This is a genomic window from Ruegeria sp. C11 (assembly GCF_056537725.1).
This window is the reverse complement of record NZ_JBQFSB010000015.1, coordinates 1-55,335: the sequence shown is the minus strand read 5'-3', so window position 1 is coordinate 55,335 and position 55,335 is coordinate 1. Positions and strand designations below refer to the sequence as shown.

Sequence of the window (55,335 nt, the reverse complement as noted above, 5' to 3'; positions counted from 1 at the left end):
ATATCATGGTGCATACTCCGGACGGTCTGAAAACCGTTGAGGTCAAAACCAGACAGTACATCGACAGGCTATCAGAGATCGGCCGCTGGCCTGTTAACATGAACACAAAGGCAGACGCAGATTTCATTTTATTCGTCGCATTGAATCTGCGGACTTTTGAGCCGACGTTCTATTTGCTCGACAAACTTCAGGCCAAAAACGCGTACAGTGAAAACAAACACGGCGGGAACTGCCTGCCCAGCAAGGTACGCGCAAGCGTGATCGCAAACGACTTCAGCGCAATTACGGGCGAGCCCGCGGAACTGCCCCCAACAAACGCCGTTGAACAGCCGAAAACCAAAGCCCAGAAACCCGCTTTGCGGCACACGATTGCACAAGAGGTTGAGTTCGCCGGTCGTCGAATCGTGCAATACACCTGTCAAAGCATTGATGTTTTCGAAAATGGCAAACTGCAGAAAAACGCCATCGAGAACCTGCGCGATCTGGCGAAGAAACTAGACGTTTCAGAGTTCAACGGCTCGGGCGGCGTTCACAATACCCGGCAACTTGGCAAAGCAGTAATTGACGCGATCAAATTGGCAGACAGCGTTGACCGCGTAGGAGCGGGTTAACCTTTCCGGCAGCGGAAAGAGATTTATCAGGGCTGGCGGTTCCTGAATTCCTCAACCACCCGCGCGTATACCTCGCGCTTGAAGGGCACGATCTCTTCGATCAGGCGGTCTGGCTCCTGCCATTTCCAGCGGGTGAATTCGGGATGCTCGGTCTGGATGTTGATCTGATCGTCGCGGCCCAGAAAGCGCAGCAGGTACCATTTCTGTTCCTGACCGCGATAACGGCCTTTCCAGATTTTCGGCACGATGTCATGCGGCAGGTCATAGGGCAGCCAGCCGTCTGTTTCGGCGATGATCTCGACCAGATCGGAGGTGACGCCGGTTTCCTCCCACAGCTCACGCAAGGCCGCGTCGCGCGGGTCTTCGCCCTTGTCCACACCGCCCTGCGGCATCTGCCAGGCGTCGGCATGGCGGTCGTTGCGCTGGCCGACGAATATTTTGCCCTGCCCGTTCATCAGCATCAGCCCGACGCAGGGGCGATAGGGCAGTTTGGCGATTTCTTCGGGTGTCATGCGCGGCCTCATGGGTTGTTCGGCCAACCTCTAGCAAGCGCCGCCGCGTCAGCAAAGGGGATGACGTCGGGTTTTGCGTGACACCGGGCGGTCCTGCGGTGATCTTCGGGCGTAAATCTCAGGGAGAGTTTCATGACTGCGTACCCGAACATGCTGGCCCCGCTGGATCTGGGCTTTACCACACTGAAGAACCGCGTGCTGATGGGCTCGATGCACACGGGTCTGGAGGAAACCGGCGACTGGAACCGGGTGGCCGAGTTTTATGCCGACCGGGCGCGCGGCGGTGTGGGGCTGATGGTGACCGGGGGTATCGGGCCGAACCTTGAGGGATCGGTGCTGCCGGGGGCATCGATGATGACGAATGACACCGAAGTCGCGAACCATTCGATTGTTACCAGCCGCGTACACGAGGCAGGCGGCAAGATCGCGATGCAGATCCTGCATGCGGGTCGTTATGCCTATGGGCCAAAATGTGTGGCGCCCAGCCCGGTGAAATCGCCGATCTCTCCGTTTCCGCCGACTGAGCTGGACGAGGAGGGGATCGAGAAACAGATCGCAGATATCGTCAACGCCGCCGTGCTGGCGCAAAAAGCGGGCTATGACGGGGTCGAGATCATGGGCTCTGAGGGGTATTTCCTGAACCAGTTCCTTGTCACCCATACCAACAAGCGCACCGACCGCTGGGGCGGGTCGTATGAAAACCGGATGCGCCTGCCGATCGAGGTGGTGCGGCGCACGCGCGAGGCTGTGGGAACCGATTTCATCATCATCTACCGGCTGTCGATGATCGACCTGATCCCCGATGGTTCGACCCATGACGAGGTGGTGCAACTGGCCCAAGAGATCGAGAAGGCCGGGGCGACGATCATCAATACCGGCATCGGCTGGCACGAGGCGCGCATTCCGACCATCGCCACCAGTGTGCCGCGTGCTGCATTTGCGTGGGTGACGAAAAAGCTGATGGGCAAGGTGTCGATCCCGGTGATCACCTCCAATCGGATCAACACACCCGAGGTCGCCGAGCAGGTGCTGGCGGATGGTTGCGCCGATATGGTGTCTCTGGCCCGGCCCATGCTGGCAGATGCGGATTTCGTGAACAAGGCGATGGCGGGCGAGGGTGAAAAGATCGCGCCCTGCATCGCCTGCAACCAGGCCTGTCTGGATCACACGTTCAGCGGCAAGCTGACCTCGTGCCTCGTCAATCCGCGCGCCTGTCACGAAACTGAGCTGGTGATCGAAAAGGCCGAGAGCGCCAAGACAGTTGCAATTGTCGGCGCCGGGCCTGCCGGATTGTCCACCGCAATGACCGCCGCCCAACGTGGCCACAACGTGACCCTGTTCGACAAGGCGGATGAGGTCGGCGGGCAGCTGAACATGGCCAAGCAGGTGCCCGGCAAGGAAGAGTTCTGGGGATTGGTCGACTGGTACCGCGCGATGATCGCCGATCTGGGGGTCAGGCTGGAACTGGGGCGTGAGGTCACCGCCGACGATCTGTCAGGATATGACGAGGTGATCATAGCCACCGGCGTCACCCCGCGTGATCCGCAGATTCCGGGACAGGACCGGGACAATGTCCTGAGCTATGTCGACGTGCTGCGCGGCAAGGCCAAGGTTGGCAAGACGGCAGCTGTGATCGGGGCTGGCGGCATCGGGTTCGATGTGTCCGAGTTTCTGCTGGAAGAGGGGCACAGCCCCACAACCGACCTGCCCCTGTGGATGAAGGAATGGGGCGTGACCGACCCGGCCGAGCATCGTTCGGGCCTGGCCCCCGAAGGCCCACAGCCCGAAGCGGCAGCGCGCGAGGTCACTCTGTTGCAACGTAAGAAACAGGCGCATGGCAAGGGGCTGGGCAAGACCACCGGTTGGATTCATCGCACGACACTGAAGAAAAAGGGCGTCAACTTTGTGGGCGGCGTGAATTACGAGCGTATCGACGATGACGGGCTGCATGTCAGCTTTGGCGAGGAACGCGCCGATCCCACGGTAATCGCGGCCGAGACTATTGTGCTGTGCTCGGGTCAGGTTTCGGACCGGACGCTTGCGGATGCCCTGATCGAGAAGGGGATCACCCCCCATGTCATCGGCGGGGCGGACGTGGCTGCGGAACTGGATGCGAAACGGGCGATCAATCAGGGCACGCGGCTGGCGGCAGAACTTTGATACGCTTCACGATTTCGACGCTACGTGTCGTTAATGGCCAAGCTCTTCCGCTCAGGTGCAATAGACAAACACAGGTTGACTGAAGGGACGACCTGCCATGGTCTTTGCCACCATCCTATCAGGGCTTGCGCCGAGTTTTCTTATGGTCGCGCTTGGAGGGCTTATCCGGGCGCGCCTGTCTGAAAATGCATGGCAGGGCCTCGACAAGCTGAACTTTGAGATCCTGTTTCCGGCCTTGCTGTTTGTAGCCGCAAGCAGACGCCCGATCGAGATTTCCGAGGTTTTGCAGATTGGCCCCGCTGTGTGGGGCATTCTGGTCTTTGCAATGCTGCTTGGATGGCTGGCGCGTCCCATTGGACCGGACAGGTTTCTGGATTTTGCGGGCGGCTGGCAAACCGTCTGGCGCTTTAACTCGGCAATTGCGCTGGTCGCGTCACAGATTATCGGACCCGACGCGATTGGCCACATGGCCGTCGCCATCGGCATGGCAGTACCTGTCGCCAACATGCTTGCCGTTATTGTGTTGTCCCGTGGCGGGAGCCTGAGCGTTGTTCAGACAATTTCCAAAGTCGTGCTGAACCCGTTTCTGCTGGCTAGTGTGCTGGGGGTTGCCGTGGGATTGTCGGGTATCTCGATTCCCTCTCCAATAATGGCACCGCTGGACATGGTCGCCGCTGCGGCCATACCAATTGCGTTGATTTCCATCGGGGCAACGATGAATTGGAGCGCCTTGGCAAAAATGGATCGTTTCAGCGGATATGTAAGCTTGTCGCGGCTGGTTCTGGTGCCGGGCGGTACGTTTCTTGTCTGCCTTGTCGTAGGCAACGCCAGTGGTCTGGCACCTGTACTGGTTCTGTTTGCTGCACTTCCAACCGCGTCGGCAGCGCATGTTCTGGCATCCGGTTTCGGGGCCGACCGAAAGCTGGTTGCCACACTCATCGCGCAGTCGACCTTGCTCAGCGCCGTAACGCTGCCCTTGTGGATACTTGCGACAAGGGCAGCCTTTTAGCGCGACGGTTTTACTGCCCGATGGTTATTCCACCTTGATCGTTATCACATCGGAAACGATGGGGGTGGAATGGGGGACGTGACCGTAATCACCCAGCACCAGTTGCAGCGTATGCTCGCCCGGCGCGAGGTCGATCGTGACCTCTGTCTGACCGCCGCCGAAATGCAGGTGGTTGTCGTCTGCCGGCAGGCCATAGGACAGCTCGTCGGCGCCGTCCTCACCCTCGCCAAGAGGCGGGCGGTCGATCAGAAGATGATGATGGCCGGTATTTTCCGCCTCGGTCCCGGACGGTGCGACGCCCATGCCGCTGAGCCCGAACACTATGGTAACCGGTGCGGTCACGGTATCACCGTCAGCCAGATTGACGAAATAGACCTTGGCATCGGGGTTGGACGGCGTTTCCCCCCCGGCATGCGCAAAGCTTGCTAACAAACAGACGGAAACAGTCGCGATAAAGGCCTTCATGATATCCTCCCTGGTCACAAAAATGCCATTCTCAGGATAGCACGTAAGGGAAAATGTCCAGTTCACGCAGACTTAAAAGGCCCGTGAGGGGCCGCTTAATCATTGTTTCCGCGTTTCCGACACGCAAACGATCCCAACTAAATCCCTGATATTATCCCATGTCTGCCCCGTTCTCGCCCAGATTTGCAGCGAATGTACGGTACGACAAACAACACCTTGGGGACGCGAGTATGGACCGACTCACCGAAATGGAAGCCTTTGCCAACGTGGTGGATCAGGGTGGCTTCACCGATGCGGCCAAAAAGATGGGTATTTCCAAATCGGCCGTTTCCAAACACGTCTCAAGCCTTGAGGCGCGATTGGGTGCCCGCCTGTTGAACCGCACGACGCGACGCGTGTCGCCGACCGAGATCGGGCTGGCCTATTATGACCGCGCACGGCGGGTTCTGAACGACGCGGGCGAAGCGGATGCGCTGGTCACGTCGATGCAATCGGCACCTTCGGGGCTGTTGCGGATCAGTGTGGCCACCGATTTCGGCGTCAATCACCTGTCGCCGGTTCTGTCACAGTTCCTGTCCGACTTTCCCGACATCACGGTCAACATGGTCCTGAACAACCGTTTTGTCGAACTGATCTCGGAAGGGTTTGACGTCGCCATCCGCATTGGCGAGCTGGAAGACAGCACCCTGCGCGCGCGCAAACTCACGGAAACCGTCAAGCGGATGGTCGCGGCGCCCAGCTATATCGAACGGTATGGCCGCCCCCAGCGCATCGACGAACTGAACGAACACAAGCTTTTGCATTATTCCAGCCAGTCTTCGGGCAATGTCTGGAAGCTGACCGCACCTTCAGGGGAAAAAAGGCAAGTTCGCACTGCCGGGTGGCTGAGTGTGAATGACGGTCAGTCGCTTCTCAACGCCGCAATATCGGGGTTGGGAATCGCCTATCTGCCCAGTTATCTCTATGCCGACGCGCTGAAAAGCGGCGAAGTCGTCGACGCAATGCCGTCGCTGCCGGACGAGATACAGGGCATCTATGCGGTCTATCCGCCGGGGCGCTTCACGCAGCCCAAGGTACGGGCCTTTATTGATTTTCTCGTCGATTCCTATGCGGAAAAGGGACCGATGGACTGGTAATTTCTCCCAGACCACCTTAGACACCCACGCCTCTGGCGTGGGTTTTTTTTGTCGCGATCAGAAGTTTTCGACCCATGGCCTGAGCGTCAGTTCATTCGACCATGTCGTGCGATCCTGATTGATCAGGTGCATGTATTCCCGCGCTATTGCATCCGGGTCTAGCATGCTGTCGGGGTTGTCGGCGCTGTCGATGCGGCCAGCGCGGTTGGGGTTGCGAATGCCACCGTCGATGTTGATCCAGGCGACGTGTATCCCCTTGGGATGCAGTTCGCGGGCCATGGATTGCGCCAGTCCCCGTTGGGCGAACTTACCCATCGCAAAGGGGGCCGACAGCGGAAACCCCTTAACGCCTGCCGAAGCGCCAGTGAACAGGATCGTGCCCCGCCGGTCAGGGGATAGATCCTGCGCCAGCATGCGCCGGGCGGCTGCCTGCCCTGTCACAAATGCGCCGTAAGCCGTGACTTCGACCGATTTGCGCACGGTTTCGGGATCAAGCTCGATGACCGGGCCGCGTTGGCGCGCCGACGGATTGTAGCAGGCGACGCGAAGTTCGCCGGGCAATCCTGCAATCAGGGCAGCCATGCCTGCGGCATCTGTGGCATCCAGTTGGTGCAACTGCGCACCGGCTTCATCCGCAAGGGCCTGCAGGTCCGACGTATCACGAGCGGTCAGATGCAGGGCGTAACCCGCCTGCGCAAGCTCGCGCGCAAGCGAAGCTGACAGACCCGCCCCCGCACCAACGATCAGGGCAGCTGATTTTTTCGAAGAGTCCGGCATGGCATTTCCTCCTGCCGCAACATGACAGGATTCCAAAGCCCGCGCAAAACACGGCCGGTTGAGCGCGGTTCAGTTTGCCAGCAACACGGCCTCAACCCGGCGGTTGCGGTCGCGGCCTTCGGGCGTCAGGTTCGACGTCAATGGCGCAAGATACCCGACGCCCTGCGCCTCGATCCGGTCGCCCGCCACGCTGTAGGCCGAGATCAGACGATCACGCACCGCCTCAGCCCGTTTCTTGCTGAGGGCAATGTTGCTTTGAAGCGCGCCGGTGTCGTCCGTATGCCCGACCAGCGCCAGACGCATCTCAGGATTGTCGGTCAGGAAATCTGCAAGGGATTTCAGCGAGGCAAACGGCCCTGCGCCCAGCGCGGACGAGCCGGTCTGAAATTCCAGATCGTTCAAGATGACATGGCCGTCGCGTTCCAGATCGTCCAGCACGGGTTCCGGACCCGAGGCCGCTTCGACAACCACCAGCGGCGGTTCGGTTTTGACATCTGCTGGTGTGACACGGATCAGCTGAATGAACCCGTCGGGTGGGTTGCGGCTGATCAACAGGCTGAAGACGGTGCCGTCGCGTTCGGCTGTCAGAAAGCGATAGTCGTGAATGGCCACGTACATGTCCGGGGTCGGCACCACCTCGGTTCCGAAGCGGAAATCGAAACCGCCACATTTCTGCGCCTCGCACTCCATCGTGATCTTGTATCCCTGCGCCTCAATCTGGTCACGCAGCGGGGCCAGTATCTGCAATGTCGTAGCTGAGCCGGACTGGATGCCCCAGGTTCGACGCTCGACCCGGCCTTCGACCGTTTTCGACGGCACGGCACCATTGGCGAACACGCCCGTCGGCAGGTCATAGCTGTCCAGTTCACTGACACGATCCGACAGTTGTCTGGCGCTGGCGGGCAAGGTCAGTTCCTGGGACAGGGCCGGTCCCGCCGCAAAAGCGGCGCAGAGGATGAGGCGAAGGATCATCTGAACAGGGCGTGATATTCTTCGTTCGGTTCCATCGCGATGGCGCTGGCCACGCGGTTGGACATGTTGAAGAACCCGGCAACATTGGCGATGTCCCAGATGTCTCGGTCAGAGAAACCCGCGTCGCGCAGGCGCTGGCGGTCGGGTTCCTCGATCTCGGCGCTTGCGGTGGTCATCTTGGCCGCAAAATCCAGCATCGCGCGCTGGCGCTGATCCAGAGGTGCCACACGGTAGTTCATCACCAGCATCTCGCCCAGTTGCGGATTGCCGGACAATTGCCGGACAGCGGCCCCATGCGCCACAAGGCAGTAAAAGCATTTGTTGATTGAGGACACGACGACGGCGATCATCTCGCGTTCCAGCTTGGACAGCCCGCTATCGGCGAGCATCAGGTCATTATACATTCCGGTGAATGCGTTCAACTTGTTGATATCGAACGCGTTTGCCTTAAGCACGTTCGGCACCATGCCCAGTTTTTCGACACAGATATCAAAGTATTTCTGCGTCTCGGGCGGCAGCGGGTCCGCCATAGGCAGGTTCAGCGCCATGGGCTGTTTCTGATCGGTCACGTCTGTCTCTCTCCCCTCAGACAAGCTGGCGGTAATGATATTCTCCCACGACCGGCATTCCGAGAGAGAGGTAGAGGCGGTTCGCCCCTTCATTCGCCTTTGTACAGATCACGCTAAGGGTATGAGCGCCGTTGTCCAGCGCCCAAAAGGCCGCGGCACGCATGGCCCACTGGCCAAGGCCCTGACGGCGCTGATGCGGAAGGACTTCCAGTGCGTGCACCATGGCGATGCCGTCATGGATGGCGACAAACCCGGCGCCGCCGGGCTGATCGCGGTGACGCATCAGCAGTCCGGTTTTCGGGCCGGGTGCGCGGTCCATCACCGCCAGCCGCGCAGGTCCTATGCCACCCTGCTGCCAGATCTCGCGCATGATCGCCAGCGGTTCCCATAACGGGAACACGGTAACGCGGGGAATGGCTATATCGGTCAGATGTTCGACCGGGCAGGCGTATATGTTGACCGGATCGAGGATGTCATAACCGCGGTCCGCCAGTTGCGCGTCCAGTTCCTCATCCCCCGGGCGCAGGCAGAAAATCCGCTTCTGGTCCATTGCCTGCATCCTCGCTTCGGCGGCGGCGATATCGGAGGCTGTAAAGGTGCCTGTCGGGCTGGCCGCCGACACGCGCGACCCGCCGCCCTGCCCCTGGCGTAGCAAAAACGGACCAAGCGTTTCATAATCCGCTGCAGGCCATGTTCCGTCGACCACGTCGGCCCAGTTGACGCTCAAAGCTCAAGCTCCTTCGCCAGCCGGGTCACAGCAGCGTCTATGCGCCCGCCATCAGTGCCGCGGATGACCACATTCGCCCCGAATACGCCGTTAACCTGAAAGGGATAGCAGCCGATGGACAGATCATCGAAATCCTCGGCCAGAGCTGACAGTGTCGGCGCAATATCCCCTTCGCCACGATCCACCCTGAGGGATTGCGACAATAGCGGCACGCCACCGGTCAGGGTTGACAGCACGCTGGCCACCATCGCTTGAAAAACCGTTGGAACCCCGGCCATCACATGGACGTTTTCGATGGTAAAGCCCGGCGCGGTCGAGACCGGGTTTTCGATCAGCACCGCCCCGTCCGGGATACGCGCCATGCGCAGGCGCGCCTCGTTCAGTTCCAGCCCGGTCTTTTCATAATGCGCCTCAAGCAACGCGCGGGCATCGTCGCGGACATCCAGCCGGGCGCCGAATGCGCGGGCGATACAGTCGGCGGTGATGTCGTCATGGGTGGGGCCGATACCGCCGCTGGTAAAGACGTGATCGAACCCTTCGGACAGGTCCCGGACCGATCTTTCGATGGCGTCCGCTTCGTCGCTGACGATACGCACTTCCTTGAGGTCGACGCCGTGTTTGGTCAGTTCGCCTGCCAGAAAGTGCATATTGGCATCACGGGTGCGGCCCGACAGAATCTCATCTCCGATCACCAGCATTGCGGCGGTTGGATTGGCCATGGCACCCTCTCCTCTTGAACGAACTTGTGTGCAGGTATAGGCGCTTGGACATGCGCTTTGAAACCCCTCTTGTTCCCGCCCGCCTGATCCGCCGCTATAAACGCTTTCTGGCCGACTGCCGCCTTGAAGACGGGCGCGAGGTGACGGCCCATTGCGCCAATCCCGGTTCCATGATGGGGCTGGCTGAGCCGGGGATGAAAATCTGGCTGGAGCCTAATGACGACCCGAAGAAAAAGCTGAAATACGGGTGGCGGCTGGTCGATCATGAAAACGGACATTTCACCGGGGTCGATACTTCGGTACCGAACAGGGCGCTGCGGGCGGCGCTGGAGGCCAGAGAGATTGCCGAACTGGCCGCGTATGAAACCGTGCGACCCGAGGTGAAATACGGCGAGAAAAGCCGCATCGACTTTCTGCTGAGCGGGCCGGGATTGCCCGACGCCTATGTCGAGGTCAAAAGCGTGACTCTGTCGCGCCAGACGGGTCTTGCCGAATTTCCCGACAGCGTCACCGCACGCGGCACCAAACATCTGGGAGAGCTGGCAGCCATGGTGGCGCAGGGGCACCGGGCCATCATGCTGTATCTGTTGCAGCGCACCGATTGCGACAGGTTCACGCTGGCTGCGGATATCGACCCGGCATATGCGGCAGCGTTCGACGCCGCGCAGGCGCAGGGGGTCGAGCGGCTGGTATACGGGACGCGGATCTCGCCCGAAGGGGTCTGGCTTGCCGACGCGCTGCGGCCCGTATGACCCTGATCGATCTGTGATTGCCCGTGGCGTGCGTTTCGCTAAGGTCGCATCATTGGCTGTTTAGCTATCGAGGAGAAACTCTTGGCACCTGATCAATCCGAACTCATCGCACTCAGGCATGAATTTCACCGCTTTCCCGAACTCGGGTTTCAGGAAAACCGCACAAGGGCCAGAGTGGCGGAAATTCTGCGCGATCTGGGGCTGGAGGTTCACGAAGGCGTCGGTGTCGTGGGTGTATTGCGGGCGGGAACAGGCAACCGGGCAATCGGATTGCGCGCGGATATGGACGCCCTGCCGATCCATGAGACCAGCCAGCACGATTACCCGTCAGAGACACCCGGCGTCATGCATGCCTGCGGGCATGACGGCCACATGACCATGCTTTTGGGCGCCGCCAAAGCACTGGCCGCCGATCCGGATTTTGACGGCACGGTGATTTTCCTGTTCCAGCCGAATGAGGAACACGGTCTGGGCGCACGCGCGATGATCGACGAGGGGGTGCTGGAGCGCTTTCCGGTGGATGAGGTCTATGCCATCCACAACCTTCCCGGTGCACCTGTCGGGCAGGTCTCGACGCGGACCGGGCTGATCTGTTCGTCGGAAAGTCTGTTCGAGATCACGGTCAGGGGTCAGGGCGGCCATGCTTCGATGCCGCAGGCCGGGCGCGACGCCATCACCATCGGGGCGGAACTGGTTCAGGCGCTGCAGACAATCGTGTCACGCAAGCTGCCCCCTGGGGCGGGGGCGGTGGTTTCGGTCACCGAGTTTCTGACCGACGGACAGCGCAACGTGCTGCCGGGAACCGCAACGCTCAAAGGTGACGTCCGCGCCCGCAGTCCGGAAGACCGGGAAAACATCGAAGGCTTCATGCGCCAGATCGCGTCAGGTGTGGCGGCAGCGCATGGCGTGACCGTCGACGTTTCCTACAACACAGAGTTCATCGAAACGATCAACGCCGAAGGCCCGGTGCAGGCCGTGACCCGCGCCGCCCGTGCCGAAGGGCTGGAGACGATCCCGGACCGGCAACCGATGAGCTTTTCCGAAGATTTCGCCCATTTCAGCGCCGCAGTTCCGGGGTGTTTTCTGTTGCTGGGCAACGGGGAAACCGGAGCGCACGGCCAGCCGCTGCATGCCAGTGATTACGATTTCAATGATGAGATCCTGCCCATCGGCGCCGGATTTTGGCAGGCACTGGTGCGTGACCGGCTGCCCGTGCGGGGGTAGGTGAGCGGGGTGAAGAGAAGACGTACATGATCGACGCGACCTATCTCGAGGCACACCGCTCCGCGTCCAGCTTGAGCGTCAAAAAGAACGTCACGAATTTCAAGAACAAAACCCGTTGGGCGGAAATCCGGGCAGCCTTGGTTCAGCTGCCCGGAATATTGCTTACTCAGCCGGGGCCGTCTGTTTCTGGCGTAAGCCGTCGCGGTAAAGGGCCTTGGCGAGTGCTACGCACATCAGACCCATGACCATCGTGAAGGGCAGTGCGCCGATGATCATCGCGTTCCGCAGGGCATCCATTGGATTGTTCTCGCCTGCCGCCAAAATCAGAGCACCGATCACCGCTGTCAGGATCAGACCCCAGATGATCTTGTGCTTGTTGCCGATGTTCTGATCGCCACCCGACATGATGGTGTTCATCACCAGAATGCCCGAGTCAGCCGATGTGACCAGGAAGGTCATGATCAGGACAACACACATCACTGTTATACCCGACAGCAACCCGCCCGAGATCATTTCTTGCAGGGTGACGAACAGCTTGGCGGTGTTCGACGCACCGATGATGGCGCCCTCGGCCGTGCCGTTCAGTTCAAGATCGATCGCGGTGCCACCCAGAATGGTCATCCATGCAAAGCAGACCAGCGCTGGTGCGAATACACAGCCAACGATGAACTCACGAACCGAACGCCCTTTGGAAATCCGCGCCAGGAACAGGCCCACGAAGGGCGAGAACGCGATCCACCATGCCCAGTAGAACGTGGTCCAACCTGCCTGCCAACCAAACTGACGACCCGGGTCACCAGCGGCATAGACCGAAGCGAGAACGGATTCAGGCAGGGCTGCGGCGTCGCCTTCAAGTCCTGATTTGAACCCGTCAAACGAACCCCAGGGGTTGGTTGCACCGCTGTACAGGGCATCGGCAAATGGGGCGGCTTCGCTTGGCAACGCTGCATCAAATGCTGCCGCTGACTGCGGGTTGAACGCGCCAAAACTGAGCGAGATGAAATGCAGGATGTAGTCGATGAACGCTGTTGCATAGGTGGTCATCGCAAACAGGAACGAACCGAATACGACAAAGACCAGCAGCAGGATCAGGGATAGCACCAGATTCAGGTTCGACAGGTACTTAACACCACGACCAACGCCCGAAACAGCCGATATGATCGACAGGCCCATGATGACGATCAGACCCGCCAACAGACCAACTGTGCTTGGGGTCGGAACTTCACCGTTCAGATCCATGATCCATCCCATGCCGGTAATTGCATAAAGCCCGTCGATGAACTGCGAAACGCCAAAACCGATCGTTACCGAGACACCCAGGATTGTTGCAACAACACCCAGAACGTCTACGACGTGGCCAAGAAAACCGTTCATCAACTTGCCAAACAAAGGTGTCAGCGCAGTGCGGATCGTCAGGGGCATGTTACGCGTGTATGCATAGTAGGCCAGCGACAAGCCAGTCACGACATAGATCGCCCAGGCATGAAACCCGTAGTGCAGGAAGGTGTACCGATACCCGGACTGCAGTGCCTCTTCGGTATTACCAACAACCTGCTCGGCGATCACAACCGGATTTGAACCCCAAAGGCCCAGAGGCTCGGCGGTGGCAAATACCATCAGACCGACACCCAGACCGGCGCCGAACATCATAGAAAACCACGAGAAATCCGAAAATTCCGGTTTTTCACCTTCCGGCCCCATGAGTCGTTTACCAGTTTGCGGCAGCGCAGCCACGACAAACAGGAAAAAGGCAAAGAAGCCGACGATGATGATATAGAAGGCGTTGAAGTCTTCCAGCAGGCGCGAGTTCAGGCTTCCCAGAACTCCATTTGCGTTTGCAGGCCAGACCAGTGCCCAGATGACCAGCGCAACCATGATCGACTTGCTGAGCAAGGCAATTTCGACGCTGTGACCTTCATAGAAACCGCCCGAAGATCGCTTGATCTCCAGATCGGTAAACGGATCCTTCATTGACATGTGTTTCCTCCCTGTTCGCACGTGTCCTGGTGTCCAGAAAAATTTTTGCAGGTGTCCCGGAACTTCACCATTCGGGCCCTAGGAGAGCAGGGCCTCAATTTTTTCCAGCGTTGCCACATTGACGGCTACACCTTCAGAATTTGCCGCCAAACGCTTTGCCCGGCGACCGTCACCGGGCAAATGTGCGCCGTCCTGAAATCGGATCGCTTCAACAAGATCGGCAATTCTGGTCGAAAAAACGTCACCTGCAGTCGCTGATGCGTCAATCGCGATAAAGAACTGACCCGTCTTAGGAGGGCCTCCAGCCGTTCCCGAAAAGGGTGAGGCGTGAATTCCAAGCGTGGCGCCGGTTAGCGCCGCGGCCAAAACCTCGGTCAGCAAAGCCACGCCGACACCTTTGTAGCCCCCCGAAGGGGCCATCGATCCCTTGAGCCCGATATTCGGGTCGGTGGTGGGGTGGCCATCGGGATCCAGCGCCCAGCCAACCGGGATCGACTTGCCTTCCCGGGCATGTTTCATGACTTCGCTTTTTGCGATGGTGCTAGCGCTCTGGTCGATCAGCAGTGCGGGTTGCCCATCAGTGCCTGGAGCGGCGATCGAGAACGGATTGGTCCCAACCACCGGCTTAGAGCCTCCCGAAGGTGCAATTGAAGCCGGAGCGTTGGTGAAGCCCAGACCGACCAACCCTGCCTGCGCCAGCCGGTGAGTGTGATACCCCAAAACTCCGCAATTATAACTGTTGCGGATCGCCAGCGTCGCAATCCCCTGCGTGCGGGCAGCTGGGATCAGCGCTTTGAACCCGGCCTCAATGGCTGCATGCGCAAACCCGGTGGCAGCATCGACAGTGATAACACCGGGGCGTGGCTTTGCCAGAACCGGCTGGGCCTGCCCATCGACCTTGCCGCATTGAACATGCTCACAGTAGATCGGGATATAGGCCAGGCCATGGCTGGCAACCCCGTCTGCCTCGGTCGCGGCGGTTGCGACCGCCAGAGGTCGCGCGTTTTCCTCGCTTGTGCCCGCAGCGACCAGTGCCCGGAAAGACAGCTCTTCGATTTCAGCAAGTGACAGGGTGCGGGTTTGGATCATGGCAGTCTCTTTTCAGTCGTTGTCGGAAAGCCCGGCACCAGCACCGAGCAAACGGGATTCTTCCGTTGCCGGGGCGTAGGTGCGGTGTGCAAAGCGGTTAAGCATGTTCCATGCCGCCGGATCGGGCATCGCGCGGGTTTTTTGCGCGCGCGGATTGGTCAGGGTATCACCCATTGCAATCTCGATTACGCTTGCGTGGGCGGGGCACTCGTTTTTCAGTACCAGTTGCGTCCCGTCAGTCGCTGCGAAGAAATCGCCCGCTATGACGGTAACAATTGCGGATTGGCGACGTGCGGCTTGAGCCGCAAATGGCAGCAATACAGCAGGCGTGGCCAAATTTCTGATCCGGTTCGGGCCGGAATGCAGAAAATGCGAGCAATCCGACAGCAGCGCCCCGGTCATCAGCGGACACAAGTCCATACCCCCGGCCCAGTCGGGTTCCATATGTTTAGGGACGTGTTCACCCAAATTGCTGGCAAACTCGCGCTCCAACACGCGTGCTAATTCGGCCGCCCCGTCAAGACCCTGTGCACAGAGCCAGCGCGTCGCCTTCCCGGCCTCTTCCGCCACACCCCAGTCATAGCCTGCACCGCGCGTTGCGCGTTTGGCGGTGGCTTCGACTTCGTTAAGGGAAAAGTTCATTGCGCAAGCTCCGGATAGACCCACAGATCGGCATTGTCCGGGCTCAGCTCTTCGGGATATGGCGCGCCTGCATACATACAGATGCGAACCCAGCGGTCTGAGCGCGGATCGAAATGGGTGGCGCCGAAAAACGAGAGTTTGGCGCGTAGCATGTCGATGGGCATCACCTCTGCGCCAATCGTATTGTCCCGGATTTCACCATACGGAGCGACGCGGCTCATCTGCGCGCGGCGCACCGTGTGGCGATGTTCCGGGTGGCGCAGCAGGAATTCTGCGACCGGGGCTTCGCCCGACCATTTGTCCAGCACGTCAAACGCACGCGCCGCATCGCGTGCCGGAGCAAGAGGTTGTTCATAGTCCGCGATTGGTTCGTCGAACCGTTCCCCCAGGCGAGGTTCAAGCTTTTCTTCGGAAACATACCAGGCACGCGCGCAATGTTCGGCTGCGTTCCAATCCAGGTCCAGCGCCCAGCCAAAGCTCGTGCGGATCAGCTCGCGCACCTGGTTGACCGGCATTGCACCGTCGATTGCAAAGGCCGCGCTGTTGCCATCCGCCATGCAACTGCTCAACCCGTCCACCAACTCGCCATATGGTTCAAGGATCAGAGAGGCCAGCAACTCTTGCCCTTCTTCGCCAAGGGCGGTCTGAGACCATTGGATCAGGTGTTCCCAGGGCTGGATTCTCGTCAGATCTGTCTGATCGAGATGCGCGGTTATCGCGTCCAGATCAGCACTCAGGGCGGTAAGCTTTTCGATCTGGATCGGGTGCTCAGACAGCCACCACGAGATCGACAATTTGCTACGCTCGAATACCTCGCGGAACATGGTCACTTCGGCGTCCGTTGCGGTCTCAACAGACCGAACGCGGGCGATGGCCTCTTCGCGTGCCATGATCCAATTGTTGAACAGGATCGGGTGATTGACGATGAAGGGTGCCATGCCCAGCCCGGTCGAGTTGCCGATCCCCAGCCAGCGGGCGATATTCGGGTCAAGCTGCGCAGTCTGTGCACCGCCCTTGGCCTTTGCCATGTGCTGCACCAGATCACGTACGAATATCCGGGTCAGATAGACCGAGAGCATCTCGGCCTGAAACGGGCCGCTGACCTCGGGACGGTCGGCGATTTTTTCCCGGTCTGCCGCGCCGAACTTGCCTGATCCGTAAACCGCGGTGGTGCGCATCAGATACCCAACCTTGTAGATCTGTGCGAGGTCCGGTTGCTGACCCGCAGCCAGCCGGTCCACCACATGGGCCCACAACCGAACCGAGCGGTTGGCACGCGACAGCGACAACTCGCTTTCGCTGACCCGACCGGCCTCTTGCAGCGGTACATTCTGCGACAGACGTTGAATATCGTCCTTAGTGGGAACACCGTCGAACAAGGCGAAGGTGGCATCCCAGGCCTCGGCTATCACACGATCCGAACGTTGCTCGGGCGGCAGGTCATGGGCGAAGGCGACCAGTGAATAGGTGCGATCGGGTCCTTGCGCGGAATATACCGCGTGGCCCACACCGTTAGCGTCAATATCAAAAACGGGGCGGGAAAAGACCCATTTCTCAGCCGCCATGCGGCGGGTGAGCTGGCGCATGAAGCTGAGCCGACATTGATGCAAAGACCCAAGACGCGAAAGGCGCATCACCCGGGCAGGCTCACGACGTTCAACATTTTGGGGCGTGGTGGTCATGGCTGTTGCGATCCAAAGTTTTCGGCGAAGAAACGATACCAGTTGCCACCCATGATGCCCGCCACCTCTTCGGCGTTCATGCCAACGGCGCAAAGCCCGTCTTTGATGTTGCCAAAGTCGCGATTGTCGCGGAACCAGTGGGGCATCGGAGGGAAGCCAGGCGCCGAGGCCGAGCCTTCGCCATAGTCAATCTCTTTCGTCCAGCGCCCAACCCGCATCCATTCGACCACGCTGTCTGATTGATCCTGACACAGGTCCGTACCAATCCCCAGGTGCTTTACCCCATATTTGTCGGCCGTACGGGCGATCATCTCGCAGAAGCTTTCCAGCGCGCAGTCAGATTTGCCCTTCAGGTGATGCGGGTAGACCGAAAAGCCAAACATACCGCCGTTTTGTGTCACCGCGCGGATCACATCCTCGCGCTTGTTGCGCAGCGCGGGAGACCATTCGTGCGGGTTGGCGTGCGTGATGGCGATGGGACGTTCGGAAATTTCAGCCGCCTCGATGGTCGAGCGGTCTGCCGAATGGCTCATGTCGACCACAAGCCCGACGCGGTTCATTTCCTTGATGACCTGCTTGCCCATGCGGGTGATGCCGGTGTCTTCGGCCTCGTAACAGCCGGTCGCCAGTAGGGACTGGTTGTTGTACGTCAGCTGCATGAACCGCGCACCCAGATCGTGCAGGATTTCGACCAGACCGATATCGTCCTCTATCGGAGACGGGTTCTGGAACCCGAAGAATACAGCCGTCCGGCCCGTTTCCTTTGCTAAATCAATGTCGCTGGCCCAGCGGCCTTTCATGATCAGGTCCGGATATTGCTCGAACCAGCGATTCCATTTCTCAAAGTTCAGAACGGTTTCGCGGAAATTTTCATGATAGGCGATGGTGACGTGGATCGCATCCACGCCCCCTTCGCGCAGTTGGCGGAAGATCTTTTCCGACCAGTTGGCATATTGCAGGCCATCGATCAGCATCAGACAGGGCCTGCGCTGATATAGGCGGTTTTGACGGTGGTGTAGAACTCGGCCGCTGCCTTGCCCTGCTCGCGCGGGCCATAGGAACTGTCACCACGGCCGCCGAAGGGCACGTGATAGTCGGTGCCAGCGGTGGGCAGGTTCACAGTGACAACACCCGTGCGCGCGTTTCGGCGGAAATGGGTGGCGCGGGCCAGCGACTTGGTCACAATGCCCGAGGTCAGACCAAAGTTGGTGTCATTGACCACGCTCAGCGCCTCGTCATAGCTGCCGACCTTGATGACGCTGGTCAGGGGCGCAAACATTTCCTCGCGGTTGATGCGCATATCGTTGGTGGTGTTCAGGAACACGCCGGGAGACATGTAGAACCCGTCATGCGGCATCTCCAGCCGCTGGCCGCCGCAAGCAAGCTCTGCACCTTCGGATTTGCCCAGATCGACATAGGCGAGGTTCTCAGACAGTTGCTGCAGGCTGACGACAGGTCCCATCTGGGTACCGTCTTCCAACGCATGTCCCACTTTCATCGCCTGCGCACCCGCGACCAGCTTCTCGACAAAGGCATCGTGGATACTCTCATGAACAACAATGCGCGACGAGGCCGTGCATTTCTGGCCTGTACCGCCAAAAGCTCCACCCAGTGCCAAGGTGACCGCCAGATCCAGATCGGCGTCATCCATAACGGCCAGAGCGTTCTTGGAGCCCATCTCCATCTGGACCTTGGTCAGGTTCTGAATGGCGGCAGCGGCGATACCCTTGCCCACTGGTACGGAGCCGGTGAAGGAAATTGCATTGACCTTGGGGCTTTCGACCAGTCGCTGCCCGATTGAACGCCCCGAGCCCATCACGAGGCTGAATAGGCCCTTGGGAATATCCTGACGTTCGATGATTTCGGTCAGCGCCACAGCCGAGGCAGGCGTGATGTTAGCAGGCTTCCACACAACCGCGTTGCCATAACATAGCGCGGGCGCAATCTTCCACGAGGCGGTCGCAGTAGGGAAGTTCCATGGACTGATGATCGCGACAACGCCAACCGCCTCACGTCGCACGTCGACCTCGATGTCAGGGCGCACGGAATCAGCGTTCTCACCGATTTGGCGCAAGCATTCAGCGGCATAGTAGGTAAAGAACTGACCGGCGCGGAAAACCTCGCCCTTGCCTTCCGCAAGCGGTTTGCCCTCTTCGCGGCTGAGCAATGTGCCCAGTTCCTCGGCGCGCGCCATCAACTCATTGCCGATGTTCATGAGCACGGCTTGTTTACGCTCCAGCCCATAGGATGCCCATTCGGCCTGTGCGATGCGGGCCTGATCCAGCGTTGCGTCCAGCTGATCGGCACTGGCCTGGGCAAACATGCCCACCAGATCGCTCAAATCCGACGGGTTGCGGTTTTCAATCTCGCTTTCGCCAGCCAGCCACTCGCCTGCAATCAAGTTCAATTTGGTCACTTTGGATCCCACCAACAGAAATTCGGATTACAGAAAGATGGATTTTTTTGACCGCATCAGTCAAATTCAAATAAATTGACCGAACTTCAGGAGAATTGAAGTATGGCGATCAAGATCGAAATGCTGCGCTGCTTCTGCATCGTGGCGCAAACCGGAAACCTTGCCGAAGCAGCAGAACGGCTTGGCCGCACACAATCCGCTGTTTCAATGTCACTGAAGCAGTTGGAACAGCACATCGGAAAGCCGTTGTTCGAAGGCGAGCGTAAGAACCGGCTAACGGTGCTGGGAGAGGAAGTGTTTAAATTGGCACTGAAACAGGTGCGCCAATTCGAACACACCATAAACAGCATCGGAGAAGCCGCAAGGACCGAGCACGGCCTGGTTCGGATCGTATCGGTCCCGTCAGTCGGGGCGCTGATCTTTCCGGCCGTTCTTGACATCTTGGCAGCCCGGTATCCCAATCTGAAAGTCGAGATACGCGATACCGACACGCAGCGCGTTCTGGATGCGCTTGCGGAAGGAGAGGCCGATATCGGGATCGCGTCCGGTCACCACCCGATCAACGGCGTTGAAGCGATCCCTCTGTTTGAGGATCGGTTCGGACTAGTATGTGCGGCGGATCATCCTCTGATCACGCAGGCTGCCCCTCCGACAATTGAGGATGTGGTTGCCGCGCCGTTCGTGCGGAACGCTCTGAGCGATAATATCCAAACCCCAGCCTTCGTGAGCGCAATGGAGGGCGCGGCGATAACTCTCCACAACACACACTCGTTGATTGCTTTGGTCAAAACCGGAAAATGGGTCACGATACTGCCCCAAACCGTTTCACGGTTTATGCCGGAAACCATAGCGTTTCGTTCTGTTTCCGACCTGCCGGATAAAAGGCAGGTCTATCTGTATGTCCACAACAGAACACGATTTCGGGAACAGACGGATGCGTGCAAGTCGTTCATTTTGGAATGTATTGATGATTGGCGAACCGAGTAGCTATTGTCTTTTTGGGTTCTGTCGCAATCCCCAAAGTCTGATTGTTTGAAATGAAGCCCTCGTGTCAGGGTCAGGTTTCATAACCAGTAGTTGATAATGGTCTTCCCCGGATTTTCGGCAGTATTTGCGGATTTTCTCAAGCGTAGCGAGGTACTCTGGCAACGTGAATATCAGCTTACCTATCTGGGCGTGGAACGCGTTTTGACGTCTCTTCACATCAAAAACCACAGATCGTACAGTTGATATTTCTGCCCTTTGATCTCTCTTATTCAAAAAACCATTCATGTCTAACAGATAGGACCCACAAACCCACACCCTCTGGTACTTTCTGCGCAAGCAGCGTAAAAAGGATGCTGCGCAACATTTTGGAGCCCCGCGTTGATGAAAGAACATCGTGGACGTCTGACCAAGGACGGTATTCGCATCTATGAACAAGGTGATTTTGCCGGGATGCACGCGGCAGGCGCCTTGGCGGCGCGGATACTCGACGAAATTGCCGAGCATGTCTTTCCCGGCCAGAGCACGGCCGAGATCGACCGCATCATCACGCAGATGGTCGAAGATGCAGGCGCGAAATCGGCAACGATAGGCTACAAGGGCTATCAGCACGCCAGCTGCATCTCGGTCAACCATGTGGTTTGTCACGGAATTCCGGGCGACAAAAAGCTCAAGGACGGCGATATCCTGAACGTCGACGTGACCGTGATCGTCGATGGCTGGTTTGGTGACACGTCCCGGATGTATGTGGCGGGCAAGCTGCCGCGCAAGGCCGAGCGGTTGATTCAGGTGACCCATGACGCGCTATTCAAGGGCATCGAGATGGTCAAGCCGGGCAACACCTTCGGTGATATCGGCCACGCCATTCAGTCTTACGTCGAATCACACCGGATGAGCGTTGTGCGTGATTTCTGCGGGCATGGTCTGGGACGTGTATTCCACGCGCCGCCGAATGTGCTGCACTATGGCCGCCCGGGTACGGGTGCAAAGCTGGAAGAGGGCATGTTCTTTACCATCGAACCGATGGTAAACCTTGGCCGCCCCGAAACCAAAACACTGGCCGATGACTGGACCGCCGTGACCCGTGACAAGTCGCTGTCGGCGCAGTTCGAACATTCGGTAGGCGTTACCGCGGATGGGGTCGAGATCTTTACCCTGTCGCCCGGCGGCAAGTTCCACCCGACCTATTCATCCTGATCACTGCTCTGTTCCCGCAGGAGCTTCAGAAGCATCGTGTCTCTGCCCCATGGCGTCACCGCGTCATGAATGAAAACGGGCGCGCGGAGCGGCGTTGGCTCGGGGCCCGTTTTGATGTCGGCATCCTGATTGAGTGCCCACATCCGGGGCGTCCATGTCTGATCCATGGGCGCTAATCTAGCACGTTCGGATCAAAGTCCCAAAAGCGCAGGAACCTCGGCCATGTCGTGAAAGACTTCGGCCCCTAATTCGCCGAGCTTTGCGCCATCGTCATGCTCGGCGTAACCGAGGCAACGCATCCCCGCCGCCATCGCGGCCCGAACGCCGCTGGCGCTGTCTTCGATGACAACTGATGACGCGGCCCCGAATTGCTGCGCAGCTGTCAGAAACAGGGTTGGATCGGGTTTTCCAACGCCCAGAACATGGGCCGAGAACATCCGGTTCTGGAACCGGTCCCAAAGATTGTTTTGCCCCAGTGTGATCTGCATCTTGTCCGGACTGCCGTTCGAGGCGACGCAATACGGAACGCCGTGATCGTCCAGATGTGCCAGCACCTCGGGGATGCCTTTGATCAGGGGCACGCCATCGCGCAGGCGGGCGTAGGTTTCATCATAAACCTCTTCGATCCAATTTCCCGGAAGATCAGCCCCCATGGCCCGCGCCGTGTCCTGCACCCTGGTCATCGTCGAGCCCACGAACAATGACATGCACTCTGCCAGAGACAGGTTCAGACCATAGCGGGCAAGGCTTTCGGTCATGACCTGATTTGAAAGAACCTCGCTATCAACCAGAACGCCGTCGCAGTCGAAGATTACCAGATCGTGCATTTACACCTCCTGTCCGCCATACGCGGTTTGGCAGAAGGTCACACGGCTTGCAATCTTCCGGTCGGCGCAATGGCGCTTGGATCGTTTCAGTCTGAAACATCCCGCCACATCAATGAGATATGCGTGTCGCCGTATTTCCGGCTGTCGTGCAGATCGAAACCTTCGGGCGCTGACATGGGGGCGTTTTCTTCCCATACCACAAGGGCGTTCGCCGCCACCCATCCCCCGGTGACCGCAGCGGCCAGCGCCTTTTGGCCCAGCCCCTTGCCATAGGGCGGATCCAGAAAGATGAGATCGCAGGGCGCGCCCGGATTGGCGCCAAGGCGGGTTGCATCACGCCGGATCAGGTCAGTTTGGGCGGCGCTGCGGGTCAGGTCGATATTCTTGCGGATCAGGCCCTGCGCGGCGCGTCCGTCATCAACGAAGGTCACATGAGTTGCACCGCGCGACAGAGCCTCAAGCCCCAGTGCGCCGGTCCCTGCGAACAGGTCCAGCACGTGCAGCCCTTCAAAGTCGATCTGATGGGTCAGAACATTGAACAGGCTTTCGCGCACCCTGTCCGTGGTGGGACGCAGGTGTGCACCTGCATCCCCCTTGCCGACCGAGGCCAGAGCGCGGCCCCGGAATGCTCCGGCGATGATCCTCACGCCTTGAGCAGCGGCTTCAGATCGGCAGCGGGATCGGCCACCACCGCAGGATCGGCGGTTTTGCCCAGTTCGATCAGGCGCTTGCCCACCATATAGGCACGCGGATCGTTCATCGCATCAACCGCAATCAGCTGGTCGCCCTTGTAGTACCAGAAGGAAACCGTCTGCCCTTCGCCCTCGCGGGTCACGACGCGGTCATAGCCGGTGTTCAGGCCTGCGATCTGCAGTTTGACGTCGTACTGATCCGACCAGAACCATGGCTTCGCGGTGTAATCCTTGTCCGCGCCCAGAATGTTCTGGGCCACGATCTCGGCCTGATCGATGGCGTTGGGCACGCTTTCCAGACGAATACGCTCGCCCCGGTGCGGGAATGAGGCGCAATCGCCCGCAGCCCAGATCGACGGGTCCGAGGTGCGGCCTTGCGCGTCGGTCCTGATGCCGTTGTCCAATTCAAGCCCCGCCATCTCGGCCAGTTGCGTCGATGGAGCAATGCCCACACCGACAACGACAAAATCCACGTCCAGTTCAGTTCCGTCGCTGAGGATCGCGCCCGTCACCTTGCCGTTCTCACCGACAAGCCGGTCCAGGCCCACGCCCTCGCGGATATCAGCGCCATAGCCGGTGTGCAGTGCGCGGAAGTAATCGCTTGTTTCAGGTGCCGCGACACGTTGCAGAATACGGTCTGCCATTTCCACCAGCGTCACCTTGACCCCGCGCTTGGCGCAGACCGCCGCAGCCTCGAGCCCGATATAGCCGCCGCCGACGATCAGCGCCTTCGCGCCCTCGGTCACCCAAGGGCCCATGCTGTCCACATGGGCCAGATCGCGCACCACATGCACGCCTTCTAGGTCACCGCCGATCGCGGCAGGCAGGCGACGCGGGTCGGAGCCGGTGGTCAGGGCCAGATGGTCATAGGACAGAACATCATCCCCGATTGAGACGGTTTTGGCCTGCGGATCGATGGCGCTTACACGTTCGCCAAGACGCAGGGTTATGTTCTGCTCGTCATAAAAGCTTTCGGGACGCAGAAAGAGGCGTTCAAGCTCCATCTCGCCCAGCAGATAAGCCTTGGACAGCGGCGGGCGCTGATAGGGCGGATGCGGCTCGGCCCCGATCAGAGTGATATCCCCGTCAAATCCGTCTTTGCGCAGCCTTGCAACCAGAGACGCCCCCGCCTGCCCTGCACCGATCACGACAATATGGCTCATAATCCTCCTGCCCAGTCGAAAAACCGTGGTCACATCCACCCCGACACCTATATGCCGGAGAGGACTGACTCGCAAATCCAACATTGAGGGAGAGGGAAATGATTTCAGCCGGAGATACATTGCCTGATGCAACGCTGACACAGATTGGCGCGGAAGGACCGGAACAGGTGCAGATGTCGGCCAAGACCGCCGGTCGCAAGGTGGTGATTTTTGCCGTACCCGGTGCATTCACACCAACCTGCCATTCGGCGCATGTGCCCAGCTTTATCCGCACAAAGGCGCAATTCGACGCAAAAGGCGTGGACGAGATCATCTGCGTTTCGGTCAACGACCCCTTCGTGATGAACGCCTGGGGCGAGGCCACGGGTGCGGCCGCGGCGGGCCTGACCATGCTGGCCGACGCCGGGTCCGAGTTTACCAAGGCGATCGGCATGGATTTCGATGCCCCGCCCGCCGGTCTGATCGCAAGGTCGAAACGCTATGCCATGCTGGTTGAGGACGGGAAAATCGTGGCGCTGAACCTGGAAGAAAACCCCGGCGCCTGTGAAATTTCGGCGGGTGAAGGTTTGCTGGACAAAATGTGACAGCGCTGGCCCCGGCATTCGCCGGGGCCATATCCTGCCGGTTTAATTCAGATTTAATATGAACCACTTGCTGCAATCCCCATATACAGGAATAATCACTGTGCAATCAGGGGAGAATGCTGATGAAATTGAGGATTTTAGGAGTGGCGCTGATCGCTGCGGGTGCGCTGTCCGCCTGTGGCCCCGCGCCGACGCCGCAGGCTCAGGCCGCACGGCAGCATGAAATCGCCTGCCTCAGCGGCAGTCTGGGCGGCGCATTGATTGGTGGGGCCATCGGGAATCAATTTGGTGGCGGGTCCGGTCAGGCAATTCTGACCGCCGCGGGTGCCGGTGCCGGTGCCGTGTCCGGCCAGCGTTACGCGTGTTAAGGGAGGCAGCGAAATGAAATTCGGTTTGTTTTTTGCGGCTGTTTCAGCCATGACCGCATCCGTCGCGCTGGCGGATGTAGCGGAACTCAATCAGGCGCATCTGGACGCCATTGACAAGAACAATGACGGCTTTTTGTCCAAGGAAGAGTTCGACGCCTTTTCCGACTATGCCTTTCAGGCCATGGACGAGGACAAGAACGGCACGCTTGTAGCCGATGAAACGCGCCCTCATTTTACCATCGATCATTTCAGCAAGATGGATAAGAACGGCGACAATCAGGTCACGCGGGGTGAATTCGGCGCGCAGATGGCCGACGATTTTTCGGCGGCAGATCAGGACGGCAACGGACAGCTGGACTAAAGCGTTTCGGGTATTACCTGAAACATTCTGCTACACGAATGGCCCGAGAACGCTGTAGGCGTGACAGGGTATTCGTGTCTCAGGTTAAAACCGAAACGCTTAAACAGGACCGGGCCAGCGCCTTTGCGCTGGCTCATCTCAGGCGCACAGGCACCTGAATTACGTCAGGGCATCCATCTTGCGCGCAAGCTTGGCATCCAGTGCCGACAGCCCGCCGACATCATGGGTGGACAGGGTAACCTCGACCGTGCGGTACACGTTCGACCATTCCGGGTGATGGTCCCATTTTTCCGCCCAAATCGCCACGCGTGTCATCCATCCGAACGCTTCGACGAAGTTTTCGAAGATGAAGGTCTTGGTGATTGCGTCGCGGCCGTCGGCCATGGTCCAGCCATTCTTGAACAGCGGGTCCAGCAGAGGTCCGCGGGTCTCGTTGGACAATAGTTCGGTCATTGCTGTTCCTCCGGGTTCGATTTCCTGAACGGGCCGTATTCCGTCAGGATTTCGATCTCTTCTCCCACTGCGCGGGCCTCGGCATCCAGATATTTGGCGACCGCATCAGAAAACCCCGGATTTCCGATCCAGTGAAGACTGTGCGTCGGCGTCGGCAGATAACCGCGCGCCAGTTTGTGTTCACCCTGCGCGCCGGCTTCTACCCGGGCGAGGCCATGGGCAATGGCAAAATCGATTGCCCTATAATAGCACAGTTCGAAATGAAGACAGGGGTGATGTTCGACACAGCCCCAATAACGACCAAAGAGCGTCTGACGACCGATGAAGTTCAGCGCCCCCGCGATCGGATATCCATTGCGTTCGGCCAGAACCAAAGCCATGTCATCGGCCATGGTTTCCTGTGCGATATCAAAGAATTGGCGCGTCAGATAGGGTGAGCCCCACTTGCGCGATCCGGTATCCTGATAAAAGCGCCAGAACGCATCCCAATGCTCGGGCTGCAGGTCGTTGCCGGTCAGGGTGTAGATATTGCCGCCAAATTCACAGGCCTGCGCCCGTTCCTTGCGTATGTTCTTTCGCTTGCGGGAAGACAGAGCGGCAAGAAACCCTTCAAAATCAGCGTATTCGTCGTTCAGCCAGTGAAATTGCTGCGTGGTTCTGAGCAGCAGCCCCATCTGCTCACCGGCTTCGGCCTCGGATTGTGTGCAGAAGGTGGCGTGCAGCGACGATACCTCGTTATCTGCGGCCAGTTGCACCGCGCCCTGCACCAGCGCCGACATCCCGATCCCCTCATATCCGGGGCGCACCAGAAACCGACGCCCGGTTGCGGGGGTGAACGGGACCGCGATCTGGAGCTTCGGATAATACCGCCCCCCTGCGCCTTCATAGGCATGCGCCCAGTTGTGATCGAAGATATATTCGCCCTGACTGTGTGACTTGGCATACATCGGTGCGGCGCCGATCAGCATCCCGTCCAGATAAGCGGTCAGATATTGCGGCTGCCAGCCGGTACCCGGCCCGACCGATCCACTGTCTTCCAGCGCCGACAGGAACCGGTGCGTCGTGAACGGGTCCAGCGGGCGACCGCCCTGTTCCGCCTCGGGGCAGGCGCAACTGTCCCATTCCGCCTCTGCAATCTGCGAGAGCGAACCCAGAACGCGAACTTCGATTTGTGCCTGATCCATCTGCCCTCCGCACCCGACCACTATCTGTGACAGTGCAGGCCGGGATCAAGTCGAATGCGCTGCCAGATAATTCTCGAAGGTCACATTGTCGGCAACTTTGCGGGCCTGAACCTCCTCTCCGGACGAGCGGACGGTCCAGCACAGGACCGGCACCCCCCGCGCCTTGAGTTCGGCCACGCGGGGACGGCTGAGGTCGGGTACTTCGTGGCTGATGAAGCTGGCACCGACCCTGTCGAAATCTGGGATGTCGCGCAGGTGATCGCAGGTTTCCTGCGACAGCGGCCATTCGCTTTGATCGTAGGAACTGGTGACGATGCCGCGCGGCAGGTGCGGTGCCAGGCGCGCCAGTTCGGCCACGCTGTGGGGGTTGAACGACATCAGGGCGACCGGGCCATCATAGCCCGCCAGCGCCCGAATTGTATCCTGTTCGAGCGGACCGGTATCGGTGCCCATCGCGCCGTCCTGATCCTTGAGTTCAATCAGCAGCGGTGTTTTTCCGGCAACCAGAGCCAGGATTTCATCCAGCGTCGGGATGCCTTCGGCGTCGGAATACAAAAGCCGGATTTCGGCGGCCTCGGCGGCAGATCTTTGCCGCACGGGTCCGGATTTATCCGTCAGGCGGCCAAGGTCATAGTCGTGGAACACCAGCGCCCGCCCGTCCGCCGACATTTGCAAGTCGATTTCAATGCCATACCCTGCATCAATGGCAGCCTGAATGGCCGCCCGGCTGTTTTCCGGGCGGGTTTTGGCGGTGTCATGCAACCCCCGATGCGCGATCGGGCGCTGCAAAAAAGACGCTGGCAGGGCCGGAGTCATCGAATCTCGAAGATGCCTTCGATCTCGACCGCGACACCCAGCGGCAGCGACGCGGCACTGACCGCCGAACGCGAGTGACGACCTGCATCGCCCAGCGCCTCGACCAGAAAGTCGGATGCGCCGTTGATGACCTGCGGCTGTTGCGTGAAATCAGCGGTCGAATTGACGAAACCGGTCAGCTTGACCACCCGCACCAGACGATCGATATCGCCATCACACGCCGCCTTGACCTGAGCCAGCAGATTGATGGCGCACACTCTGGCCGCTGCTGCGCCCGCTTCGGTGTCCATATCGTCGCCCAGCTTGCCGGTGATCAGGTCGTCATCCTTGGAAATCTGACCGGACACGTAGACGATGTTGCCCATCTTCACAAAGGGCACATAGTTGGCGGCAGGTGCCGGTGCGTCGGGCAGGTTGACGCCCAGTTTTTCGAGATTTGCTGCAAAGCTCATGATTTTTCCTCACCCTGTTCGAATCCCGCGGACGCTAATCGGGATCGAAGATTTCGGAAAGCGCAAATCCGGCACCTTGGCCCGCTTTTTCCGACCGAACGCAAATTTGCGCGCAACTCCTCTCATTTACGGCTGTTGAACTGCGGTCACTTTACGCCGAACGTGAATGCGGGTTACACGCTTGGCGGTTCCAAATCCGCCGCGAAACGATTATGTCACCCCAAAAGCCGTAAATCGTTTTGATTCCGAGGCCAATTTGAAATGAACCGTCCGGCCCGTTGTCACCGGATGTCGTGGAGTAGCGAAGAACCGTGTTGAGCAGAGCCCGTTTGAAACATCTATTCGTTCTGGCCGCGGTTACGGCGCTGTCGGCCTGCGCCAAAGCACCCGCCGACGAAGTGGCACGCGGTGAGATTTTCGACCCCTACGAAAAAACCAACCGGTCCATCCACAAATTCAATCTTGGCGTCGACAGGTTCTTTTTCCGCCCTGCCTCGAAAGGGTATGTCCGGATCATCCCCGAACCGATGGTGACCAGTTTCAACCATTTCGCCGAGAATATCTCGTTGCCCGGTCAGGCGGTCGACTATCTACTGCAGGGTAAGCCCAAAGAGATGGGCATCGCGTTGTTGCGGTTCACGATCAACTCGACTGTCGGCTTTGCCGGACTCGCCGATCCGGCAAGCGATTTCGAAATCCCGCAGGTCGATACCGATTTTGGCGAAACGCTGCACGCCTGGGGCTTTGGCGAAGGCGCATATGTCGAGCTGCCCCTTTACGGGCCATCGACAACCCGCGACGCGGTCGGCGTTGTGGTCAACCTGTTCACCAACCCCATTGATTTCGCGCCGACGCGCCCGGTGGACAATCTGGGACTTTATGCCGAGGTGGTGCGCCGCATGGGCGACCGGGGTCGATTCTCGGATACGGTCGATTCAATTCTGTATGGCAGCGCAGACAGTTACGCGCAGGCGCGCCTGATCTATCTGCAAAACCGCCGGTTCGAACTGGCAAGAGACGACGAAGACGCCTATCTAGGGCTTTACACCGATCCCTATGCCGATACCGGCACCGACCCTGTCAGGGACCCCTACCTAGACCCCTACGAGGACCCTTATGCTGAATAACCCGATTGACCGCCGCACATTTGTCGCCACCGCAGTCGCGGGCCTGGGCCTTGCCGCGCTTCCCCTGCCTGCCTTGGCCCTGACCGAGGACGGCGCCAAGCAACTGGTCAACAGCGTGGTTGCCGACATCAACCGGGTAATCGACTCGGGCAAATCGGAAAAGGCCATGCTGCGGGATTTCGAAAAGATCTTCTCGCAATACGCCGATGTGCCGATCATGGCCCGCTATGCGCTGGGGCCTGATGCACGTACCGCAAGTTCGTCGCAAATCCGCCAGTTCACCAAAGCGTTTCAGGGTTACATCGCGCGTAAATACGGTCGCCGGTTCCGCGAATTCATCGGCGGTGAAGTAACCGTCAAGAACGCCCGCAAGATCAAGGCCGGATACGAAGTACGCAGCAGCGTCAAGCTGCGGGGCGAGGCACCGTTCGAGGTGACGTTCCTGGTGTCGGACAAATCGGGCAAGGACAAGTTCTACAACATGTTCATCGAAGGTGTGAACATGCTGTTGACCGAACGGACCGAGATCGGTGCCCTGCTGGATGCGCGCAAGGGCAATCTGAACCAGCTGATCAAGGACCTGAACAATATCGGCTGAGTTCGCTCAGATATGAACCGCTGCGCATCCCCGCAGCGCGGCGGTGTCGTCCACAATCAGGTATGCGGGTGCTTTCAGGTTGTCTGACAGATCGAACGGGCTGTTGAACACCTGCGCAAATCTTGCCCGTGCGGGGGATTGCAGAACCTCGCGGGCAACGCCTCCGGCGAAATAGATGCCGGACATGGGCATGAATCCCAGCAACAGATTGCGGCAGAGCAGACCCATCAGTTCCGCGTAGTAGTTGAGAAATGAGGGATAATCTGACCGTTCCTCCCACTTCCCCCGCAACAGTGCAAAGCCGCGGCCCGAAAAACAATGCTCGACCGTCGGCATGTCTGGCAGGTCCGGGAAATCCGCTTTCAGGCGATCCGCGATATCGGCAGGCAGCATTGTGTGACCGGCCTCGGACACCGGGCAAAAGATCGATGTGCCGGTATTCAGAACCGGGCTGACATTGAAGCCGGTGCCGATTCCTGCGACCAGCGCCTGCCTGACGTCTGTGTCGGCCGGGCAATCCGGTGTCAGCAATTCCACGTCTTCGCCAGTGAGGTGCGGCACCGCGTAACCCAGCGCGTTGAGATCGTTCAGAAGCCTGATCCGCGGACCGCCCAATTCGTCGCTGATCCGGTGCGCGTCGATGGTCCAGTCGCGGTTGGTCAGCCGCGCTCTGTCTCCGATGACCGGGCCGGCGATGGCGATCGCAACCTCATCCAGATGCGGCAGCCCTGTCCCGGCCCAGTACCGGGACAGCGCATCCGAGAAACTGTCAAAGTCATCATTGCGCAGCCGTTCCACGTGGTCGGGTCGGGACCCGCCCGAGACCATACCAAACCGAACATTGGTGCCGCCCAGATCCGCAACCAGACGCATGGGGTCAGTTCAACCTTTCGCCGCTTTCCTTTGCGAAATAGGACACCTTACTCATGTCGAATGCAAGGTTCAGCATCTGACCGGCCTGCGCACTGGTTTCAGCGTGAAGCCGTGCCGTCACCTGTTTGCCGCCCAGCTCTGAGACCACATAGGTGTCGGCCCCGGCGGGTTCGACCATGTCGACAAGGCACTCGGCCTCCTGCACGCCTGCGCCTGCGCGAAAACCTGCCTCGGCAATGTCTTCCGGGCGCAGCCCCAGAATGACGTCCTGCGGCAGGTCCGGATTTCGCGCGTCCGTCAGAACGATCGGCGCACCTGATCCGCGCGCGATCGAGATATGCGTGCCGGTGCCATTGCGCTCGGCCCTGGCTGGGATCAGGTTCATCGCGGGTGAGCCCATGAAATCGGCGACAAACAGGTTGGCCGGGTTGTTGTAGATTTCAGCCGGGCTGCCGATCTGTTGCACGACGCCGCCTTTCAACACCACGATCTTGGTGGCCAGCGTCATCGCTTCGATCTGGTCATGGGTCACGTAGACGATCGAGGCATCCAGCGTCTGGTGCAGCTTCTTGATTTCGGTCCGCATCTCGACCCGCAGTTTCGCGTCGAGATTGGACAAAGGCTCGTCAAAGAGGAACAGCTTGGGGTCGCGGACCAGCGCCCGGCCCATCGCAACCCGCTGCCGCTGTCCGCCCGACAGCTGGCTTGGGCGGCGGTTCAGCAACGGTTCGATCTGCAGTAGCGAGGCCACATCTTTCAGTTTGGCCTCTTGCGTGGCCTGATCGACGCCGCGCACCTTCATGCCGAAAGTGATGTTCTTGGCAACGGTCATCGTCGGGTAAAGCGCGTAGGACTGAAACACCATCGCGATGTCGCGGTCCTTTGGGCTGACATGAGTCATGTCGTTGCCGCCGATGGACAGGGTGCCGCCGGTGATCTCCTCCAGCCCTGCGATGCAGTTCAGCAGGGTGGATTTACCGCAGCCCGAAGGCCCGACCAGCACCAGAAAATCGCCCGGATCGATCGAGATGTTTATGTCCTTGAGAATTTCGACAGGGCCGTAATTCTTGTACAGTTTGTTGATGTCGAGAATAGGAGCCATGGGTCTTATCCCTTCACAGAACCAGCGGTCAGGCCGCGGATGAAATACTTACCGGCAACGACATAGACGAGCAGCGTCGGTAGCCCCGCGATAATCGCGGCGGCCATGTCGACGTTGTATTCTTTGACGCCGGTGGTGGAGTTAACGATGTTGTTGAGCGCCACGGTCACGGGCTGCGTGCCCGCCTGGCTGAATGACACGCCGAACAGGAAGTCATTCCAGATCTGCGTGAACTGCCAGATCACGGTCACCACGATGATCGGCAGTGACAGCGGCAGGAATATCGACCAGAAAATCCGCAGGAAGCCTGCCCCGTCGACACGGGCCGCCTTTGTCAGTTCGGACGGAATGGTGACATAGTAGTTGCGGAAAAACAGCGTCGTGAAGCCCAGCCCATAGATCACGTGCACGAAGATCAGGCCCGGAATGGTCCCGGCGATCCCCATCATTCCCAACAGGCGCGCCATCGGCAGCAAGACGACCTGAAACGGGATGAAGCAGCCAAACAGCATCAGCGAGAAGATGATATTGGCCCCTTTGAACCGCCACTGCGCCACGACATAACCATTCAGCGCTCCCAACAGGGTCGACAGAACAACCGCAGGAACCGCAATCAGGACCGAGTTCCAGAAATAGGGCCGCAGACCTTCGCACTGGATGCCCGTACAAGCCCCGGACCATGCAGTTTTCCAGGCGTCGAAGCTTACTTCGCGCGGCAGCGAGATCAGGGACCCGGTGCGAATTTCCTCGAGGCTTTTCAGCGATGTGGTCAACATCACGAAAAGCGGCATCAGGTAATACAGCGCGAACAGGCTCAGCAGGATATAGAGCAGCCAACGCAGGGCAATCTTACCGGTGGCGCTTTGGCTGCGGGTGCGGGTTTGGGGCATCGACAGATCAGTCATTTTTCGCCCTCAGCTCTGAGTAAAGATATGGAACCACGATGGCAAAGACGACCAGCATCATGATCATCGCGGATGAGGCCGCCTGACCGATGTCGCCGCGCGAAAACGCCATGGCGTACATGTACGTGGCCGGCAGATCGGTCGCATAACCCGGACCGCCACCCGTCAGGGCTATGACAAGGTCAAAGCTTTTGATTGCGAGGTGCGCCAGCACGATGAAGGCGGACAGGAAGATCGGGGCCATCGAGGGGATGATGATCGCCGTATAGATGCGCCACGTGGGGATTCCATCGACCTGCGCGGCCTTGATGATCTCACCATCCACCGACCGCAAACCGGCCAGAAACAGCGCCATCACAAAGCCCGAGCTTTGCCAGATCGCAGCAATTACAATGGTGTAGATGGCGTAGTCGGGGTTCACCAACCAGTCGAATTCGAAATTGGGAAAGCCCCAGCCCTGCACCATGGATTCGATACCCAGACCGGGATTCAGAATCCACTTCCAAGCCGTGCCAGTCACGATCATCGACAGTGCCATCGGGTACAGATAGATCGTGCGAATGGCCCCTTCGACGCGAATTTTCTGATCAAGCAGGATCGCCAGCAACAAACCCAGCACCATCGCGATCACAATGAACAGCGCGCCAAAGATGTACAGGTTGTTGATCGCCGTATCCCAGCGGGGTGAGTCGAACAGGCGTTCATATTGGATGAAGCCCTTGATCTCGTATTTCGGCAGCAGTTTCGATCGGGTCAGCGACACCCACGCGGTCCATCCGATAAATCCGTAGACAAAGATCAATACGGCGATGAACGACGGTGCCAGCACCACCTTGGGCAGGTGGTTTTCCAGCCATTCGGACATTTTAGCCTCCGGGGAAAGATGCTCTGCCCCGCATTATAGGGGGCAGAGCGTGTTGGATCAGTAGCTGTTTGCCACCGCGTCCGCCAGTTGCTGAACCGCGTCAGCCGAGGACATGTCCGAGTTGAAATGCGCGGTCACAACGTCGGTGATCGCACCGGCCTGCGACCCGCGCAGCGCCATACCATGGGCATAAGACGGCAGCAGCGAACCACCAGCCGAGGTCGAGCCCATGTCTTCGGCCGACAGGTTGGCACAGACGTCAAAGTCATCCAGCGCCACGTCGGTCCGCGCGGGGATTGAACCTTTGTTCAGGTTGAACACCTTCTGGAAGTTTGGTGCCACGATCAGCTTGGCGAGCAGTTCCTGACCCGAGCGTTTATCGTCGCCTTCAACCTCGAACATGGCAAAGCTGTCGACGTTGTACAGATAGCCGTCGCCGGGGGTCGAGGCGCACAGGAAATCTTCGCCGGGCTTCTTGCCAGCCGCCAGGAATTCACCCTTGGCCCAGTCGCCCATGATCTGGAATGCGGCCTCACCGTTCATCACCATGGCGGTGGCAAGGTTCCAGTCACGGCCCGAGAAGTTCTCGTCAACATACCCACGCAGGGTGCGCATCTGATCGAATGCCTGAACCATGGTGTCCGAAGTCAGCGCCTCGGGGTCCAGATCAACCAACGCTTTCTGGAAGAACTCCGGCCCGCCAATGCCCAGCACAACGGTTTCGAACACGGTGGCGTCCTGCCATGCCTGACCGCCATGGGCCAGCGGGATCACACCAGCGGCCTGCAGTTTTTCAGCTGCGGCGTTGAACTCTTCCCATGTGGTCGGCATTTCGATGTCGTTGGCGGCCAGTACGTCCGCATTGGCCCAGATCCAATCCACGCGGTGCACATTCACCGGTGCTGCGCACCACGTGCCTTCGCATTTCATATGACCCGCGATCGAAGCGGGCAGAACATCGGCCCAGCCTTCGGCCTCGGCCACGTTCGAGATGTCGGCCAGAACGCCCTCTTCGTACCATTCCTGAATGGCGGGGCCTTTCAGCTGAACTGCAGTCGGTGCGTTTCCGGCAAGGACGCGGGCTCGCAGAGCGGTCATGGCCGCATCGCCGCCACCACCGGCAACCGGCATGTCTGTCCATGTACCGCCGTTCGAGGCGAACTCTTCCTGCAGTACGGCGACTGATTTGGCCTCGCCGCCCGAGGTCCACCAGTGCAGAACCTCGGCCTGCGGCTCGGCAAAGGCGGCTGACGCAACGGCCATCGTGGAAACGGTGGCAAACGCAAAGCGTTTCATTTTTGGTATCCTCCCAAATACAACAAAGGCTGCTATGGCGCAGCGATGCCCGCCATTCTGGACCAAGAAACCTGTCTGACAACGCGGAAAATCCGGTCTGCGCGGGCAGGGATGGAAATTTTCACCGCTTTTGTTACAGCGTGTTACGTTGACCTTGAATTTGTTGCCGTTCGTTACAAAGCATCGGCGGCAGAATGGAATTGGGGAGGCAAGGCAAGTGTCCATTCCACGGCTGCTGGTTGTCGATGACGATCCTGACATGCGTTCGATGCTGACCCAGTTCTTTCAGCAGAACGGGTTCGCTGCCCTGCCCGCCGCGTCTGAAGCGGAAGTGCAGACACATCTCAAATCCGGACGCATAGATCTGATCCTGCTGGACGTCATGCTGGGCGATGAGAACGGCGTCGAAATCTGCGCACGGCTGCGGCGCGAACAGGATGTGCCGATCATCTTTGTGTCAGCCCTGTCCGCGGATCATCAGCGCATGGCCGGATACGAGGTCGGGGCCGATGATTATATCGCCAAGCCCTTCAATCCCCAGTTGCTGCTGGCACGGGTACGGGCGGTCCTGCAACGTGCGCGCCGCTCGTCATCGCTGGCCTATCGCCGCCGGACCCGGACCTTCCGGTTTGCTGGATGGATGTATGATGGCAAACGGGACGAGGTGCATTCGCCCGAGGGATATCTGGTCGCCCTGTCACAGCGCGAAACCGCGTTGCTGAAAGTTCTGCTGGCCAACCCCCACATTCCCCTGACGCGCGACGAGATTGCCGCCGCTCTGGACGTGACGGGTGAAGGCGACAAGGGCGATGCGCAGGGTCGGGCGATCGACATGCTGGTGGGGCGGTTGCGATCAAAGATCGAGGCCAACCCGAAGGAACCGCAACTGCTGCGTACCGAACGCGGTGTCGGTTATATCTTTGCCGCGGATGTTTCCGTGGAACAGGACGAATGATCGCGCGCGGCTTACGGTTACGAAGCCTTGGGTGGCTCTGGACCCTGACCGGCTTTGCTGTCGGCTTGGCCGCGGCCTGGCTGTGGTTCGCCTCGGCGCGCGCGTGGGAAAGCTATCTGACGCGATCTTATGTGGCGGGATTTGCCGTGTATGAAGCGTTGCGCACCGGCAATACACCACCTGCCCCGCTGCGGATATCACCGCTTTCCACCGAGGCCGCCACGCTGGCAGAGGCGGGTGAGTTCGAGCAACTTCCCGACCTGACGAACCTCAGCTTTGTGACGCACCTGTCCATTCTGACGGACAGTTCCGCGCCACTCAGCAGCCGGGTGCTGCATCTGGCGGTGATGTCGGATCAGCTGGTTTACCCGGTTTCCGGCATCACCTCGGGGACGGATCAGACGGCGCCGGAAAAGATGGGAAACCTGACCCGATTGCTGGCCACCTATTGCAGCGAGCCGATCCTGATCGCACGGTTCGGACGCGGAACATGGCAGCAGATCGACGGGCGGGGGATCTGGGGGTGTCAGGCCGCGCCCACCGATATGCGTGTTCCGGCGATCTTGCTGGCGGCTGTCGGGCTGGCGGTCATCCTGTCATCGGTGGTGAACGTGACGGACACGTTTTCGCAGTTTGCCCGGACTTTGCGGGGCCGCCGACGCAGTGGCGGGCCGGAAAGCTATGACGCGGACGGCCCGTCCGAGCTGCGTGATATCGTCGAAGCGGTGAACGCCCATCTCGAAGCCGAGCGCGAGCAATTGGAGAAACGCGCCATCGTGCTGTCGGGGGTCAGTCACGATCTGGGCACCCCGGCAACACGGGTCCGCCTGCGTGCGGCGCTGATTTCCGATGACGAGCTGCGCGAAAAGCTTGAGGCGGACGTGGACCAGATGACCGGCATGATCGAAAGCGTCCTGACATACACCCGCTCGGAGTTGAGTGTCGAGGAGCCGCGTCAGATTTCGTTGGCCTCTCTGGTCGAGTCTCTGGTCGCGGATTATCAGGATACCGGGCGGCCGGTGACATTGAAACAGGCCGCGCCCGTGGCTGTCGAGGGCGCGCCTTCGGTCTTCATGTCCCGGCGAGGGCACGGGGCTTTGCCGGAAACGCGGCGGGTTCTTGTCACGGCGCGGCCGATCTCTCTGAAGCGTGCGCTAACCAACCTGATCGACAACGCGCTGAAATACGGACGGCATGCCGAGGTCGAGCTGGAGACAGACGCCCGCACCGCCACGATCATCATCGAGGACAAGGGCGCCGATCTGTCCGTTGCGGATATAGAGTCGCTGATGGCCCCGTTTCGCCGGGGATCGAATACCGGATCATCGAACGGGTTCGGGCTGGGTCTGACCATCGCCGCCACCGTGGCCGAACAGCATGGCGGGTCACTGACATTCGAGGCAGGCCAGCAGGGTCTGCGCGCCTGCCTTCACATCACGCGGCAATGATGCCTTCGGCCCGCCAGCGGTCAAAGATTTCCAGCGCCTTTTCCGCGAATTCCGCGTCGTTGATATGGGCGTCAAGTTCGACAAGCGTGACATTGCCCGGGCAGTTTACCGTGACTTCATCCATGAAGGCCGACAGCCCTTGCTGGTCGTGCAGGTCTGCGCCGGGGCGGTCCCACTCTCCGCAGCCGCCTTTGGGCAACAGCAGGGCCGTTGGACCGGTGGCCTGCGCCAGCTGTTCGCAATGGGCGCGGGCCACGGCCTTGCGTTCTTCCTGATCCAGAACGATCGAAGTCAGCAGGCGATTGTGCGCGTGCTGAAGATGGTTGTCCCAATTTGGCGGCACCGCCTGCCAGCCGACGATATCCACAAGGTCATAGCACCCCGGCGCAACCAGCTGCGGCGTGCCTTGCCGCCCCGCATTTGTCAGGCGGTCGGGTCCGGCAGAGATGTTCGAGCCATGAATGTGATTGCCCAGTTCCTGCGTACAGAAATCGAACACGCAGGCAAAGGCCCCTTGCGATGCCAGACTTTCAAAGGCCCGCCCGCCCATGCCCGTTGCGTGAAAGACCGCAACTTCGAACCCGCGCTCTTCAAGCGCGGGCTTGAGCGAGACCATGTATTTCAACGCCGATTTGCCCAGCGATGTCATCCCGATCAGCGGTCTGCTCCGGTCTGGCGGCTGTACGGCACGCGCGGCGCCCAGAACGGCCCCGGCAGCTTGGCTGAGCGAAGCCTTGCAGACCGAATTCAGACCATAAAGCCCACCAGCCCAGAGGATCATCTGCACATCCGCAGCCAGCCGATCCGACGGGATGAGGGGCGAGAACGACACGGTTGAGACGATGTATTTCGGCACGCCTAGGGGCAGCGCCGAACAGACATCCAGCGCCAGATCGGTGCCCATGGTGCCGCCCAGAACAATCATGCCGTCAAAACGGCCTTCGCCATAGAGGCGCGTGGTCAGTTGGGCGGCCCCCTGCGCCATGATCTGCATGGCGTGGTTTTCGTCGCCACTATCGATGGCCGCCTGAATCGAGCTGCCGCCCGCCTCGGCCACGTCATGTTTGGAATAGTCCGTCGGTGCGGTCGGATCACCCAGCACGCTAACATCCATGGTCAAAACGTTGCCGCCCTGCCCCCGGATCGCATCGGCCAGAAAGTTCAGCTCGTCATCCTTGGTGTCATAGGTGCCGATCACCAGAATTGTCTTGTCCATGTCATGCTCCGACTTAGGGATTGGCGGTTACAGTTTGATCCAGGCGGTTTTCAGGTCGAGGTATTTATCCAACGCGTGCAGGGATTTGTCATGTCCGTTGCCGGACTGACCGACCCCGCCCAGAGGCACAGTACCGTCCGCGCCGCCATAGGTGTTGACGTGAACCACCCCGGTTTTTACCGCGCGGATCATCCGGTGCGCGCGCGACAGGCTGGATGTCCAGACACCCCCCGCCAGCCCGTAATCGGTGCTGTTGGCAATCCGGATCGCCTCGTCTTCATCGGCAAAGGGGGTGACGGCCAGAACCGGCCCGAACACCTCTTTCTGCGCCAGCGTTGCGTTGACCTCGACATTGGTGACGACTGTCGGGGACATATAATATCCACCGGTTTCCGACAGAATGCGGGTGCCACCGGTGGTGAGGATGCCGCCCTCGGCAACGGCGGTTTCAACGAATTGCAGGTTCTGGGCAAGCTGGCGGTCAGAGTTGACCGCGCCGATGTCGCTGCTCAGATGCAGGGGGTCACCGACGCGCAGGGCCTCAGCATGTTTGCTGACAGCCGCAACAAAATCGTCGTGAATGGAACGTTCGACCAGCAGGCGCGAGCCAGCCACGCAGACCTGACCGGAATTGCGAAAGATGCCCATGGCGGCAACTTTTGCCGCCTCATTCAGATCGGGCGCATCGGCAAAAACGATGTTGGGCGACTTGCCCCCCAGTTCCAGATAGACCCTTTTCAGATTGGATCGTGCTGAATATTCCAGCAGCTTGCGCCCCACGGGACCGGAGCCGGTAAAAACAAGTACGTCAATTCCCATGGAAAGGCCCATCGCCTCGCCCACCACCGCGCCTTCGCCGGTCACGACGTTCAGAACACCGGGCGGCAAGCCTGCCTCAAGCGCCAGTTCGGCCATGCGGATCAGGGAAAGCGAGGCGGTTTCAGCAGGCTTCAGCACCACCGAATTACCCGCAGCCAGCGCCGGACCCAGCTTCCACGCCCCGATCATCAGCGGGAAATTCCATGGCAGGATGGCACCGACCACGCCGACGGGTTCCTTGTGCACAAGGCCCAGAACATCCGAAGCGGTCGGGGCGATTTCGCCATACACCTTGTCGATGGCTTCGGCATAATAGCGCAAGGTACCCGCTGCCGAGTGGGGCTCGGCCTTCAAGGCCATGTTGATCTCGGTCCCGTTGTCGCGAACACCAAGCACGGCGAGGGACAGCGCCTCGGCTTCGATCAGTTCGGCCCATTTCAGAAGGACCTTTTTGCGGGCGGCAGGCGGTTGACCCGCCCAGCGCCGGTCCGCGAACGCATCGCGCGCTGCCGCGACGGCGCGGTCCACATCAGCGGCGGTGCCGCGCGCGATCGTGGTCAGAGGCTGACCGTCGATCGGCGACAGAACCTTCAGCACGTCGCCATCCGATGCGGGCGCGCTTGCCCCGTCAATCAGATGCTGCTGCGCCGCGACGGGTTCGGAGCGGAGGAGATCAATGCGTTGCTGATCCATCGGGATTACCTTTGTTGGGTGTCGTGCAGGTCGTGATCGGCCTCGGGCTCGCGCGCGCGGTGTTCCTTGATCAGGGTGCGAATGTGCAGGGCGATGACCAGCAGGATGGTGAGAAAGATGATGAATGCCAGCGGGCGGTCGATCATGTCGAACGGGGTCTTCACGCGCGCCATGGCCGAACGCAGCTTGACCTCCATGATGCCACCCAGAACCATGCCAAGAATGATCGGCACGATGGGCAGGTTCAGGCGTTTGAGGATCAGACCCAGCACCCCGAACCCGGCGGCCATCATGCAATCGGTCAGCGAGTTCCGCAGAGAGTAGACCCCGACAAAAGACAGGATCAGGATCAACACGCCCAGAAAACGCGTCGGGATCTGGATGATCCGGGTCAGCAGGTTGGTCGACACCATCAGGAACGCAATCACGATGACATTCAGAACGATCAGCGCAACGTAGAGCGCATAGACCAGATCAATGTTGTTCTGGAACAGTTGCGGACCGGGAATGACGTTGTGAACATAGAAAACCGACAACATCATCGCGGTCAGAGCCTCGCCCGGTATGCCCAGCGCCAGCAGGGGAACCATGGCGGCGGCAGGTACCGCGTTGTTCGCGGCCTCAGAGGCGATCAGACCCTCGGGCGAGCCTTTGCCGAACTGATCAGGGTCATTCGAGGTGCGCTGCGCATAGGTATAGCTCATGAATTGCGCGGTGAATTCACCGACGCCGGGGATCATGCCCATCATCACGCCAAACCCGGACGCGGCGGTGGCGACGCGTTTGTGACGGAACAACTCCCTTAGCCCGAGAATGGGACGGCCCTTGACCGGCTGCGGATGCGGCCTTTCATCCGGGCTGGTCAGCAGCATGAATGCCTGGCTGAGCGCGAAGAGGCCCAGAACAACCACGATCAGGTTCACACCCGAACTGAGCCAGGTCATGTCGAAGGTAAAGCGCTTGGAATAGGTGACGGCATCCAGCCCGATGGTCTGCAGGAAGATGCCAAACATCGCCAGCATCCCGGCGGCAAGTATCTGGCCCCGGTGGGCAAGGATGACGAGGATGATCCCAAGCAAGGCGGCCAGAAAAATCTCTCGGCTGCCGAACATCGGCGCGATTATGGCCAGAACCGGTGACAGCAGGATCAGGCAGATAATGCCGAACAATCCGCCCCAGAAGGACGCGAAATAGGCAAGCGAAACCGCCCTGAGCGCCTGACCCTTTTTGGTCATGGGATAGCCGTCATACGAGGTCAGTGCATTGACTGCTGTGCCTGGCGTGTTGATCAGAACCGCCGGTAGCGCCCCGCCATACATGGACGAGCCATAGATGCCCAACAGCATGGTCAGGCCCACAATGGGTTCCAGCGAAAAGGTGGCGGGCAGCAGGATGGCGATGGCGACTGCGGGGCCGACGCCGGGAATGGCACCGATGATCACACCACCAACAGAGCCGATCAGCAGGGCCAGACCCACATCCCAACGGGCAAGCAGTTCGACACCGGCAAGAAGGTTTTCCATGACAGGTCCCCGTCAGAAATAGGTCAGCATGATCTGCCGCATACCATCGGGCAGGTATTCATAGACCTGCCCGGCGGGCAGTTTGACCTGCAGAAAGCTTTTGAACAGCACGACAATGGTAGTGGCCGACACGAATGCCGCGGTGAGTATCATACGATTGCCGTAACCGGCCCGGACCGTCAGCAGCAATGCAGCCAGAACCGTGGCAGGCAGATAGCCGATAATCGGAACCACAGCGGCATAGGCGATAAACCAGCCTGCGTATTCCACCGACCTGATCCATAACCAGACCTCTTGCCAGCGCCCTTCGATCCGTTCCGACAGGGCAGAACCAATCAGGTGCAGCGCCGCAAAGACGGCCATGCCGAACAAGGCAACCGCTGGCCAAAAGCGTGGCTGGGCAAAGAACTTGCCGCCCGGCTTGAACTGGGTCTGCGAGGTCAGGTGAAACAGCAGGAACAGGGCAAAGGCCAGAAAGACCCAGGCGAACACGATGTCGCCCGGACGCCTGTATCGCTTGAACAGAGCCTGTAATGTCTTGACGCGTGACATGTCAGATGGCCTTTCGGCAAATGGAAAGGGGCGCCCGTACCGGGCGCCCGGGCAGATATCACGGATCAGTTACCCAGCATCTCGCCGATATGACCCAGAGTTTCGATATCGTTGCTGATCTGGGTTTTGACCGCATCGGCATCCTGCCAATAGATCAGCGCCCCTGTCTCGGCCGCGATCTGCTGTGCGCGATCCGACAGAACCGTTTCTTTCGCCACTTCGATGATCTTGTCGCGCGCCTCCTGCGGGGTGTCCTTGTGCACGAACAGACCATTCCATAGCGAGACATTCAGGTCCGGGGCCAGTTCGGCCACAGTGGGCGCATCCGGCGTTAGTGAAATCCGCTCGGCCCCGATCGAGGCCAGCACTTTGACGTCGTCCAGACAGGGCAAGATCAGCTGCAGAGTGGTATTGATCACGTCCACATCACCCGATGCCAGCGTATTGCAGTCCAGCGCGTCAAACGGCGCGTCAGAGGCATAGTTGAATCCCATTTCCTCGGCCAGCGCGAGCGTGACACGGGTTGGCACAAGCGGCGCACCAAAGTGACCCAAAGCTACATCATTTTCCTTGGCGTATTCGGCCAAACCGGCCATGTCGTCATAGGGTGCGTCGCCCGATGTAGCGATGACAAATGGATAGGTCAGGAAGTTCCCCAAAGGCTCGAACGGGTCCGGGTTCAGCTCGGGAATACCGATCTGAGGACCGACTGTCGGAACAGCGATGATGAACGACCCGACGGTGTAACCATCAGCCGGGGCATTCGCGACTTCGACCGCGCCCGGGAAGGGGCCACCACCGCCGCCGGGTTTGTTCACTACGGCTGCGGCCACACCATATTTGGCCTGAAAATCCTCGGCGATCATCCGGGTCAGGACATCCTCAAGATCGCCCGGCGGCCACGGAACCACGAACTCGACCGGTTTTTCCGGATATTCAGCGGCCGCCCCCGTGGCCATTGCCATTGCCGCCAGCGCGGCGGAACCCAATGCGAATCCCAGTTTCTTCATGCCTTCCTCCCTAAGTGGTTCATTATTTAAACCGATGGTTCGAAAAATATATTGCGTTGTGAAGTTTCTTCTGTCAATCTTTTTTGAAAGAACCACATGGAGGGCGACAAAAGGCGATGTCGGTAATTGAAAAGGCAATCGGGCTGCTGGGCCACTTTTCCCCTCTGCGCCCCGAAATCGGACTGTCCGAATTCCGCCGCCTGTCGCGCCATGACAAGGCCACGACCTATCGTTACCTGACGGCTCTTGAATCCGTTGGATTGGTTGAGAAAAACCCCACCAACAAGGCCTATCGGATCGGCCCGGCAGTTCTGCGTCTGGCTGAGCTGCGCGAGGCCACCGTGCCGCGAAAGGACGGCGTGCTGCAACCGCTGGTAGAGCTGGCAGAGCGGACCGGCGAAAGTGCCCATGCCTCGGTTCTGTCCGGCACAACGCTGCATTCTCTGGCCGTGCACGAATCGGTAAAGCACAGCACCCGCGTGGTGATCGACGTAACCATCCTGCCGCTTCATGCCACCGCATCGGGGATCACGGCACTTGCCTACGGTGGAGCCGAACTACGCAAGGCGGCACTTGCCGATATGAGCCGGTTCACCGACTTCACGCCCACGACCGCCGAGGATCTGGACCGTTCTGTCGCCGAAGCGCGGGAAACTGGGATCAGCGTATCCAGCAGCGGGTACGAAGCCGGGGTTCACGGCATGGCCGTCCCGGTTTTCGATCAGACCGGTCTGCTGGCCGGAGCAGTTGCGGTGGCCAGCGTCTCGACCCGCATGACGCCGGAACAGGAAGCCATCAATCGCGCCAGCCTGATCAAAGCTGGCCGCCAAATCACCAGAAACTGGGGCGGCATCGTTCCCGCGGCAGTGGATGCCTTGTGGACCGAAACCCTCGCCTCATTACCCATCAAGGAACCTGCGCCATGAAGGATTCAAACTTTCTAAGGGAAAACAACGCGCGCCACCTGTGGCATCCGATGACGTCTCCGGAAGACAGCCGGGTGAACCCGCCCAAGATCATCACCGGCGGTCAGGGTGTTCGCATCCGCGACATCGACGGGCACGAGGCCATCGATGCTGTTGGCGGGCTGTGGAACGTCAATCTGGGCTATTCCTGCGATCCGGTGAAGCAGGCGATTTCCGGACAACTGGACCAATTGCCCTATTACTCGACCTTCCGGGGCACGTCGAATGACGCGGTGATCGAGCTTTCCTATGAACTGGCGCGGTTCTTTGCACCTGACGGGCTGAGCCGGGCCTTTTTCACCTCGGGCGGGTCGGACAGCGTGGAAACCTCGCTGCGGCTTGCGCGGCAGTATCACAAACTGAGGGGCGAGCCCGGGCGCGTCAAGTTCATGAGCCTGAAGAAAGGGTATCATGGCACCCATTTCGGCGGGGCCAGTGTGAACGGAAACGCGAATTTCCGAACGGCCTATGAACCGCTGATGCCGGGCTGCTATCATATTCCCGCGCCTTACACCTATCGCAATCCGTTCAACGAAACCGCTCCGGCAAAGCTGGCAAAGTTATGTGCCGCCGCGCTTGAGGATGAAATTGCGTTTCAGGGGGCGTCCACCATCGCGGCCTTCATCATGGAGCCGATTCTGGGTGCGGGCGGCGTCATCCCTCCGCATGAGAGCTTTATGCCGATGGTGCGCGAGATCTGTGACAGACACGGCATTCTGCTGATCTCGGATGAGGTCATCACCGCCTATGGCCGCACCGGCGCATGGTCGGGCGCGCGTCTTTGGGGTGTTCAGCCGGATATGATGTGTACGGCCAAGGCCATCACCAACGGCTATTTCCCATTCGGTGCGGTGATGATCGGCGACCGGATGATCGAGGCCTTCGAAGGCAACACCGGTGCCGCCATCGGCCATGGTTATACCTATTCAGGCCACCCGGTCGGCGCTGCGGCGGCATTGGCCTGTCTGGCCGAAACGGAGCGTCTGAACGTGGTCGAAAATGCGGCTGCGCGCGGGGCGCAACTGTTTGAGGGGTGCAAGGCGCTGATGGACAAGCATGACATCATCGGTGACGTGCGCGGCGGGCATGGGTTGATGACCGCCATCGAAATGGTGAGCGACCGGGCCACCAAGACCCCGATCGACAAACCGATCCCCGCCAAAGTACAGGATGTGGCCTATCAGGACGGCGTGATGGTTCGCGTATCCGGGCCAAACCTGATCATGTCGCCTCCGCTGGTTCTGACGGAAACCGATGTGCGGGACATTCTGGCGGCATTGGATGCGGGTTTTTCCGCGCTTTAAGTCCTCGACCCTGCTGCGCCGCGATGAGAGTTGCGGCGCATCACGGCACATAGCTGCGCACCAGCGCGCCGGCGATCAGCGCCCATCCGTCCGCTATGACGAAAAAGGCCAGCTTGAACGGTAGTGAAACCGTGGCCGGTGGCACCATCATCATCCCCATCGACATCAGAACGGCGGCCACCACAAGGTCGATGATCAGAAACGGCAGAAAGATCAGAAAACCGATCTGAAAGGCGCGCGCGATTTCCGACAACATGAAAGACGGCACCAGAACCGAAAACGGAGCTTCCGGAGACAGCTCCATGGCTTCGCCTCCGGGACGCAGGGCCGCCATCGAATAAAAGGTATCGGGATCAAGACGCGCCGCCATGAAGGCCCGGAACGGGACCATGGCGCGTTCCAGCGCCGGCTCAATCTCCAGCGTTTCATCCATCAGGGGCCTGATGCCCGACGTCCAGGCTTCGGAAAAAACAGGTTCCATAATGAAATAGGTCAGAAACAGCGCCAGGCTGACGATCAGCATGTTTGGCGGCGACTGCTGCAACCCGATCCCCTGTCGCAAAATGGCAAGAACAGTCACTAAAAAGGGAAAACAGGTGATCATGATCGCCAAGCCGGGCGCCAGACTCAAAACGGTGATCAGCAGGATTAGCTGAATCGTTCTGGCCGACAGCGACCCGCCCTCGCCCAGTGAAAGCGTCATATCCTGCGCGAAGGCAACGGAGGGCATAAACAGCAGCACCGCCACCCAGAAAAGGGTTCGCATCACCCGATTCCGTTTTGCAAATCCGAGATTTCGGTCAACCGCACGGCAAGTTGTCCGGGCTGGTCGCCCCCAAGCTCTTCCAGAAGACCGCGCGCGACAAGCTGATCACCGACATAGAGGTCCACCGGGTCTTCGATCCGCTTGTCCAAGGGCAAAACCGCGTTTTCCCCCAGATTCAGAAGATCGCGGATCAGCGGTCGAGCGCGGCCCACGGACACCGTGACCTCGATCGGGACCGCGTCGAAGGGGCCGGGTTTTTCCATTTTCCGGTTCACTGTATCATTCATTTGCCAACGCCTTTTTTGCTTCGAAAATATATGCGTCAAACGCTTGCCCGATTGACGCCAGAAGGGCCGAGCAGTCCACCTCGCGTTCGGCTATGCCAACCTGCAATCGCGCCTGCCCCCACGACAGCGCCTCACTTTCGGTCACTGTGAACGGCATGGGCAGATCGTGCGCCAGCAGCGGCCGGATCTCGTCCGCAAAACCGACGGGCACACACAGGGAAACCGGCTGCGCCACCTGTTCGCGGGCCATGTCACACAATTGATCCGATATGCGCTGAACAAGGCCACGCTCCAGCGTCTCGGGCAAAACGGCCCGAATTAGACTCTGAAACATCGGTTCCAGAGATCGGGACATACGCGCCAGGGATTCATGATAGGTGAAAGAGGCGTCCGCGATGGATTTCGACAGTTCCTCGGTAAAGACGGCACGGTTTTTTTCCTGCGTGGCAGCGGCGTCTTCCCACCCGGCGCCGTATCCACGCTCGAATGCCTCCAACCGCAATTCTTCAAGCGCCTCATCCGCCAGCAAATGCACGGCATCGGTATTGGCCTGTGCCGAAAAGTCCTCGAGCAAGTGGGAAATGGGCATCAGGCTCTCTCTTCGCTTTCTTCAAGCCAGCTGCGCAGAATTTCGACGGTCTCTTCCTGCTTGTCGCCAATCATGCTCCTCAGCCGGTCAACAGCATCGTCACTCCGGTTCCCGGCAAGCGCTGGCACAGCAGGTCGGTCGTCGGTGGCGGATGGCAGGGAAGCAACCTCGGCAGAGGTGTCGTCAGAGATTTCACCGGTCAGTGCCAACCTGTCGGCATCCCGGCCTCCGTCCTCCGTACCGGATGCCAGTAGAGGCGGCGATCCGGGCACCCCGGTCAGGATCGGACGGATGACGAACAGCCCCAAAAGCAACGAGACAACAGCCAACACTGCCATCTGGATCAAAGACATCGCGTCAAGATGCACCTTTTGCCAGATCGAAGCGGCAGCCAGGGTTCCTTGTGGCTCGAACGCGGGGAGATCAAGTGATTTCAGGGTTATCTTATCCCCCCGTTCGGCATCGAACCCAACAGCGGAGGCCACCAGTTCGCCCAATGCGTCAAGCTCCTGCTGTGGCATAGGCTCGAATATCTCGGTCCCGGAAGGGTCAATGACCCGCGTCCCCCCCACCAGAACGGCCACGGTCAGCCGCTTGATGGCACCGGGTGCGCGGTGGACTTCCAACTCGGTCTCAGACACCTCATAGTTCACACGCTCGCGGGTCTGACTGGTGGTCGAGTTGGATTCACCGCCACCTACCCCATCGCCGTCCGGCAGGTTCGACGCCACGGTGACTTCCTGCGAGCGGTTTCTGGAATTGTCCGAACTTTCCTCGACATCGGTACTGATCGCGACACGACCGTTTGGGTCTATGCGCCGCTCGCGAATCGACTCGGTTTCGGTCACCGTATCCACGCTCACCTCGACCACTGCGTTGCCGGGGCCGACGCGCGCCTCGATCAGGCGCATCACCCGTTCGCGGATCTGCTGCGCCCGGTCATTGGCAGCATCTGCCGAGGATGCGATTTCCTGCAATCCGATTACATTGCCACCGGAATCGATCACCGCGACGTTTTCCGGAGTCAGTCCGCTGACGGCAGAGGCGACCAGAAAACGGACGGCCTTGGCCTGCGCCGGAGTAACCTGCGCGCCGGACGCCACGAGATAGACCGACGCCGTCGGCTCAACCTCGCGCCGGAACGGGTTGTTCGACCCGGTCGCGATGTGAACCCGCGCCTGGCTGACATGGGGGCTGCCGACGATCGTGCGTGCCAGTTCACCTTCTTTCGCTCGCCAATAGGCGGCATCGAACATTTGCGAAGTGGTGCCGAAACCATTGAGCGATTCGAGCAGCTCATAGCCACCGCTGCCATTTGCGGGCAATCCTTCGCTGGCCAGCGTCAGTCGCAATTCATCCCGTTGCGAATCAGGAACGTAGATAGCCCCCCCGCGCACTTCATACCGAATGCCGCGCTGGTCGAGCGCACCCACGACGTCACCGGCCGCACCGCTGTCCAGACCGGAATAGAGCAGGGTCATCGAGGGCCTGACCGCAAGCCGCGACATGGCCAGAACACTCAGAAAGACAACAATCACCGCTGCCACAACGATGATCTGTTTGCGTCTGTTCAAACCGGTCCAGACCGTTCCGATCTGCTGCACGTTCACCTCCGTCCCGCCGACATTCTGTGCGGCGCGTCCTCTGTTTGAACGATTGCCCTTAACAATCGGTTAGTTCCTGCGGGGTTATGACTGACCCGAACAGACAGATGAGGGTGCCATGACAGACGCGACAGCTGATGAGGCTGCTCCAACCGGAAAACCGGGAATAAAAGGGCTGATCATAGGCGTGGTGCTGGCCGTGGTCGGGGCAGCGGGTGGATTCGCCCTAACCAATGCGGGCTTTTTGCCCATTGGGTGGGGCGCCGGGGCGCAGGAGGCCAAGGGTAGCGAGGGCATCGAGAAATCCGGGGCGAAGAGTCTGCCTGATGTCGTGTTCGTGGATCTGCCTCCGGTGATCGTGTCCCTGAACGCGGGCAATTCAAGACATCTCAAGTTTCACGCCCAGCTGGAGGCAAACCCCGAATACGCCGCCGATGTCGAAAAGATGCGGCCCCGAATCATGGATGTGCTCAACGGATACCTGAGGGCTATCGAGGTTTCGGACCTGCAAGACCCGCTGGCACTGGCGCGGATGCGCGGCCACCTGCTGCGGCGGATCAACATCGTCATGGGCGAAGGCCGCGTGCGCGATGTGCTGGTGATGGAATTTGTATTGAACTAGGAGGCGAAGGTGGAGCTGATCGCGGATATTCTTCTTGCAGCGGGCGCTTTTGGGGCGGGCCTATACTGCTTTGTTCTGGCGCGGCGCCTGAAACGGTTCACCAATCTGGAACAGGGTGTCGGCGGTGCGGTGGCTGTTTTGTCGTCTCAGGTCGAAGAGCTCAGGAAATCTCTGGAGTCGGCCCGGACCGCAGCGGACCGGTCGGGGGAGGCGCTGGAGGGGCTGACAAAACGAGGAGAATCAGTCGCCCAACGGCTAGAACTGATGATGGCGTCGATGCATGACGTGATTTCGGATGATCCCCATGAAACACCCTCCTTAGACCCTGAAACGGAGAAACCGGGCCCAGAGAATAACAGTGAATCGTTCGCGGGCTCTCATCCTCGGGCCACTCCGGGCGGGTTGATGTTTTTTCGACATGAGCGCGAGCAGGTCGAGGCAAACCAATGATCCGGAAACGCCCGTCCAGAGATGAGTCAAGGCTGCGAGGCAGCGTTCTGTTCCTGATATCCGTTCTGATGATCGGCTCTGCCGTAATTCGTCTGGGATTGGAGGCTGGCCCGGCGCTTGCCCGCGAGTTGGAGGCGAAGCCCGAAAACAAGGCCAACCCCGCCCGGATGAAAACACCTGCCGAGGATATGCAGGTTCTGTTGCAGGAGTTGTTGCGCCGTGAAGATGCGCTGAAACGGCGTGAAGTGAAGTTTCAGGACCGTGAAAAAGCACTGCAAATCGCGGACAAGGCCATTGAAACCCGGCTCGCCGCCCTGAAACACGCCGAAGAGTCGCTGCGCGCGACACTCGCACTGGCAGACGAGGCGGCCGAAGACGATCTGGCCCGTCTGACGGATGTCTATCAGAACATGAAGCCCAAGGACGCCGCTGCCCTTTTCGAGGAAATGGATCCGGTTTTCGCCGCCGGGTTTCTTGCCCGCATGCCGCCCGACGCGGCGGCTGGCGTCATGGCCGGGCTCAGCCCGCAGGCGGCTTACACCATCAGTGTCGTGCTTGCCGGGCGTAATGCCTCGGCCCCCAGAAACTAGCATGACCGGGAACACGAACATACATTTCGCTGGAGAGAGAACATGATCGGTATTGTCGGGATTGTCGTCATCTTCGCCATGGTTTTCGGCGGATATTTGGCTGCCGGTGGCAAGATGACCATCATTATGAAATCTCTGCCGTACGAGATTATGATGATCGGCGGCGCTGCTGTCGGCGCCTTTTTGATCAGCAACGACATAGGCGGTATCAAACATACGCTCAAAGACGTTGGAAAAGTTTTCAAAGGCCCGAAATGGAAGCCTGACGACTATCGGGATCTGCTGTGTCTGCTGTTTTCCCTGATCCGGATCGCCCGCGCCAACCCGGTCGAGGTAGAGCAGCATATCGAAGACCCTGAGAATTCCAGCCTGTTTTCCGACTATCCCAGAATTCAATCTGACCGGGAGGTGGTTGATCTGATTTGTGACACGATGCGATCAGCCTCGATGAACTATGATGACCCGCATCAGGTCGAGGAAGTGCTTGAAAAGCGCATGGAGGCCAATTTCCATCACGCCATGCATTCCAGTCATGCGCTGCAAACAATGGCGGACGGTTTGCCTGCGCTGGGGATTGTTGCGGCGGTTTTGGGGGTCATCAAAACGATGGGCTCTATAGATCAGCCGCCCGAGATTCTGGGTAAGTTGATCGGCGGCGCGTTGGTGGGAACATTTCTGGGCGTCTTTCTGGCCTACGGATTGGTGGGGCCGTTCGCAGGCAAGTTGAAGGCTGTCGTTGAAGAGGACAGCCACTTCTATCAACTGATCAAAGAGGTCTTGGTTGCCAACCTTCACAATCACAACCCTGCCATGTGCATCGAGGTTGGTCGCCAGAACACCCCGTCCCACAATCGGCCCAAATTCTCCGAACTTGAGGATGCGCTCAAGGGGTTGAAGCAGGCGGCAGCATGATCCGGGTATTGCTTGCGTTTGTCGTGTGGGTTTCGGTTGTTGGGCCATTGGCGGCCAAGGAACTCACCGTCCGGTCGGGTGAGCACGGGTCGTTTACTCGCCTTGTAATAAGGGTGCCCGATGGAACCGGTTGGTCGCTTGCTACCCACGCACAGGGTGCGACCTTATCCGTGAACATAACGAACGTAACATTTGCAACCCAGGGCGTTTTCCAGCGTCTGTCGGACGGGCGGCTGTTGTCGCTCGGCCAAGAACGGCCCGGTGGTGGTCTGGAAATGGAATTTGGCTGTGCGTGCGTAGCCCGGGCTTTTCTTCACGACGACACGATGATCGTGGTCGACATATTATCCGGCGAACCCGAGATCACCGAATTACCCGAGCATGCCCAGTCCGACCCGGGACAAACCCCGACCCCTAACTTAGATACGGACCAGATCGAATGGATACCCGGACAGGATATCTTGCCTCCCCTGCATGAGCTTTCGGAACAACGTATTGAACATCGATTGATGTCCCGGTTTCTGCAGGGGGCCGACAGGCAGGCCATAGATCTCAAGCTTGCCGCAGTCGGGCCAAGACGTACGTCACCGCTCGAACCAGCCCCGAACCTTTTGATCGATCCCGTGCCTTTCAATATGTCGATCAGCTCAGTCTTTGATGAAAGATCTGGACGCCCAGATATAGAAATTCCCTTATTAGGGTCTGAACCGGATTGCATTACCAATCACGAACTCAACTTTGAAAGCTGGGTGGGCGAGGGGCCGTTTTCCGATCAGGTGGCGAATTTGCGCGGCGGTTTATATCAGGAATTCGATCGGCTGAACGAAGACAACGCCATCAGGCTTGCAAAGCTATATGCCTATTTCGGCTTTGGCTTCGAGGCGGGTCAACTTGTTTCGCTGATTGATAATCCGACCAGTGACGTCGCGCGTATTCAGGCAATCGCACAGGCTGCGGAAAATAGCCCTCAACAGCGCGACAATCCTTTCTCTGGCCTGCAGGGATGCGTTGGGGATGCCGCGCTTTGGGCCGTATTGACCGACCGGAGTCTTAAAAAAGGCATCGACAGCGGCAAAATCGAAAGAGCGTTCGCGCGGCTGCCGGATCATCTGCGACGCCATTACGGAAGTGTCTTGTCGGATATTCTGCTTGGTGCAAACAATCCTGAAGCGGCGAGGCGGATTTTGCGCTCTGTCGATCGGATCGAGGACGACAATGAACCGGAATACGGGTTGGCCAAGGCAAGTATTGCCGCCATCGAAGGCAACCCGGCACAGGAAGAAACGTTCCTGCAGGAAGTCATCGCAGAACCTGCAGCAGAGATCGAGGCCCCACTTGCAATGGTCAGGTTGATCAAAAAACGGCTGACAGAACGCGGTGCGGTTTCCGCGACCGAGCTTGATCTGATCTCTGCATATGCCCTGCAATTCCGACGCTCGGAAATCGGCCCTGCGGTCAGAATGAGCCATGTACTGGCACTGGCGCTACATCAAGAATTTGATGAGGCCGTATTGCAGCTTGGCAAAATTCGCCCGGATGTGCCTGCGCCAGCGTGGGATAAGACGCATGATCAAACAATGATGCTATTGGCGGAACGGTCGGATGACGTCGCTTTTCTGCGCTACGGGATCAACATGACCAGCGTTGATCTGAATACGTTGTCAGTTGAAACCGCCACGGCAATCTCAGATCGCCTTGTCTCTCTGGGATTCGCCGCAAGGGCGATTGCGTTTTCAGACCGACCACAGGACAGGGCCATGCGTGCGGCCCGGGCAGAGATTCGGGCCAAGGCGGCATTGTTGTCAGGCAGGCCGCATCAGGCTTTGCTTGAAATTGCTGAAAACGAATCCGATTCTTCCCTGCACCTGCGTGCGAGAGCCTTGGCGCAAGCGGGAGATTTTGCTGCGGCGGCCGAGTTGCTGGACGTTCTGGGTGCATCGGAAGATGCAGAGCGTTATTGGTGGCTTGCCGGGGCAGTGCCCGATACAGAGCGGAAGAATGTCGGCAAATACGGATCGATCACTGCAATGACCGACGATCTGTCCAATACCGTAGAGTGGCAACCCGAAACCCCGTTGTCGAGTTCCACAAATATCCTCCGGGACAGCAGCCAGACCAGAGAGGTCATTGCAAACATGCTTGACGCCCTTTCCTGATGTGACCTGATCAAGGCGCTCAATCGCGTCGCTGTCTGTTTTCTGACGGTTGGCCATGCGGCATGAATGCAGCAACTTCCAAGGGTTTTTTTTCGTCCCCTATCCGGAGTTTTTGTAACCTTCAGGCGCTGGGCGCGTCATAAAACAACCCGGCCAGATCGGAAAATGCGCTGTCCACCTTTGTAAGGCCGAATACGGCGTCGCGAATAGCGGATGCACGCTGTTCTCCTATGGCGGGGGCGGCGAACTCCATGTATTTTTCTACGACTTCGCTCTGGCTTAAAGGCGCCTCGGGACCGCCGCGGGCGTGTGTGTCACCAGACTCTAATACACGGCCATCCGTTGTTGTGATCTCAACGTCCGCCCATCGTCCCTGTGGGAACCGCGCATTGTGTTTGTCACTTTCACCGACCTCGATCCGCTTGATCACTTGCGCAACAGTAGAGTCGGTCAACCCAGCGCCGGAGATATTTTCGACACCAATACGGCCATAAACCATCTGGACGGCAACAGCGAAGGGCAACGAATATTGCGCTTGCGAGGTCGTTCCGGGCATGCCCGGGTACAGGCACGCGGCCTGGTGAAAACTACTGACCCGGACGTTTTGCACCTGACCATGGCTTAGGTTGTTATCCAGCATGATCGCGCGGGTCCCATCGATCGCGGCATGGGCCCAACGACAGATGGGATAGGGTTTTACGTATTGATGCTCCATCTGCCAGAACTGTCCCAAATCTTGCCAGAACGGCGCGGCTCGGTCCTCTTCGATGGTGATTGCCGGTGCTCCGGTAAAGCCGCGTTCGGCGAGAATGGCGGCGGACATACCCACCATCGCGCCCCAGCCAGACCCGTCATGCAGCATGGTGGGGTTGGCAATTTCACGCATCATCTGGCTGCGTGGGCCGTGGTATTCCGCGATCCCCAAGGCCTGCCGCATCTGTTCCTGTGAATGACCGCGCAGACGCGAGGCCATTGCAACAACGCCAAGCGCATTCCAAGCACCTGATGTGTGGTAATCGCTTACCGTGGCGTGCAGGGCCAAACCGGCCCGCCCCGCGATTTCGTATCCGGCAATCACTGCGGCCAGCGCATCAGGACCGGACAAATCGGGGTGATGTTCTGCCAGTGCGGCAAGGGCCGGTATCACAACCACCCCGATATGCCCCTTGGTCGGGTTGTACCCATCATGCCCGTCCAGATTGTCTGTCTGGGTTGCGGCAGCATAAGCCGCACCCGCCATGCTGACCTGGCGCCCGTCAAACATCATCCGCGCGCCATAGGCGGGGTCGGTGCTGGCATAAAGCAGTGCGGCGGTATCGCGAGCAATCACCCCAGCCTCCATCGGGCCGGAGGCGATCAGAATGCCGAGGGTGTCCAGCATCATCAGCGCAGCCGCCTCGCGCGCGCTTTCCGGCATTTCATCCGCCCTGCGCTTCAGGGCAAAGTCAGCCACGCGCTCGAAAGTTCCGGTCATTTTGCACCTTCCAGAACTGATGTCTTAACGTCGCGCAATCTTTGGCCTTTTGGGTCGAACGGCGGTTTTTCGAGGATTTTGGCCTTGTGAGGTTTGCCGAGAATAAAGATCTCG

58 protein-coding genes and 1 pseudogene (1 of these 59 only partly in view) are annotated in these 55,335 nt (G+C 59.4%); 23 read left to right on the top strand and 36 right to left on the bottom strand.

Annotation, left to right across the window (positions count from 1 at the left end; all coding sequences use genetic code 11):
• Positions 1-611, top strand: the 3' portion of a protein-coding gene (locus ACR0NA_RS20455; protein ID WP_480732218.1) for a hypothetical protein. The gene continues 115 nt to the left of window position 1, outside the view; only the last 611 of its 726 coding nucleotides appear in the window; its start codon lies off the left edge, out of view; the stop codon is at positions 609-611.
• A gap of 26 nt (positions 612-637) precedes the next feature.
• On the opposite strand, the gene ACR0NA_RS20450 is transcribed toward ACR0NA_RS20455, so the two are convergent.
• Positions 638-1,123: an RNA pyrophosphohydrolase gene (locus ACR0NA_RS20450; protein ID WP_480732216.1), complete on the bottom strand. Its 486-nt coding sequence runs from the start codon at positions 1,121-1,123 to the stop codon at positions 638-640.
• A gap of 132 nt (positions 1,124-1,255) precedes the next feature.
• Here ACR0NA_RS20450 and ACR0NA_RS20445 point away from each other — a divergent pair, with 132 nt between their 5' ends.
• Entirely contained in the window at positions 1,256-3,283 is a 2,028-nt protein-coding gene (locus ACR0NA_RS20445) for an FAD-dependent oxidoreductase (RefSeq protein WP_480732212.1), read from the top strand.
• Between the two features lie 97 nt (positions 3,284-3,380).
• On the top strand, positions 3,381-4,292 hold the full coding sequence (locus ACR0NA_RS20440) for an AEC family transporter (protein WP_480732208.1): 912 nt from the start codon (positions 3,381-3,383) through the stop codon (positions 4,290-4,292).
• A gap of 24 nt (positions 4,293-4,316) precedes the next feature.
• Here ACR0NA_RS20440 and ACR0NA_RS20435 read toward each other — a convergent pair whose 3' ends face one another.
• Complete coding sequence (locus ACR0NA_RS20435; RefSeq protein WP_480732205.1) at positions 4,317-4,757, bottom strand: DUF4399 domain-containing protein; 441 nt, start codon at positions 4,755-4,757, stop codon at positions 4,317-4,319.
• Between the two features lie 230 nt (positions 4,758-4,987).
• Here ACR0NA_RS20435 and ACR0NA_RS20430 point away from each other — a divergent pair, with 230 nt between their 5' ends.
• The gene (locus ACR0NA_RS20430) at positions 4,988-5,893 is read left to right on the top strand and encodes a LysR family transcriptional regulator (protein WP_170656185.1); all 906 of its coding nucleotides are present in this window, start codon (positions 4,988-4,990) and stop codon (positions 5,891-5,893) included.
• Between the two features lie 57 nt (positions 5,894-5,950).
• Here the strand turns inward: ACR0NA_RS20430 and ACR0NA_RS20425 are convergent, their stop codons facing one another.
• The 5 genes from ACR0NA_RS20425 to ACR0NA_RS20405 form a co-directional block, all read right to left on the bottom strand.
• On the bottom strand, positions 5,951-6,670 hold the full coding sequence (locus ACR0NA_RS20425) for an SDR family NAD(P)-dependent oxidoreductase (RefSeq protein ID WP_480732203.1): 720 nt from the start codon (positions 6,668-6,670) through the stop codon (positions 5,951-5,953).
• A gap of 69 nt (positions 6,671-6,739) precedes the next feature.
• The gene (locus tag ACR0NA_RS20420) at positions 6,740-7,642 is read right to left on the bottom strand and encodes an OmpA family protein (RefSeq protein WP_480732201.1); all 903 of its coding nucleotides are present in this window, start codon (positions 7,640-7,642) and stop codon (positions 6,740-6,742) included.
• On the bottom strand, positions 7,639-8,211 hold the full coding sequence (locus ACR0NA_RS20415; RefSeq protein ID WP_480732199.1) for a peroxidase-related enzyme: 573 nt from the start codon (positions 8,209-8,211) through the stop codon (positions 7,639-7,641). The genes ACR0NA_RS20420 and ACR0NA_RS20415 overlap by 4 nt, the downstream gene beginning before the upstream one ends.
• Positions 8,212-8,227: 16 nt before the next feature.
• Positions 8,228-8,938 (bottom strand): GNAT family N-acetyltransferase, encoded by a 711-nt coding sequence (locus ACR0NA_RS20410; protein ID WP_480732197.1) that lies wholly within the window; start codon positions 8,936-8,938, stop codon positions 8,228-8,230.
• Positions 8,935-9,657 (bottom strand): competence/damage-inducible protein A, encoded by a 723-nt coding sequence (locus ACR0NA_RS20405; protein WP_480732195.1) that lies wholly within the window; start codon positions 9,655-9,657, stop codon positions 8,935-8,937. The genes ACR0NA_RS20410 and ACR0NA_RS20405 overlap by 4 nt, the downstream gene beginning before the upstream one ends.
• A gap of 50 nt (positions 9,658-9,707) precedes the next feature.
• Here ACR0NA_RS20405 and sfsA point away from each other — a divergent pair, with 50 nt between their 5' ends.
• The 3 genes and pseudogenes from sfsA to ACR0NA_RS20390 form a co-directional block, all read left to right on the top strand.
• Complete coding sequence (gene sfsA / locus ACR0NA_RS20400; protein WP_480732193.1) at positions 9,708-10,409, top strand: DNA/RNA nuclease SfsA; 702 nt, start codon at positions 9,708-9,710, stop codon at positions 10,407-10,409.
• An 81-nt stretch (positions 10,410-10,490) separates the two neighbouring features.
• Complete coding sequence (locus tag ACR0NA_RS20395) at positions 10,491-11,633, top strand: amidohydrolase (protein ID WP_480732191.1); 1,143 nt, start codon at positions 10,491-10,493, stop codon at positions 11,631-11,633.
• Between the two features lie 2 nt (positions 11,634-11,635).
• Positions 11,636-11,719, top strand: a pseudogene (locus ACR0NA_RS20390) (IS5/IS1182 family transposase); the annotation flags it as partial.
• A 76-nt stretch (positions 11,720-11,795) separates the two neighbouring features.
• Here the strand turns inward: ACR0NA_RS20390 and ACR0NA_RS20385 are convergent.
• The 6 genes from ACR0NA_RS20385 to ACR0NA_RS20360 form a co-directional block, all read right to left on the bottom strand.
• Positions 11,796-13,610 (bottom strand): BCCT family transporter, encoded by a 1,815-nt coding sequence (locus ACR0NA_RS20385; protein WP_480732189.1) that lies wholly within the window; start codon positions 13,608-13,610, stop codon positions 11,796-11,798.
• 78 nt (positions 13,611-13,688) lie between these two features.
• The gene (locus ACR0NA_RS20380; protein ID WP_480732187.1) at positions 13,689-14,699 is read right to left on the bottom strand and encodes an Ldh family oxidoreductase; all 1,011 of its coding nucleotides are present in this window, start codon (positions 14,697-14,699) and stop codon (positions 13,689-13,691) included.
• Positions 14,700-14,711: 12 nt separating this feature from the next.
• Complete coding sequence (locus tag ACR0NA_RS20375) at positions 14,712-15,341, bottom strand: DUF3726 domain-containing protein (protein WP_480732185.1); 630 nt, start codon at positions 15,339-15,341, stop codon at positions 14,712-14,714.
• Positions 15,338-17,023, bottom strand: a complete 1,686-nt coding sequence (locus ACR0NA_RS20370) for a hypothetical protein (protein ID WP_480732183.1) — start codon at positions 17,021-17,023, stop codon at positions 15,338-15,340. The genes ACR0NA_RS20375 and ACR0NA_RS20370 overlap by 4 nt, the downstream gene beginning before the upstream one ends.
• On the bottom strand, positions 17,020-17,997 hold the full coding sequence (locus ACR0NA_RS20365) for a membrane dipeptidase (protein ID WP_480732181.1): 978 nt from the start codon (positions 17,995-17,997) through the stop codon (positions 17,020-17,022). Before ACR0NA_RS20365 ends, ACR0NA_RS20370 begins: the two co-directional genes overlap by 4 nt.
• Positions 17,997-19,439, bottom strand: a complete 1,443-nt coding sequence (locus tag ACR0NA_RS20360; protein WP_480732179.1) for an aldehyde dehydrogenase family protein — start codon at positions 19,437-19,439, stop codon at positions 17,997-17,999. Before ACR0NA_RS20360 ends, ACR0NA_RS20365 begins: the two co-directional genes overlap by 1 nt.
• Before the next feature lie 102 nt (positions 19,440-19,541).
• Between ACR0NA_RS20360 and ACR0NA_RS20355 the strand changes: the two genes are divergently transcribed.
• Positions 19,542-20,426 carry a LysR family transcriptional regulator gene (locus tag ACR0NA_RS20355; RefSeq protein WP_480732177.1) on the top strand — a complete coding sequence of 295 codons (885 nt, stop codon included), beginning with the start codon at positions 19,542-19,544 and terminating at the stop codon, positions 20,424-20,426.
• 381 nt (positions 20,427-20,807) lie between these two features.
• Entirely contained in the window at positions 20,808-21,620 is an 813-nt protein-coding gene (gene map, locus ACR0NA_RS20350; RefSeq protein WP_480732175.1) for a type I methionyl aminopeptidase, read from the top strand.
• Here map and ACR0NA_RS20345 read toward each other — a convergent pair.
• From ACR0NA_RS20345 to ACR0NA_RS20330, 4 genes are all read right to left on the bottom strand, one after another.
• Positions 21,608-21,787, bottom strand: coding sequence for a hypothetical protein (locus tag ACR0NA_RS20345; RefSeq protein WP_170656281.1), 180 nt, complete (start codon positions 21,785-21,787; stop codon positions 21,608-21,610). The two genes, map and ACR0NA_RS20345, sit on opposite strands and share 13 nt — an antisense overlap.
• Before the next feature lie 24 nt (positions 21,788-21,811).
• Positions 21,812-22,447 carry an HAD family hydrolase gene (locus tag ACR0NA_RS20340; RefSeq protein ID WP_480732173.1) on the bottom strand — a complete coding sequence of 212 codons (636 nt, stop codon included), beginning with the start codon at positions 22,445-22,447 and terminating at the stop codon, positions 21,812-21,814.
• An 86-nt stretch (positions 22,448-22,533) separates the two neighbouring features.
• Positions 22,534-23,094, bottom strand: coding sequence for a 16S rRNA (guanine(966)-N(2))-methyltransferase RsmD (rsmD, locus tag ACR0NA_RS20335; protein WP_480732170.1), 561 nt, complete (start codon positions 23,092-23,094; stop codon positions 22,534-22,536).
• Entirely contained in the window at positions 23,091-24,302 is a 1,212-nt protein-coding gene (locus ACR0NA_RS20330; protein WP_480732168.1) for an NAD(P)/FAD-dependent oxidoreductase, read from the bottom strand. Before ACR0NA_RS20330 ends, rsmD begins: the two co-directional genes overlap by 4 nt.
• Positions 24,303-24,400: 98 nt before the next feature.
• On the opposite strand from ACR0NA_RS20330, the gene ACR0NA_RS20325 reads away from it, so the two are divergent.
• The 3 genes from ACR0NA_RS20325 (at position 24,401) to ACR0NA_RS20315 (ending at position 25,615) form a co-directional block, all read left to right on the top strand.
• Positions 24,401-24,886 carry a redoxin family protein gene (locus tag ACR0NA_RS20325; protein ID WP_480452912.1) on the top strand — a complete coding sequence of 162 codons (486 nt, stop codon included), beginning with the start codon at positions 24,401-24,403 and terminating at the stop codon, positions 24,884-24,886.
• A gap of 122 nt (positions 24,887-25,008) precedes the next feature.
• Positions 25,009-25,254 carry a hypothetical protein gene (locus ACR0NA_RS20320; protein ID WP_170656291.1) on the top strand — a complete coding sequence of 82 codons (246 nt, stop codon included), beginning with the start codon at positions 25,009-25,011 and terminating at the stop codon, positions 25,252-25,254.
• A gap of 13 nt (positions 25,255-25,267) precedes the next feature.
• Positions 25,268-25,615 (top strand): EF-hand domain-containing protein, encoded by a 348-nt coding sequence (locus ACR0NA_RS20315; RefSeq protein WP_480732167.1) that lies wholly within the window; start codon positions 25,268-25,270, stop codon positions 25,613-25,615.
• Positions 25,616-25,774: 159 nt separating this feature from the next.
• On the opposite strand, the gene ACR0NA_RS20310 is transcribed toward ACR0NA_RS20315, so the two are convergent.
• From ACR0NA_RS20310 to ACR0NA_RS20295, 4 genes are read right to left on the bottom strand one after another with little or no spacing between them, the layout of a single operon-like run.
• A complete protein-coding gene (locus tag ACR0NA_RS20310; RefSeq protein WP_170656296.1) occupies positions 25,775-26,068 on the bottom strand; it encodes a 4a-hydroxytetrahydrobiopterin dehydratase in 294 nt (97 codons plus the stop codon).
• Entirely contained in the window at positions 26,065-27,252 is a 1,188-nt protein-coding gene (locus ACR0NA_RS20305; RefSeq protein ID WP_480732166.1) for a GNAT family N-acetyltransferase, read from the bottom strand. Before ACR0NA_RS20305 ends, ACR0NA_RS20310 begins: the two co-directional genes overlap by 4 nt.
• A 45-nt stretch (positions 27,253-27,297) precedes the next feature.
• Entirely contained in the window at positions 27,298-28,068 is a 771-nt protein-coding gene (locus ACR0NA_RS20300; RefSeq protein ID WP_480732164.1) for a glycerophosphodiester phosphodiesterase family protein, read from the bottom strand.
• Complete coding sequence (locus tag ACR0NA_RS20295) at positions 28,065-28,520, bottom strand: RidA family protein (protein WP_480732162.1); 456 nt, start codon at positions 28,518-28,520, stop codon at positions 28,065-28,067. Before ACR0NA_RS20295 ends, ACR0NA_RS20300 begins: the two co-directional genes overlap by 4 nt.
• Before the next feature lie 329 nt (positions 28,521-28,849).
• Between ACR0NA_RS20295 and ACR0NA_RS20290 the strand changes: the two genes are divergently transcribed.
• Both ACR0NA_RS20290 and ACR0NA_RS20285 read left to right on the top strand, forming a co-directional pair.
• Positions 28,850-29,647 carry an MlaA family lipoprotein gene (locus tag ACR0NA_RS20290; RefSeq protein WP_480732160.1) on the top strand — a complete coding sequence of 266 codons (798 nt, stop codon included), beginning with the start codon at positions 28,850-28,852 and terminating at the stop codon, positions 29,645-29,647.
• On the top strand, positions 29,637-30,245 hold the full coding sequence (locus ACR0NA_RS20285; RefSeq protein WP_170656306.1) for a Tgt2/MlaC family protein: 609 nt from the start codon (positions 29,637-29,639) through the stop codon (positions 30,243-30,245). The genes ACR0NA_RS20290 and ACR0NA_RS20285 overlap by 11 nt, the downstream gene beginning before the upstream one ends.
• A 6-nt stretch (positions 30,246-30,251) precedes the next feature.
• Here ACR0NA_RS20285 and ACR0NA_RS20280 read toward each other — a convergent pair whose 3' ends face one another.
• Genes ACR0NA_RS20280 through ACR0NA_RS20260 form a run of 5 tightly spaced genes read right to left on the bottom strand, consistent with a single transcriptional unit; the run spans position 30,252 to position 35,286 of the window.
• Complete coding sequence (locus ACR0NA_RS20280) at positions 30,252-31,118, bottom strand: glucokinase (RefSeq protein ID WP_480732158.1); 867 nt, start codon at positions 31,116-31,118, stop codon at positions 30,252-30,254.
• Positions 31,119-31,122: 4 nt separating this feature from the next.
• Positions 31,123-32,220: an ABC transporter ATP-binding protein gene (locus ACR0NA_RS20275; RefSeq protein ID WP_480732156.1), complete on the bottom strand. Its 1,098-nt coding sequence runs from the start codon at positions 32,218-32,220 to the stop codon at positions 31,123-31,125.
• Positions 32,221-32,225: 5 nt separating this feature from the next.
• Positions 32,226-33,125, bottom strand: a complete 900-nt coding sequence (locus ACR0NA_RS20270; RefSeq protein WP_480732154.1) for a carbohydrate ABC transporter permease — start codon at positions 33,123-33,125, stop codon at positions 32,226-32,228.
• Entirely contained in the window at positions 33,118-33,990 is an 873-nt protein-coding gene (locus tag ACR0NA_RS20265) for a carbohydrate ABC transporter permease (protein WP_039543053.1), read from the bottom strand. Before ACR0NA_RS20265 ends, ACR0NA_RS20270 begins: the two co-directional genes overlap by 8 nt.
• A gap of 57 nt (positions 33,991-34,047) precedes the next feature.
• Entirely contained in the window at positions 34,048-35,286 is a 1,239-nt protein-coding gene (locus tag ACR0NA_RS20260; protein ID WP_480732152.1) for an ABC transporter substrate-binding protein, read from the bottom strand.
• A 217-nt stretch (positions 35,287-35,503) separates the two neighbouring features.
• On the opposite strand from ACR0NA_RS20260, the gene ACR0NA_RS20255 reads away from it, so the two are divergent.
• Together ACR0NA_RS20255 and ACR0NA_RS20250 are read left to right on the top strand one after the other, a co-directional pair.
• The gene (locus ACR0NA_RS20255; protein WP_480732150.1) at positions 35,504-36,241 is read left to right on the top strand and encodes a response regulator transcription factor; all 738 of its coding nucleotides are present in this window, start codon (positions 35,504-35,506) and stop codon (positions 36,239-36,241) included.
• Entirely contained in the window at positions 36,238-37,689 is a 1,452-nt protein-coding gene (locus tag ACR0NA_RS20250) for a sensor histidine kinase (protein ID WP_480732148.1), read from the top strand. Before ACR0NA_RS20255 ends, ACR0NA_RS20250 begins: the two co-directional genes overlap by 4 nt.
• On the opposite strand, the gene ACR0NA_RS20245 is transcribed toward ACR0NA_RS20250, so the two are convergent.
• The 5 genes from ACR0NA_RS20245 to ACR0NA_RS20225 form a co-directional block, all read right to left on the bottom strand.
• Positions 37,676-38,905 carry a Tm-1-like ATP-binding domain-containing protein gene (locus ACR0NA_RS20245; RefSeq protein WP_480732145.1) on the bottom strand — a complete coding sequence of 410 codons (1,230 nt, stop codon included), beginning with the start codon at positions 38,903-38,905 and terminating at the stop codon, positions 37,676-37,678. The two genes, ACR0NA_RS20250 and ACR0NA_RS20245, sit on opposite strands and share 14 nt — an antisense overlap.
• Before the next feature lie 27 nt (positions 38,906-38,932).
• Complete coding sequence (locus ACR0NA_RS20240; RefSeq protein ID WP_480732143.1) at positions 38,933-40,417, bottom strand: aldehyde dehydrogenase family protein; 1,485 nt, start codon at positions 40,415-40,417, stop codon at positions 38,933-38,935.
• Between the two features lie 5 nt (positions 40,418-40,422).
• The gene (locus ACR0NA_RS20235) at positions 40,423-41,940 is read right to left on the bottom strand and encodes a tripartite tricarboxylate transporter permease (RefSeq protein WP_480732141.1); all 1,518 of its coding nucleotides are present in this window, start codon (positions 41,938-41,940) and stop codon (positions 40,423-40,425) included.
• 12 nt (positions 41,941-41,952) lie between these two features.
• The gene (locus ACR0NA_RS20230) at positions 41,953-42,492 is read right to left on the bottom strand and encodes a tripartite tricarboxylate transporter TctB family protein (RefSeq protein ID WP_480732139.1); all 540 of its coding nucleotides are present in this window, start codon (positions 42,490-42,492) and stop codon (positions 41,953-41,955) included.
• Between the two features lie 65 nt (positions 42,493-42,557).
• Positions 42,558-43,502, bottom strand: coding sequence for a tripartite tricarboxylate transporter substrate binding protein (locus tag ACR0NA_RS20225; RefSeq protein ID WP_480732137.1), 945 nt, complete (start codon positions 43,500-43,502; stop codon positions 42,558-42,560).
• Between the two features lie 116 nt (positions 43,503-43,618).
• Here ACR0NA_RS20225 and ACR0NA_RS20220 point away from each other — a divergent pair, with 116 nt between their 5' ends.
• Entirely contained in the window at positions 43,619-44,428 is an 810-nt protein-coding gene (locus ACR0NA_RS20220) for an IclR family transcriptional regulator (protein WP_480732135.1), read from the top strand.
• A complete protein-coding gene (locus ACR0NA_RS20215) occupies positions 44,425-45,771 on the top strand; it encodes an aminotransferase class III-fold pyridoxal phosphate-dependent enzyme (protein ID WP_480732133.1) in 1,347 nt (448 codons plus the stop codon). The genes ACR0NA_RS20220 and ACR0NA_RS20215 overlap by 4 nt, the downstream gene beginning before the upstream one ends.
• Positions 45,772-45,811: 40 nt before the next feature.
• Here ACR0NA_RS20215 and fliP read toward each other — a convergent pair whose 3' ends face one another.
• The 4 genes from fliP to fliF are packed head-to-tail and all read right to left on the bottom strand — an operon-like array spanning position 45,812 to position 49,017.
• Complete coding sequence (gene fliP, locus ACR0NA_RS20210; RefSeq protein WP_480732271.1) at positions 45,812-46,537, bottom strand: flagellar type III secretion system pore protein FliP; 726 nt, start codon at positions 46,535-46,537, stop codon at positions 45,812-45,814.
• Positions 46,537-46,824 (bottom strand): FliM/FliN family flagellar motor switch protein, encoded by a 288-nt coding sequence (locus tag ACR0NA_RS20205; protein WP_480732131.1) that lies wholly within the window; start codon positions 46,822-46,824, stop codon positions 46,537-46,539. The genes fliP and ACR0NA_RS20205 overlap by 1 nt, the downstream gene beginning before the upstream one ends.
• The gene (locus tag ACR0NA_RS20200; RefSeq protein ID WP_480732128.1) at positions 46,817-47,413 is read right to left on the bottom strand and encodes an ABC transporter ATP-binding protein; all 597 of its coding nucleotides are present in this window, start codon (positions 47,411-47,413) and stop codon (positions 46,817-46,819) included. Before ACR0NA_RS20200 ends, ACR0NA_RS20205 begins: the two co-directional genes overlap by 8 nt.
• Positions 47,413-49,017 carry a flagellar basal-body MS-ring/collar protein FliF gene (fliF, locus tag ACR0NA_RS20195; RefSeq protein WP_480732126.1) on the bottom strand — a complete coding sequence of 535 codons (1,605 nt, stop codon included), beginning with the start codon at positions 49,015-49,017 and terminating at the stop codon, positions 47,413-47,415. The genes ACR0NA_RS20200 and fliF overlap by 1 nt, the downstream gene beginning before the upstream one ends.
• Positions 49,018-49,135: 118 nt before the next feature.
• Here fliF and ACR0NA_RS20190 point away from each other — a divergent pair, with 118 nt between their 5' ends.
• The 5 genes from ACR0NA_RS20190 to ACR0NA_RS20170 are packed head-to-tail and all read left to right on the top strand — an operon-like array spanning position 49,136 to position 53,747.
• The gene (locus ACR0NA_RS20190; RefSeq protein ID WP_480732124.1) at positions 49,136-49,639 is read left to right on the top strand and encodes a flagellar basal body-associated FliL family protein; all 504 of its coding nucleotides are present in this window, start codon (positions 49,136-49,138) and stop codon (positions 49,637-49,639) included.
• A 9-nt stretch (positions 49,640-49,648) separates the two neighbouring features.
• The gene (locus ACR0NA_RS20185) at positions 49,649-50,089 is read left to right on the top strand and encodes a hypothetical protein (protein WP_480732122.1); all 441 of its coding nucleotides are present in this window, start codon (positions 49,649-49,651) and stop codon (positions 50,087-50,089) included.
• Complete coding sequence (locus ACR0NA_RS20180) at positions 50,086-50,679, top strand: MotE family protein (RefSeq protein WP_480732120.1); 594 nt, start codon at positions 50,086-50,088, stop codon at positions 50,677-50,679. Before ACR0NA_RS20185 ends, ACR0NA_RS20180 begins: the two co-directional genes overlap by 4 nt.
• A gap of 42 nt (positions 50,680-50,721) precedes the next feature.
• Positions 50,722-51,591, top strand: coding sequence for a flagellar motor stator protein MotA (gene motA, locus ACR0NA_RS20175; protein ID WP_480732117.1), 870 nt, complete (start codon positions 50,722-50,724; stop codon positions 51,589-51,591).
• Complete coding sequence (locus ACR0NA_RS20170) at positions 51,588-53,747, top strand: hypothetical protein (RefSeq protein WP_480732115.1); 2,160 nt, start codon at positions 51,588-51,590, stop codon at positions 53,745-53,747. Before motA ends, ACR0NA_RS20170 begins: the two co-directional genes overlap by 4 nt.
• Positions 53,748-53,868: 121 nt before the next feature.
• Here the strand turns inward: ACR0NA_RS20170 and ACR0NA_RS20165 are convergent, their stop codons facing one another.
• Complete coding sequence (locus tag ACR0NA_RS20165; protein ID WP_480732113.1) at positions 53,869-55,221, bottom strand: MmgE/PrpD family protein; 1,353 nt, start codon at positions 55,219-55,221, stop codon at positions 53,869-53,871.
• Positions 55,222-55,335 lie beyond the last annotated feature (114 nt).

Excerpts from the sequence above, each read along its gene's own strand:
- ACR0NA_RS20450 (WP_480732216.1), bottom strand. The coding sequence starts at position 1,123 with ATGACACCCGAAGAAATCGCCAAACTGCCCTATCGCCCCTGCGTCGGG.
- ACR0NA_RS20445 (WP_480732212.1), top strand. The coding sequence starts at position 1,256 with ATGACTGCGTACCCGAACATGCTGGCCCCGCTGGATCTGGGCTTTACC.
- ACR0NA_RS20440 (WP_480732208.1), top strand. The coding sequence starts at position 3,381 with ATGGTCTTTGCCACCATCCTATCAGGGCTTGCGCCGAGTTTTCTTATG.
- ACR0NA_RS20435 (WP_480732205.1), bottom strand. The coding sequence starts at position 4,757 with ATGAAGGCCTTTATCGCGACTGTTTCCGTCTGTTTGTTAGCAAGCTTT.
- ACR0NA_RS20430 (WP_170656185.1), top strand. The coding sequence starts at position 4,988 with ATGGACCGACTCACCGAAATGGAAGCCTTTGCCAACGTGGTGGATCAG.
- ACR0NA_RS20425 (WP_480732203.1), bottom strand. The coding sequence starts at position 6,670 with ATGCCGGACTCTTCGAAAAAATCAGCTGCCCTGATCGTTGGTGCGGGG.
- ACR0NA_RS20420 (WP_480732201.1), bottom strand. The coding sequence starts at position 7,642 with ATGATCCTTCGCCTCATCCTCTGCGCCGCTTTTGCGGCGGGACCGGCC.
- ACR0NA_RS20405 (WP_480732195.1), bottom strand. The coding sequence starts at position 9,657 with ATGGCCAATCCAACCGCCGCAATGCTGGTGATCGGAGATGAGATTCTG.
- sfsA (WP_480732193.1), top strand. The coding sequence starts at position 9,708 with ATGCGCTTTGAAACCCCTCTTGTTCCCGCCCGCCTGATCCGCCGCTAT.
- ACR0NA_RS20385 (WP_480732189.1), bottom strand. The coding sequence starts at position 13,610 with ATGTCAATGAAGGATCCGTTTACCGATCTGGAGATCAAGCGATCTTCG.
- ACR0NA_RS20380 (WP_480732187.1), bottom strand. The coding sequence starts at position 14,699 with ATGATCCAAACCCGCACCCTGTCACTTGCTGAAATCGAAGAGCTGTCT.
- ACR0NA_RS20375 (WP_480732185.1), bottom strand. The coding sequence starts at position 15,341 with ATGAACTTTTCCCTTAACGAAGTCGAAGCCACCGCCAAACGCGCAACG.
- ACR0NA_RS20370 (WP_480732183.1), bottom strand. The coding sequence starts at position 17,023 with ATGACCACCACGCCCCAAAATGTTGAACGTCGTGAGCCTGCCCGGGTG.
- ACR0NA_RS20365 (WP_480732181.1), bottom strand. The coding sequence starts at position 17,997 with ATGCTGATCGATGGCCTGCAATATGCCAACTGGTCGGAAAAGATCTTC.
- ACR0NA_RS20355 (WP_480732177.1), top strand. The coding sequence starts at position 19,542 with ATGGCGATCAAGATCGAAATGCTGCGCTGCTTCTGCATCGTGGCGCAA.
- map (WP_480732175.1), top strand. The coding sequence starts at position 20,808 with ATGAAAGAACATCGTGGACGTCTGACCAAGGACGGTATTCGCATCTAT.
- ACR0NA_RS20345 (WP_170656281.1), bottom strand. The coding sequence starts at position 21,787 with ATGGATCAGACATGGACGCCCCGGATGTGGGCACTCAATCAGGATGCC.
- ACR0NA_RS20340 (WP_480732173.1), bottom strand. The coding sequence starts at position 22,447 with ATGCACGATCTGGTAATCTTCGACTGCGACGGCGTTCTGGTTGATAGC.
- ACR0NA_RS20330 (WP_480732168.1), bottom strand. The coding sequence starts at position 24,302 with ATGAGCCATATTGTCGTGATCGGTGCAGGGCAGGCGGGGGCGTCTCTG.
- ACR0NA_RS20325 (WP_480452912.1), top strand. The coding sequence starts at position 24,401 with ATGATTTCAGCCGGAGATACATTGCCTGATGCAACGCTGACACAGATT.
- ACR0NA_RS20320 (WP_170656291.1), top strand. The coding sequence starts at position 25,009 with ATGAAATTGAGGATTTTAGGAGTGGCGCTGATCGCTGCGGGTGCGCTG.
- ACR0NA_RS20315 (WP_480732167.1), top strand. The coding sequence starts at position 25,268 with ATGAAATTCGGTTTGTTTTTTGCGGCTGTTTCAGCCATGACCGCATCC.
- ACR0NA_RS20310 (WP_170656296.1), bottom strand. The coding sequence starts at position 26,068 with ATGACCGAACTATTGTCCAACGAGACCCGCGGACCTCTGCTGGACCCG.
- ACR0NA_RS20305 (WP_480732166.1), bottom strand. The coding sequence starts at position 27,252 with ATGGATCAGGCACAAATCGAAGTTCGCGTTCTGGGTTCGCTCTCGCAG.
- ACR0NA_RS20300 (WP_480732164.1), bottom strand. The coding sequence starts at position 28,068 with ATGACTCCGGCCCTGCCAGCGTCTTTTTTGCAGCGCCCGATCGCGCAT.
- ACR0NA_RS20295 (WP_480732162.1), bottom strand. The coding sequence starts at position 28,520 with ATGAGCTTTGCAGCAAATCTCGAAAAACTGGGCGTCAACCTGCCCGAC.
- ACR0NA_RS20285 (WP_170656306.1), top strand. The coding sequence starts at position 29,637 with ATGCTGAATAACCCGATTGACCGCCGCACATTTGTCGCCACCGCAGTC.
- ACR0NA_RS20280 (WP_480732158.1), bottom strand. The coding sequence starts at position 31,118 with ATGCGTCTGGTTGCGGATCTGGGCGGCACCAATGTTCGGTTTGGTATG.
- ACR0NA_RS20275 (WP_480732156.1), bottom strand. The coding sequence starts at position 32,220 with ATGGCTCCTATTCTCGACATCAACAAACTGTACAAGAATTACGGCCCT.
- ACR0NA_RS20270 (WP_480732154.1), bottom strand. The coding sequence starts at position 33,125 with ATGACTGATCTGTCGATGCCCCAAACCCGCACCCGCAGCCAAAGCGCC.
- ACR0NA_RS20265 (WP_039543053.1), bottom strand. The coding sequence starts at position 33,990 with ATGTCCGAATGGCTGGAAAACCACCTGCCCAAGGTGGTGCTGGCACCG.
- ACR0NA_RS20260 (WP_480732152.1), bottom strand. The coding sequence starts at position 35,286 with ATGAAACGCTTTGCGTTTGCCACCGTTTCCACGATGGCCGTTGCGTCA.
- ACR0NA_RS20250 (WP_480732148.1), top strand. The coding sequence starts at position 36,238 with ATGATCGCGCGCGGCTTACGGTTACGAAGCCTTGGGTGGCTCTGGACC.
- ACR0NA_RS20245 (WP_480732145.1), bottom strand. The coding sequence starts at position 38,905 with ATGGACAAGACAATTCTGGTGATCGGCACCTATGACACCAAGGATGAC.
- ACR0NA_RS20240 (WP_480732143.1), bottom strand. The coding sequence starts at position 40,417 with ATGGATCAGCAACGCATTGATCTCCTCCGCTCCGAACCCGTCGCGGCG.
- ACR0NA_RS20235 (WP_480732141.1), bottom strand. The coding sequence starts at position 41,940 with ATGGAAAACCTTCTTGCCGGTGTCGAACTGCTTGCCCGTTGGGATGTG.
- ACR0NA_RS20230 (WP_480732139.1), bottom strand. The coding sequence starts at position 42,492 with ATGTCACGCGTCAAGACATTACAGGCTCTGTTCAAGCGATACAGGCGT.
- ACR0NA_RS20225 (WP_480732137.1), bottom strand. The coding sequence starts at position 43,502 with ATGAAGAAACTGGGATTCGCATTGGGTTCCGCCGCGCTGGCGGCAATG.
- ACR0NA_RS20220 (WP_480732135.1), top strand. The coding sequence starts at position 43,619 with ATGTCGGTAATTGAAAAGGCAATCGGGCTGCTGGGCCACTTTTCCCCT.
- ACR0NA_RS20215 (WP_480732133.1), top strand. The coding sequence starts at position 44,425 with ATGAAGGATTCAAACTTTCTAAGGGAAAACAACGCGCGCCACCTGTGG.
- fliP (WP_480732271.1), bottom strand. The coding sequence starts at position 46,537 with ATGCGAACCCTTTTCTGGGTGGCGGTGCTGCTGTTTATGCCCTCCGTT.
- ACR0NA_RS20205 (WP_480732131.1), bottom strand. The coding sequence starts at position 46,824 with ATGAATGATACAGTGAACCGGAAAATGGAAAAACCCGGCCCCTTCGAC.
- ACR0NA_RS20200 (WP_480732128.1), bottom strand. The coding sequence starts at position 47,413 with ATGCCCATTTCCCACTTGCTCGAGGACTTTTCGGCACAGGCCAATACC.
- ACR0NA_RS20190 (WP_480732124.1), top strand. The coding sequence starts at position 49,136 with ATGACAGACGCGACAGCTGATGAGGCTGCTCCAACCGGAAAACCGGGA.
- ACR0NA_RS20180 (WP_480732120.1), top strand. The coding sequence starts at position 50,086 with ATGATCCGGAAACGCCCGTCCAGAGATGAGTCAAGGCTGCGAGGCAGC.
- motA (WP_480732117.1), top strand. The coding sequence starts at position 50,722 with ATGATCGGTATTGTCGGGATTGTCGTCATCTTCGCCATGGTTTTCGGC.
- ACR0NA_RS20170 (WP_480732115.1), top strand. The coding sequence starts at position 51,588 with ATGATCCGGGTATTGCTTGCGTTTGTCGTGTGGGTTTCGGTTGTTGGG.
- ACR0NA_RS20165 (WP_480732113.1), bottom strand. The coding sequence starts at position 55,221 with ATGACCGGAACTTTCGAGCGCGTGGCTGACTTTGCCCTGAAGCGCAGG.